This is a genomic window from Paenarthrobacter sp. CAP02, assembly GCF_040137855.1.
Taxonomy (GTDB): domain Bacteria; phylum Actinomycetota; class Actinomycetes; order Actinomycetales; family Micrococcaceae; genus Arthrobacter.
Map to the genome: position 1 here is coordinate 1 of NZ_JBEEII010000017.1, position 49152 is coordinate 49152.

48 protein-coding genes and 3 pseudogenes are annotated in these 49152 nt (G+C 62.2%); 19 read left to right on the top strand and 32 right to left on the bottom strand.

Annotated features, from left to right (window positions below):
* Positions 1–528 precede the first annotated feature (528 nt).
* The gene (locus tag ABHM97_RS20525) at positions 529–1038 is read right to left on the bottom strand and encodes a hypothetical protein (RefSeq protein WP_253033885.1); all 510 of its coding nucleotides are present in this window, start codon (positions 1036–1038) and stop codon (positions 529–531) included.
* Between the two features lie 231 nt (positions 1039–1269).
* Between ABHM97_RS20525 and ABHM97_RS20530 the strand changes: the two genes are divergently transcribed.
* Complete coding sequence (locus ABHM97_RS20530) at positions 1270–1839, top strand: recombinase family protein (protein ID WP_253033884.1); 570 nt, start codon at positions 1270–1272, stop codon at positions 1837–1839.
* 28 nt (positions 1840–1867) lie between these two features.
* On the opposite strand, the gene ABHM97_RS20535 is transcribed toward ABHM97_RS20530, so the two are convergent.
* The 8 genes from ABHM97_RS20535 to ABHM97_RS20570 form a co-directional block, all read right to left on the bottom strand.
* Positions 1868–2689, bottom strand: a complete 822-nt coding sequence (locus ABHM97_RS20535; protein WP_253033883.1) for a hypothetical protein — start codon at positions 2687–2689, stop codon at positions 1868–1870.
* A gap of 171 nt (positions 2690–2860) precedes the next feature.
* Positions 2861–3232, bottom strand: coding sequence for a ParB family protein (locus ABHM97_RS20540; protein ID WP_253033911.1), 372 nt, complete (start codon positions 3230–3232; stop codon positions 2861–2863).
* A complete protein-coding gene (locus tag ABHM97_RS20545; RefSeq protein ID WP_253033881.1) occupies positions 3229–4143 on the bottom strand; it encodes a ParA family protein in 915 nt (304 codons plus the stop codon). Before ABHM97_RS20545 ends, ABHM97_RS20540 begins: the two co-directional genes overlap by 4 nt.
* Positions 4144–4584: 441 nt before the next feature.
* The gene (locus ABHM97_RS20550; protein ID WP_349472053.1) at positions 4585–6297 is read right to left on the bottom strand and encodes a hypothetical protein; all 1713 of its coding nucleotides are present in this window, start codon (positions 6295–6297) and stop codon (positions 4585–4587) included.
* Positions 6298–6568: 271 nt separating this feature from the next.
* Positions 6569–6922: a hypothetical protein gene (locus ABHM97_RS20555; RefSeq protein WP_349472054.1), complete on the bottom strand. Its 354-nt coding sequence runs from the start codon at positions 6920–6922 to the stop codon at positions 6569–6571.
* A gap of 53 nt (positions 6923–6975) precedes the next feature.
* Positions 6976–7281, bottom strand: coding sequence for a hypothetical protein (locus ABHM97_RS20560; RefSeq protein WP_349472055.1), 306 nt, complete (start codon positions 7279–7281; stop codon positions 6976–6978).
* Positions 7282–7295: 14 nt separating this feature from the next.
* A complete protein-coding gene (locus ABHM97_RS20565; protein ID WP_253033877.1) occupies positions 7296–8060 on the bottom strand; it encodes a hypothetical protein in 765 nt (254 codons plus the stop codon).
* Positions 8057–8794 carry a hypothetical protein gene (locus ABHM97_RS20570; RefSeq protein ID WP_253033876.1) on the bottom strand — a complete coding sequence of 246 codons (738 nt, stop codon included), beginning with the start codon at positions 8792–8794 and terminating at the stop codon, positions 8057–8059. The genes ABHM97_RS20565 and ABHM97_RS20570 overlap by 4 nt, the downstream gene beginning before the upstream one ends.
* 277 nt (positions 8795–9071) lie before the next feature.
* On the opposite strand from ABHM97_RS20570, the gene ABHM97_RS20575 reads away from it, so the two are divergent.
* The 6 genes from ABHM97_RS20575 to ABHM97_RS20600 all read left to right on the top strand — a co-directional run bounded on the left by ABHM97_RS20575 (position 9072) and on the right by ABHM97_RS20600 (position 15183).
* Complete coding sequence (locus tag ABHM97_RS20575) at positions 9072–10199, top strand: M23 family metallopeptidase (protein ID WP_253033875.1); 1128 nt, start codon at positions 9072–9074, stop codon at positions 10197–10199.
* Positions 10199–10732 (top strand): hypothetical protein, encoded by a 534-nt coding sequence (locus tag ABHM97_RS20580; RefSeq protein WP_253033874.1) that lies wholly within the window; start codon positions 10199–10201, stop codon positions 10730–10732. Before ABHM97_RS20575 ends, ABHM97_RS20580 begins: the two co-directional genes overlap by 1 nt.
* A 172-nt stretch (positions 10733–10904) precedes the next feature.
* Positions 10905–12098: a MinD/ParA family ATP-binding protein gene (locus ABHM97_RS20585; RefSeq protein ID WP_253033873.1), complete on the top strand. Its 1194-nt coding sequence runs from the start codon at positions 10905–10907 to the stop codon at positions 12096–12098.
* Positions 12099–12110: 12 nt separating this feature from the next.
* Positions 12111–12446: a hypothetical protein gene (locus ABHM97_RS20590; protein WP_253033872.1), complete on the top strand. Its 336-nt coding sequence runs from the start codon at positions 12111–12113 to the stop codon at positions 12444–12446.
* 60 nt (positions 12447–12506) lie between these two features.
* Positions 12507–13298: a hypothetical protein gene (locus ABHM97_RS20595; RefSeq protein WP_253033871.1), complete on the top strand. Its 792-nt coding sequence runs from the start codon at positions 12507–12509 to the stop codon at positions 13296–13298.
* A 13-nt stretch (positions 13299–13311) separates the two neighbouring features.
* Positions 13312–15183 carry a hypothetical protein gene (locus ABHM97_RS20600; RefSeq protein ID WP_253033870.1) on the top strand — a complete coding sequence of 624 codons (1872 nt, stop codon included), beginning with the start codon at positions 13312–13314 and terminating at the stop codon, positions 15181–15183.
* Here the strand turns inward: ABHM97_RS20600 and ABHM97_RS20605 are convergent.
* Entirely contained in the window at positions 15106–16197 is a 1092-nt protein-coding gene (locus ABHM97_RS20605) for an NAD-dependent epimerase/dehydratase family protein (protein WP_263661262.1), read from the bottom strand. The genes ABHM97_RS20600 and ABHM97_RS20605 overlap by 78 nt on opposite strands.
* On the opposite strand from ABHM97_RS20605, the gene ABHM97_RS20610 reads away from it, so the two are divergent.
* A complete protein-coding gene (locus tag ABHM97_RS20610) occupies positions 16090–16923 on the top strand; it encodes an IS5 family transposase (protein ID WP_253033868.1) in 834 nt (277 codons plus the stop codon). The two genes, ABHM97_RS20605 and ABHM97_RS20610, sit on opposite strands and share 108 nt — an antisense overlap.
* Before the next feature lie 488 nt (positions 16924–17411).
* Here ABHM97_RS20610 and ABHM97_RS20615 read toward each other — a convergent pair whose 3' ends face one another.
* Positions 17412–18626, bottom strand: coding sequence for a thiolase family protein (locus ABHM97_RS20615; RefSeq protein ID WP_253033867.1), 1215 nt, complete (start codon positions 18624–18626; stop codon positions 17412–17414).
* A 92-nt stretch (positions 18627–18718) separates the two neighbouring features.
* Entirely contained in the window at positions 18719–20095 is a 1377-nt protein-coding gene (locus ABHM97_RS20620; RefSeq protein WP_253033916.1) for an NAD-dependent succinate-semialdehyde dehydrogenase, read from the bottom strand.
* A gap of 217 nt (positions 20096–20312) precedes the next feature.
* Between ABHM97_RS20620 and ABHM97_RS20625 the strand changes: the two genes are divergently transcribed.
* The 6 genes and pseudogenes from ABHM97_RS20625 (at position 20313) to ABHM97_RS20650 (ending at position 25749) form a co-directional block, all read left to right on the top strand.
* Entirely contained in the window at positions 20313–21074 is a 762-nt protein-coding gene (locus ABHM97_RS20625; RefSeq protein WP_253033910.1) for an enoyl-CoA hydratase/isomerase family protein, read from the top strand.
* Complete coding sequence (locus ABHM97_RS20630; protein WP_253033909.1) at positions 21071–21946, top strand: 3-hydroxyacyl-CoA dehydrogenase family protein; 876 nt, start codon at positions 21071–21073, stop codon at positions 21944–21946. Before ABHM97_RS20625 ends, ABHM97_RS20630 begins: the two co-directional genes overlap by 4 nt.
* 174 nt (positions 21947–22120) lie before the next feature.
* A complete protein-coding gene (locus tag ABHM97_RS20635; RefSeq protein WP_253033908.1) occupies positions 22121–23368 on the top strand; it encodes a CaiB/BaiF CoA transferase family protein in 1248 nt (415 codons plus the stop codon).
* On the top strand, positions 23368–24567 hold the full coding sequence (locus ABHM97_RS20640) for an acyl-CoA dehydrogenase family protein (RefSeq protein ID WP_253033907.1): 1200 nt from the start codon (positions 23368–23370) through the stop codon (positions 24565–24567). Before ABHM97_RS20635 ends, ABHM97_RS20640 begins: the two co-directional genes overlap by 1 nt.
* A 276-nt stretch (positions 24568–24843) precedes the next feature.
* Positions 24844–25017, top strand: a pseudogene (locus ABHM97_RS20645) (LysR family transcriptional regulator); the annotation flags it as partial.
* 48 nt (positions 25018–25065) lie between these two features.
* Entirely contained in the window at positions 25066–25749 is a 684-nt protein-coding gene (locus tag ABHM97_RS20650; protein ID WP_253033915.1) for a LysR family substrate-binding domain-containing protein, read from the top strand.
* Positions 25750–25827: 78 nt separating this feature from the next.
* On the opposite strand, the pseudogene ABHM97_RS20655 reads toward ABHM97_RS20650, so the two are convergent.
* The 5 genes and pseudogenes from ABHM97_RS20655 to ABHM97_RS20675 form a co-directional block, all read right to left on the bottom strand.
* Positions 25828–26328 (bottom strand): annotated as a pseudogene (locus ABHM97_RS20655) (transposase); the annotation flags it as partial.
* A 65-nt stretch (positions 26329–26393) separates the two neighbouring features.
* Positions 26394–26693: a hypothetical protein gene (locus ABHM97_RS20660; RefSeq protein WP_349472056.1), complete on the bottom strand. Its 300-nt coding sequence runs from the start codon at positions 26691–26693 to the stop codon at positions 26394–26396.
* A gap of 128 nt (positions 26694–26821) precedes the next feature.
* The gene (locus tag ABHM97_RS20665) at positions 26822–27040 is read right to left on the bottom strand and encodes a hypothetical protein (protein WP_253033905.1); all 219 of its coding nucleotides are present in this window, start codon (positions 27038–27040) and stop codon (positions 26822–26824) included.
* 1083 nt (positions 27041–28123) lie between these two features.
* Entirely contained in the window at positions 28124–29446 is a 1323-nt protein-coding gene (locus ABHM97_RS20670; RefSeq protein ID WP_349472057.1) for an MFS transporter, read from the bottom strand.
* Positions 29447–29652: 206 nt separating this feature from the next.
* On the bottom strand, positions 29653–30954 hold the full coding sequence (locus ABHM97_RS20675) for an aminotransferase family protein (protein WP_349472058.1): 1302 nt from the start codon (positions 30952–30954) through the stop codon (positions 29653–29655).
* A 368-nt stretch (positions 30955–31322) separates the two neighbouring features.
* Here ABHM97_RS20675 and ald point away from each other — a divergent pair, with 368 nt between their 5' ends.
* A complete protein-coding gene (ald, locus tag ABHM97_RS20680; protein WP_253033914.1) occupies positions 31323–32438 on the top strand; it encodes an alanine dehydrogenase in 1116 nt (371 codons plus the stop codon).
* An 836-nt stretch (positions 32439–33274) separates the two neighbouring features.
* On the opposite strand, the gene ABHM97_RS20685 is transcribed toward ald, so the two are convergent.
* The 4 genes from ABHM97_RS20685 to ABHM97_RS20700 all read right to left on the bottom strand — a co-directional run bounded on the left by ABHM97_RS20685 (position 33275) and on the right by ABHM97_RS20700 (position 35797).
* On the bottom strand, positions 33275–33469 hold the full coding sequence (locus tag ABHM97_RS20685) for a hypothetical protein (RefSeq protein WP_253033901.1): 195 nt from the start codon (positions 33467–33469) through the stop codon (positions 33275–33277).
* An 8-nt stretch (positions 33470–33477) separates the two neighbouring features.
* Entirely contained in the window at positions 33478–34935 is a 1458-nt protein-coding gene (locus tag ABHM97_RS20690; protein WP_253033900.1) for a DUF8370 family protein, read from the bottom strand.
* Positions 34936–34966: 31 nt separating this feature from the next.
* Positions 34967–35317 (bottom strand): helix-turn-helix domain-containing protein, encoded by a 351-nt coding sequence (locus ABHM97_RS20695; RefSeq protein ID WP_253033913.1) that lies wholly within the window; start codon positions 35315–35317, stop codon positions 34967–34969.
* A gap of 90 nt (positions 35318–35407) precedes the next feature.
* Positions 35408–35797: a hypothetical protein gene (locus tag ABHM97_RS20700; RefSeq protein WP_253033899.1), complete on the bottom strand. Its 390-nt coding sequence runs from the start codon at positions 35795–35797 to the stop codon at positions 35408–35410.
* A 321-nt stretch (positions 35798–36118) separates the two neighbouring features.
* Here ABHM97_RS20700 and ABHM97_RS20705 point away from each other — a divergent pair, with 321 nt between their 5' ends.
* Positions 36119–36832: a hypothetical protein gene (locus ABHM97_RS20705; RefSeq protein WP_253033898.1), complete on the top strand. Its 714-nt coding sequence runs from the start codon at positions 36119–36121 to the stop codon at positions 36830–36832.
* Between the two features lie 88 nt (positions 36833–36920).
* Here the strand turns inward: ABHM97_RS20705 and ABHM97_RS20710 are convergent.
* From ABHM97_RS20710 to ABHM97_RS20730, 5 genes and pseudogenes are all read right to left on the bottom strand, one after another.
* A pseudogene (locus tag ABHM97_RS20710) lies at positions 36921–37224 on the bottom strand (DUF4193 domain-containing protein).
* Between the two features lie 190 nt (positions 37225–37414).
* Complete coding sequence (locus ABHM97_RS20715; protein WP_253033897.1) at positions 37415–38455, bottom strand: PDDEXK nuclease domain-containing protein; 1041 nt, start codon at positions 38453–38455, stop codon at positions 37415–37417.
* 59 nt (positions 38456–38514) lie between these two features.
* On the bottom strand, positions 38515–39711 hold the full coding sequence (locus ABHM97_RS20720) for a hypothetical protein (RefSeq protein WP_253033896.1): 1197 nt from the start codon (positions 39709–39711) through the stop codon (positions 38515–38517).
* A gap of 29 nt (positions 39712–39740) precedes the next feature.
* The gene (locus tag ABHM97_RS20725) at positions 39741–41381 is read right to left on the bottom strand and encodes a relaxase/mobilization nuclease domain-containing protein (RefSeq protein WP_253033895.1); all 1641 of its coding nucleotides are present in this window, start codon (positions 41379–41381) and stop codon (positions 39741–39743) included.
* 3 nt (positions 41382–41384) lie between these two features.
* Positions 41385–41774, bottom strand: coding sequence for a MobC family plasmid mobilization relaxosome protein (locus ABHM97_RS20730; protein ID WP_253033894.1), 390 nt, complete (start codon positions 41772–41774; stop codon positions 41385–41387).
* Positions 41775–42201: 427 nt separating this feature from the next.
* Here ABHM97_RS20730 and ABHM97_RS20735 point away from each other — a divergent pair, with 427 nt between their 5' ends.
* Both ABHM97_RS20735 and ABHM97_RS20740 read left to right on the top strand, forming a co-directional pair.
* Entirely contained in the window at positions 42202–42441 is a 240-nt protein-coding gene (locus ABHM97_RS20735; protein ID WP_253033893.1) for a helix-turn-helix transcriptional regulator, read from the top strand.
* 9 nt (positions 42442–42450) lie between these two features.
* Complete coding sequence (locus tag ABHM97_RS20740; RefSeq protein WP_253033892.1) at positions 42451–42771, top strand: hypothetical protein; 321 nt, start codon at positions 42451–42453, stop codon at positions 42769–42771.
* A gap of 478 nt (positions 42772–43249) precedes the next feature.
* Here the strand turns inward: ABHM97_RS20740 and ABHM97_RS20745 are convergent, their stop codons facing one another.
* From ABHM97_RS20745 to ABHM97_RS20760, 4 genes are read right to left on the bottom strand one after another with little or no spacing between them, the layout of a single operon-like run.
* On the bottom strand, positions 43250–43543 hold the full coding sequence (locus ABHM97_RS20745; RefSeq protein ID WP_253033891.1) for a helix-turn-helix domain-containing protein: 294 nt from the start codon (positions 43541–43543) through the stop codon (positions 43250–43252).
* A 5-nt stretch (positions 43544–43548) separates the two neighbouring features.
* Positions 43549–43806, bottom strand: coding sequence for a ParB family protein (locus tag ABHM97_RS20750; protein WP_253033890.1), 258 nt, complete (start codon positions 43804–43806; stop codon positions 43549–43551).
* A complete protein-coding gene (gene ssb / locus ABHM97_RS20755; RefSeq protein WP_349472059.1) occupies positions 43799–44341 on the bottom strand; it encodes a single-stranded DNA-binding protein in 543 nt (180 codons plus the stop codon). Before ssb ends, ABHM97_RS20750 begins: the two co-directional genes overlap by 8 nt.
* Before the next feature lie 54 nt (positions 44342–44395).
* Positions 44396–44671 carry a glutaredoxin family protein gene (locus ABHM97_RS20760; protein ID WP_253033889.1) on the bottom strand — a complete coding sequence of 92 codons (276 nt, stop codon included), beginning with the start codon at positions 44669–44671 and terminating at the stop codon, positions 44396–44398.
* 97 nt (positions 44672–44768) lie between these two features.
* Between ABHM97_RS20760 and ABHM97_RS20765 the strand changes: the two genes are divergently transcribed.
* Positions 44769–45605 carry an IS5 family transposase gene (locus tag ABHM97_RS20765; RefSeq protein ID WP_253033888.1) on the top strand — a complete coding sequence of 279 codons (837 nt, stop codon included), beginning with the start codon at positions 44769–44771 and terminating at the stop codon, positions 45603–45605.
* Between the two features lie 754 nt (positions 45606–46359).
* Here the strand turns inward: ABHM97_RS20765 and yiaA are convergent.
* Together yiaA and ABHM97_RS20775 are read right to left on the bottom strand one after the other, a co-directional pair.
* Positions 46360–46887: an inner membrane protein YiaA gene (yiaA, locus tag ABHM97_RS20770; RefSeq protein WP_253033887.1), complete on the bottom strand. Its 528-nt coding sequence runs from the start codon at positions 46885–46887 to the stop codon at positions 46360–46362.
* A 593-nt stretch (positions 46888–47480) separates the two neighbouring features.
* Positions 47481–48548, bottom strand: coding sequence for an IS110 family RNA-guided transposase (locus tag ABHM97_RS20775; protein ID WP_253033886.1), 1068 nt, complete (start codon positions 48546–48548; stop codon positions 47481–47483).
* Positions 48549–49152: the final 604 nt, after the last annotated feature.

Sequence of the window (49152 nt, forward strand, 5' to 3'; positions counted from 1 at the left end):
GTCCTATTCCACGCTTCAGTGAAATTGACACCTATAGGAGCATCGTCGTAGACACAACAGGTCCGGGCAAGGCGGAGCTCTGCGACGTCGGGGCCGGGCCCAACAGCCGGCCGCGCCAGCGGACGCCCGATCCTGTGAGCCCTGCGAACCATTCATCAGCACCCCACGGAATCCCCCAGGTTCGTCCGGGTTGCCGGCCGTCCAGGACTGCCTGGCATCCTGGGGACACCGGGTAAGCCCGGGCAATCTGGCAGCTGGTCAACGCACGATTGGAACAGCTGGATGCCAAGCAAGTAGCAGTTGCGTTGACTCGCCCTTCGGCCCCAGATACTACGACCAAGGGCCGGTCAACTCCCTCAGATCTCTTCGTCCCATTTCCTTAGAACTGGGATAGGGGCCGGCCTGACCTAGCGAACCCACATCGGCACATCCCGGAGTTGCCGCTGAATCGTTGGAGTCCGAAGACTCCTATGCAATCGCTATCCGAACGGCGGAACAGGCGCGTCGGGTTACGGGCATCAGAGTTCGTCAGACAGTTCCGAAAATTGCTTCAATACAGCCTTGCAGGGCGGCTGCTGCGACTATTAGACCACCGAGACCCAAGAGGCCAAACCCTAGGTCTTCGAAGGCTTCGACTGACTTCTGAATTGCGGCCGCCTCGCTCTTTTCTGCCTTCAAGCGTTCGCGCTCCGCTTTTCTCGCCGCGGATGAGGGCCGCTTCACCCAGCCAACCATGGCAGTTATGGGGCGGGAGCCCCACGGGGATTTTAATGCAGGAGCCTTGTCTGGGTTGGCTTCCTTGGCGTCCTCAACTGCCCTGGCAGCGTTTTGCTGAAAAAAGCGAATCCCGACCATCAGCATGCCTCCAACTCCTACGAACATCGCTCCCACGAAGTTCGCTATAGGTGGCTGGGCCATAACCGCAAAGACGACGAAGGTCAAAACAGAAATCGAGATCAAGGCCACGAAGCCTTTCCGGTTCTCTTTAGTCTGATTAGTCTGAGTTGAGGTACGAACTGGTGTCATGTCCAGAATCATTCCTCATTCCCCTTACTCCCCCCTAGCCGGCCATCAACTGCGTGGATTGTGGGCGGCATGAGAGGTACTACAAAAATGTCTCACTTCCTTAGAACCGGGACACCCCGGGTGGGACACTCCCCCTCGCATCTGAATACGCAGAACGGCGCGTAATCTGATTGTCCCGGAATTCAATCCACAATGGTCGCCATATTCAACCGTAACGACAGCGAATTTAGGTACGGTGCATCAATGGATATCGGGTATGCGAGGGTTTCAACGCCTAAACAGGACGTGGCGCGGCAGCTGGACGCCCTGGCGGCCGCCGGCATTGACAGTGAGCATGTCTACGTAGACAAGAAGTCCGGGGCCACCAGGGACCGTCCAGGGCTGCATGAAGCGCTGCGCCAGGCGCGCCCAGGAGATGTGATTGTCGTTCACACCCTCGACCGGTTAGGCCGGACGGTCCGGGACACGCTAAATCTGGTTCACGAATTAAAGGAACGTGGCGTCGGGATCCGGACACTGGCCGATCCTCTCCGAATCGACACATCGACTCCGGACAGTCCGATGGCGCAGCTGGCCGTCGTCATGCTGGCCCTCTTCGCAGAAATGGAACGCACCTACGCCGCTGAACGGGCCTCCCATGCCCGGGCGGTAGCTGCCGCCCATGGCCGTCACACCGGACGTCCTTCCGTTGTGGATCCTGACAAGCTCGAACATGCCTTGATGCTCCGGGACAAGGGCGTGCCCATCCGCGAAATAGTCACCAAGACTGGACTGGCGCGCACAACCCTCTATCGGCATCTCCCGCCAAGGTGAACTCACAGCGGCCAGTTCTGACCGACCTCTACAGCCCCATCATCTTGGACAGGGCATTTGTCCCAAGTCCTATGATGACGGTGCCGAGAAGTCCGGCGACCCATCCAAGCCAGGTCTTTATTTTTGGCTTGCCGTCCTTCATCAGTTCAAATCTGGGGATGAACTTCTGCAGAACGGCAGCAGCAACGAACGATACAAGGACATTTAAAACGAGAACTATTGCCACTAAATCCCATGTGCTCTTGACATAGGGCAGCAGGAGCAACGCAATTACCACGGCGGTGGGTACCGCGATTAGCGTGTGCCCCCATCCACTACCAACGAGGCGTCCAAGCCAGCTGCTTTGCCGCTTCAGTTCAACTTTGAGTTGACCGGCGGCTGACGAAACCCAGTGAACAGGTCCTCCAAGTTCCGCCTGACTACCATACTTCCCGAGTTCCAGCCGCAGGAAGGTCCCACCTGAGTACTGCTGGCCAAAGGATAGTTCGATGCGCTTCACTTCCCGTTCGTCCAGATCTTCAATGAGGACGTCAGGGGAACCGGTCCGCCTTTCGTCCCAGGTCTTTAGGCTGACTGCCATCTCAAGATCCAGTTCCTTAACTGCGCGTTCGGCGGTGTAATGGCCGTCTTCTTCCAGCGACCCCAGAATGCGGGCCTCTTCCATAAGGGTCGTTGGATCAGCGAAACGACCGGGGTCCCCTCCATTTTTTGAAATATTGGTTGCGATAGCCGCAGCCAACGACTCCACTCTCGCCTCGTTGAGCTCACGAGTTTTTGCCCTGCTGGCCGTTAACTTTTCTAGCGCTTCTGCGGAAGCGGACGAGTGCAGGGACTTGACCAAAGTGACCAACCTCGCCAGATCCTTTTGGTTTCCCCACCACGTCGGCAGCTGTATTCGGGCCTTAGTGGTACTTGACTCGCCCACTTCTCTCCTCTGTTTACTCTGTTCCGGTCCCGGGTCCTGTGGTGTTCGACCACTCCCCCGGGTACTGCTATCTGGCTTGGGGGACGTACTTCCCCGTTAGCTATCCTTGAGCCTCCGGCCGCCGGGCAGTTTCTCTCCCCATGAGGGGTACATCTCGCCCTGGTTGTGTTCGGCTTCGCGGCGGCGGGTTTCTGCTTCGATGGCTTTAGCAACGAAATGTGCCCAGGTGTTATCTCCCTCGGCGTAGCTGGTCGCCTTGTACGCGGCCTTGGCGCGATTGCGCAGAGCGGTTGGGATGCTTACCGTCATGTTCTCAGTCGGGGAATCCTTTGGTTCTTCCCTCTTCGCCGGCGCCTCCTGGCGGCGCCCGGAGAGCATGCGCGCTAGTGGTGCATCTGTCGTGGGTGCTGCGGCGGGTCGCGGCGGCAAGCCCAGGGTGGGCCGGCCGGCGTTCTGCTCGGTGCTCATGCGCTAACCTCCTGGGACTCTGCAGCGGCTACCCGCCGCGTTACTTCCATGGCGACTGCATGCAGGTCCTCAGCAACGCTGGATGCAGACCTTGGCCCTGCATTCGTGGCTTTAGCTTCTCCGCGACGAATCTCCCACCATTTGGGTGCTTTGCTAAGTTCCCGTTCGAGCTCGTGCGCCAGTAGCCCGCGCTCCCGGCAGGCCTGGGCAGTTGCTTCTGCGTGTCGGATGGTCATTGGGAACAGCACTTCGTCGGTGCCGAAGTCGGCGATGAGGTGGTCGCGGGTGACTTTGTGGACCTGTTTTGAGTTGGTTCCGGTTCCCACCAGGACAACACCCAGGAGATCGAGTGCTGGGTTGAGTCCCACGACGCTGTCCATGCGTGCTGCCACCGCAGCGACGCCTTTGCGGCTGGACATGTCTGTCTTCAGCGGCACCAGTGCGTACCGTGCGGCCGCGACGGCTGATGCCTGGAGGGGCTCGTTTCCGGGCGGGCAGTCAAGGAGGACGAGGTCGTACTCCCCCGCGATGGTTGCGAGCATCTTTGCCAGGGCTAGGTGGGCTGCGTCGCGGTCCTTTTGGGCTTTGGCTCCGAGAAACGCTGCTGCATCATCGAGTTCGGGTCCGCCGGCAATGACGTCCAGGTTGGGTCGGATACTTGTGAGCAGGGACGGCTCTGCACCGAAGCAGAGAGCCGCTGCCAAGCTCCTGCCGCCGTCCCCCTTGTCGGAATAACCTAGGTCCTCCGCAAGGTTGCCCTGCGGGTCCAAATCCACGAGGAGTACGCGTGAGCCAGCCTCCGCGAGGAGTCCACCGACGTTGGCTACCAAGCTGGTCTTGAAGACCCCGCCTTTGCCGTTGATTACCGCGATTACCCTGCTGAGCGCGCCGCGGTCCAGATCGTGTTTCATCGAATCTTCCTTTCACAAGTGTTCCCAGCGTAACCAGGCGGCACTTGTTTCACTTGTGAAGCTGGCTTGCGTGTCTTTACTTTTTTCACAAGTCAAAAAAGTAAAGCTGTTATGGCAAGTTTTACTTCTAAAGCAAGTTTCAATTGCTTTGCTGTATACGCTTCATTCGCAAGCGAATGACCAACATGAGGAAACCCTGCAGGTAAGCGATTGAGCGCCGCCCTGCAGCTCTTCCGTCGCGCTGTCCCCCGCTGTCGGCCCCCGGTGGAGACCGGAGGATGAATCTCAAAAGCGGTCCACATTGGGCGTCAGTGCTTGCCGTTTTGCGGCAGCTTTCTCGGAGCCCCCGTCCTGTCGTCGTCCGCATATTCAGTGCGCCGGAGGTAACCGGAAAAATGCGTACAGGCAACCCGGGCATCGCTGCAGCCCCCGGTTCGTCGTCTATGCGGCGTTCCAGATCGCAGCATCCCCAGGAGGCAGCCAATACTCCTCCCGTTCCTGGTCGTACAGTGCACCTTCATCAACCTCAACGGTCCGGAAACGGTCCAGGTATGCGTGCCAGCGGGCGCGTTCGAACCGGTTACGGCTGATGTGGGCCTGGTAGTCCTCCAACACGCCCAGCCTTGCCGCCAGATTAGTCAGATTAACTGCCCTCCTCTTCCAGTGACCGTGGTCGCGGTAAACCATGCCCAGGGCCTCCATCTCGGTCAGCGCGGTCGATACGGCGTTGCGGCTGATGCTCGTAAAACGGACAATCTCCGCGGTGGTGGGGGAGTGCCTAGCTCGTTCGATGGATTCATAGACAAGGGCAGCCACGTCTCCCAGGCTTCGGAACACAGGTCGCACGGCATGGATGCGTCCTTTGCGCCACGTCAGCTCCCTCGCTAGTTGCTGATAGTGCCGAGGCAACTGAATGAGGTAGACGTCTGCTGTCTTGTGGCGAGCATCCGCGACTTTGGTGAGAATTCCATCGGAGGCCTGGGCCAGAACGGGAAGTAACCGGGCAATGGTGACATGGTGCTTTCCCAGCGCGACCGCAAGCGTACGACAACCGACATCGAGAAGATCCGTTTCTTTCGCCCTCATGTAACCCAGCAGGCCGCGGACCAGGAGGCGGAGGCCGAGTCCTTCGCGGCCCCTGGCTGCCAAGCGGTGGTCCAGGACGGCGTACAGGACATTTTCCAAGTCGTTTACGAGTTGGTGGATTGACGCGGAACTGCGGTTGAGTGCCCCCCCTGTGGGTTCAGTGGGGCTTGTGTTGTTAATAAGGGCATTGATTTTTCCGGGTTCACGGGACTTACGTTTTTGGGTGCTGCCGGCGTTGGTGAAGGCCTGGGCGTTGGCCCATTCGCTGGAAAGGAGTCGCGCCTGTTTGGCTTGCGTGCCGTAGAGGGCTGCCAGGCCCGGGAACTGGCCGGTGAGTTCGTTCCGTACCTCTTCCAGGGTCCATCCGCACGCAGCGAAGTGGTTCAGCACACCCATGCGGGCCTCCGAGGCGCTGGCGTACGTAGCCGTGTCGTAAAGGCCAGTGCGTGCAATCCGGCGCAGGGGGGTTTCGCTGCGGCCAGCGACGGGCAGCTGTCCAGCAGTGGTCCGTACTGTTGTTGCTGCTTTGGCTTGGCGTTTTTGGATGGCCTTGTTGCGGGCCAGCTCCGGGGCCAGTGCGGCGCGCAATGCTGCTATGGCACGCGCTGAGTTGCGGACGCGGAGGGTGGCGTAGGCCTGGGATAGGGGAGTAATGAGGGTTTGGTGGCCGCCAGCCTTGTGCCTTGAGCCCGGGACGCGGATGCAGCCGTCGGTGATGTTCTGGTGGGGGCTCGGGTCCAGGCTTGCGGCGAGAAGGCCGAGGGCTTCGACAAGCTCGCGGGCTTTGGCGGCGGTGAGGCGTTGTTGAAGGGGAATGTAGATGTGCCTGCCGCCGCTGGGGGAGAAGTCCTCCACGTAGCTGACGTTGGCTTCGTTCAGAAGCTTCCTGAGCCGGGCTGCGTCTGAGTCCACGACGCTCTTCAGTGCCTTGGATGTATCCAAGTCGATGCAGAGAGTGGCTACGGAACCGTCCGTACCGTGGATCATGACTGCTGCGGGGTGCTCGGGCAGAGACGTCGTAATGGTGGGCGGAGTTGCCGGCCGCGGGTATTGGAACCTGGTGCCCATCCATCGGCCTAGGCGGTAGGACGCTTGGCCGGCGATCAGGGGTGCAAGGATCCACGCCTGCTGAGGGCTAGGTTGGCCCGCGACACCCTTACGTGCGTGCGTTGACGCGGAATTGACTTCCGGTACCATAGACAGCAGTTACTCCTTCGGGGGAACGACAAAATCCACCCACTGGGTGGGTGTTGGACAAAAGTTCAGATCGACATCCCGCCAAGAACGAGATCTGAACTAAATACTTAACGAAGGCCCGCCATGTGCGGGCCTTCAGTTATTAACTGGCTTTCGGTATAGGCAATGTCTCCTGATTGCGCAGTTCTTCAAGGTCGATGGAATCTATATGCCTGGCAACCAGCGGTGTCAGGTAATCAACTGCGTTCGTGCCAAGAATTTCCATAATGGCCCGCAGCTTTTCGGCCCGCGCAAGATCGGGCTTGACCACAAACGTGTGCCGGGGCCCCTTGGAAGGGCGGCCTCCCTGAGCAAGCTTCTGAATTGCCATAGTGCTATCTAAGCGGTTTTGATAAACGAAACCCTGCACGTCGCCGCGGCGTGTCGCTCTTTTTGAAAGAGTCATCGCGTGGGGTGTGACTCGCCCAGCAAGCTCGTGACAGATTCCAGATTGCATGATTCCAATATGTCATGAAACCAAGAATTTTGGGATTTGGGACCCTTTGAGGGCTACTTCTTCCACGCTCTTCGGACTATGGCTTCCACGGACTCGCCGGCAGGATCAGTTGCAGGATTGGCAGCCATGGCATCCCGGAACAAGGTCCTGGTCGCTCTCAAAGACCGAAAGTAGCGTCCCTGGCGGTCGATACGCCACCGCGAGACTCCCAAGTAGGCGGCAGCTGCCCGCCGCTCCATGCCATCTGCCAGGCACACCTTCACTGCCTGGTAGATGACGCGATAGGCAGCCTCATGCTCCCGCGGTACTTCCGCTAAGACGCTTTTGACTGCTTCCTGCGCTTGTTGAGGGGTAGTCATGTCTCCCGGCCTTCCTAATCGAGTGAGAGGGCAGATCCCAGCTCGGTTTTCACTTTTCTGTTCCTGCGCGCGTAAGCAAACAGCGCGAGTCCCACGACCACGAGGGCAGTGGAGGCATAGGAGATGAGCATGTACAGGTAAACCACATTCCCGCTACCAAACCACTCGACGGGGTACGCTCCGGCGCGCAAGAGGGAGAGGGTGAAACCGCCGGCAATCATGCCTGAAGCCATCCGGCCTGTCCGGAGAGGGTTCTTCGTGGAGTCGAGGTACGCCGGCCGCACCAGGGGAAGGACAATGTAGGCCACGTAGAACAGCACTAACCAGGTGTTTATGCGAACGCTGGGCTGTGTGGCGAAGTCGAGCATCTGGGGGGATGAATACGGGGCGTCTGTGGCCACGACAGTCCATAGCAGGCCAGCGGAGACGAGGCCCAGCACAACGGTTCCGGGAGCGCCCACTGTCCAACGACGGGCAAAGGGGGATCCGTAGGCGACACTAAGGTGCCCGCCCAGAAAGGCGACGGCTACCAGTGCGCAGTACTTGGAGATGAGGTCGGTAGCGTTGGTGATCGGCATGATCGAATCCAGCGCGTAGTACACGGGCGGTACCAGCAGCAGATAAGCGGTGGTGAGAAAGATGCCCGACAAAGCGATTCTGCTCGCCTTTTCCCGCAAGGCGTGCTCAAACCCGGATGCGGGTGTATTTATACGCTTGAACGTAAGACTGCCCAGAAGGATGAGCATGAGCGTCACCGGGACGACACCTAGTGGATTCATCCCAGAAGCTCCGTCATCTTTTCCGCATACTCCTGGGCTTCCTTACGTTGTTTGACGCGCCGCTGCAGCAGGTTTATGCGGCCGGAGATTAGCTCGACAAGTGCATCGTCCGTGATTTCAAGCAGCTCGTCCTCCCTGGCGCGTGGTTGCCAGCCTGCCTCAGCCGGAAGCACGAGGCCGACGACCACCAGACCTGATGCGAAGGAAGTGCCTGCTGCCCTGGAGGCTGCTACCGCAAGCGGTGGGGTCAGTTTGTTTTCGGTGAGCTGCGTGAAGATGTATGTCAGGGCCATGCCAGTCTCTTCTGCCATGCGGTGCCTGATGTCGCCGGAGTCGATGGCGTCAATCCATGCCCGATTGGATCCCTCGTGCGGGAAGTCTATGAGCGGAATATGTTTCCGCAGATCCCGCGGGTAGTACTTCTTCGAGGTGCGGAATTGTAGCTCGGCCATGAGGTCTGCGTGGTGGACCTGGCTGAGCACTTCTGCCGGCGTGGGCTCAATCTGTCTGGTGTACATGTTCCTGTACGGGTCAAAGGCGGCAAGGGACTCCAGCACGTTCGCTCCGGACGCGCGAGCGACGGCAACGACCGTCGATTCTGCAACGTTTCCACGCCGCAGCTGGTTGCCCAACGTGCCTCGGTGCAGCCCCGTCAGAGCGCTCAGAGCGGCAGGGGAAGTGCTGATGGACTGAGCGTCCAGCCAGCTCTTGAACTCTGAGGCTGAGACAGGCACAAACACTCCTTGGATGGGGCAAACACGACAAGACGCGCACGATTGATTCTGCTAGAATGATCCCAATAGTTAAGCATCCGCAAATACTTAACCGTTGGTTTCAAATCCATCCTAGCTTTACGGCTGAGTTTAGCCGGGATGGGTTTTCCGTCCGGGGGACAAGCCTCGGAATAGCCCAGGGGAGGGGCGATATGCGAGTCACTATGCGGTGCAGGGGCGGGACTTACCTGTTCATCGGCTGCTGGTTTCGCGCCGACAGAATCAGGCGGTCGTCCTAATGGGTGTCGCTGCTGCTGGGGCAGCAACAGCCGTTGCAGGTAAGGCGTTTCGAAAAGTCGTCGTTCCTGTTGCCGCCGCTACCACCCTCGCCCTGGGCTTCGTTGTTGTGGTTCTTGACGATGGCGGAACGCCGGCTCAGGCCGCTTCTGCCTGTGCGGCACCTGGCACGTCAGCTGTATCCGCAGCATCAGCGGTCCCTGGCAGCACAGTGGCCGGGTTCGATGGTGAGCAGATGAAGAACGCGGCCGCGATCATGAAGGCTGCAGAGGATCTGAAACTGCCCGTGGCCGCACAGCTAATCGGTGTTCAGGCTGCCATTGGCGAGTCCACGCTGCGGGTCATTGATTTCGGTGACGGTGCTGGCCCGGACTCACGGGGGCTGTTCCAGCAGCGCGCAAATGGTTCGTGGGGTTCCTACGAAGACCGCATGGACCCCCACACCAGCGCTACAAACTTCTTCAAGGCTCTCCAGAACGTTCAGGGGTGGGAAAACCTTGAACCGACCATTGCCATCCACCGCACGCAGCGGAACGCGGATCCACACCACTACACCCGGTTCCGGGAACAGGCCACGCAGATCGTTAAGGCACTCGGCGGGGAGTCGGCTTCCATGGTGGACCCGTCCGGGGTGTGCCCGGTCGAGGGAAACCAGGTTGTCGGCGACATTGCCGGGAAGTGGGTCAAGCCCCTGCAGAAGGCTGTCATGACCAGCGGGTACGGCCCGCGGCCGGCCCCTCCCGGTACGGCCGGGGGAGTGCTGGCCAACTTCCACTACGGAATCGACTTCTCCACTCCTGGCCAGGCCGGGGTGATTGTGGCGATCACGGATCTGAAGATCGTGAAAATCAGAAACCTTGAAGGCCAGTTCGGAACCGGCATCACCGGCCAAACCCTGGACGGGAAGCTGACCATCGGGATGTACCACATGGAGGCCGGCTCTCTAAAGGTCAAGGAAGGCGACACCGTTGCCGCCGGAACCCCCCTCGGGACTGAAGGTGCGACCGGCAACGTCTTCGGCCGGCACCTGCATATGGAGTTTTACGCCGGGGCCCTGCCGAATCCGATGATCCCGATCAACGCCACCATCGACCCCACACCGATCCTCAAAGAGAAAGGCATCCTGTGATGCGCAGAACCGCACTCGCCCCGGCCCTGCTGGCCACCGCTGCCCTGCTGACGGCCTGCGCCGGGACCCCAGCCGCACAGACGACCACCACAGCGGCCGCGCCGGCCCCGACCATCACGGCGGATGCTGACGCGCACTCAGCCGGTGATGGCCACGGGCATGACGAGGCCTCCGAGCAGTACCACGGCCCTAACGTCACCTGGGATGCCGCCGCCGAGACGAGGGTCAAAGAGACCGCCGCGAAGGCCATGGTCCTGTTCGGCCGGCCTTCGGTGGAGGAGAAGACCTGGTTCAAGGATCTGGAACCGATGCTCGCGACCGAGTACAAGGAAGACGCCCGCTACATCGATCCGGCCCGTGTTCCGTTCTCCACCGTCACGGACGGTCCCGCGATCACCCGGGAGGCACAAAACCCCATGACGGTTACGGCGTCCTTCGACACCAACGCCGGGCCGTGGACGATGATGCTCCACCGCATCGGCCAGGACGATCCCTGGCTTGTCACGTCCATCAGCCCGGTGACTCCCCAGTGAGCACGCCCACCGCCGGTGCTGACGAGTTCGGCACAGCACCGCTGTTCACCGACCCGCTAACCGTCCCGGAACGGCACAGCCCGCAGGGCACGGCCGCAAGCAGTGTCCCGGTCCTGTTCCAGGAACCGGCACCAGAGATTTTCAGAAGTCAGAACCCCGAAAGGAAGACCCGATGAGCACCAACTGGTCAGGCGCCGAGCGGAAGTCACGCGCCCCCATCAGCCTGCTGAACCCCGAACCGTCGGCAGAAGATAACGCCGCAGAACCCGTCAAGGAAACCGCGACAGTGACCGTTGCTATCAGTGAGCCGGCACAGGCCCAGCAGGCGGCCGTGGAAGCTCAGGCGGCCCCTTTGGTCAGCGGCCGGCGCAGCGCATCAGTGCTGCAAAAAGACAACATGAACGATGAACTGCCACCGGCCACCGGTTGGCAGGCCTTCCTGCGGACCGTGACGTTCGGGCTGATCAAGCCCAAGGTCGGCGCAGCCGAGCTGGCCCGCCGCACCGACCTTTCCGCGATCCAACGGGTCTACTCCAGGCCCATGCGCATCATGGTCGCCCAGCCCCTGGGCGGGGTCGGCAAGACCATGTGCAGCGTGGGAATCGGATCAACCTTCGGGATCCACTCCGGCCAGCACGCCATCGTCTGGGACAACAACGAAATGATGGGCACCCTCGGTGTGCGGACCAACGCCAACGGCTCTACCCGCACCGTGTGGGACCTGCTGAACGTGCTGGAAAAGTTCGAAACCATCGAGGCCCGTAAAGGCGATTTCTCCTACTACACCCGCCACCAGGGCAAGAACCAGTTCTCCGTCCTGGCATCGGACGAAGACCCGGATCGGATGAAGTCCATCGGCGCGGAAGAATTCAACCGCATCCACACGGTGGTCAGCCGGTTCTACGACACCATCGTCCTGGACACCGGAAACAACACCCGCTCCGAAAACTGGCTGGCCTCTATCGACGTCACAGACCAGCTCGTGATCCCTGTCCGGCTCCAGCGAAACGCCGTCGTCTCGGCCCTGCGAATGATCGAACAGCTCGAATCCATGTCCGAGCGCCAGGGCAACCCGCACTACAAGAACCTCGTCGCCAACGCCGTCGTCGTCATCACCCAGGGCGGGGGCGCCAAAGTCTCGGCGACCGATCAAGCGGACCTCCGCGCCCAGCTCGAATCCACGGTGCGGTCCATCATCGATATCCCCTATGACGCGGCCTTGGACAACGGCTCAATCATCGATTGGCAGCTCGTGGGCGATCCCGCCCGCCGCGCCTTCGAACGCGTCACCGCAGAAATCGCCGCAGGCCTGCTCGAGGTAGACAACCGCAACGCCCACGCACGTATCCACACCACCAACCGATAGGAAACCCACACCATGTTCAAGAGCATCCTCACCAACGTCACCATCCCCGCGGCCGCAGATAACCCCCTGGACGGGGTGACCCCCAACATCAACGTCTTCGGAGTTCAGTTCCAAGGCGCGATCCAGCTGATCCTCGGCGGGCTCTGGGCACTGGTGCTGATCCTGGTCACCGCCGCTTTCCTGATGAACCTGGGCAAGTGGGGAATCGCACGGCAGCGCGGCCACTCGGACGACATTGCAGATGGCGCGGACGGTGCCAAGCGCAGCGGTGTCGCCTTCGCCGCCGTCGCCGGCGCCAGCGTCATCATCGGCGGCATCCTCGCACTGACTGCCGCAGCAGGAGCCTAGCCAACTGGTGGCACACTTCATCGTTGGCAGCTGTCTCCTACCGAAGAACGGAACCAGACCATGAGAACGAAATGGAAGCTACTGATCGCGATTGCCGCCGTCGTGGTGATCGTGGCAGTCGCCGTCGTCCTGATAAATCTCCGCCCCACGGAACAGGCTTCACAGCCCGAACCCACCGCTGGCACGGACATGGTCGCTGGCAAGCTCGGATTTCCAGTCTCCAAAATCAGCATCGGAGAAGGCGGAACCACAACGGCCGCCGACGGCAAAACGCCCATCGGCTACAACGGCACCTGCGACTCCGCCGCCCAAGCAGCAGCCAACTACACACCGGTCCTGCACGATGTGAACACTAAAACCTGGGAAGCCCAGAAAGCCACGATGAAGACGTTGGCCTCGGACGAAGCATGGATCAAGGATGCAGTTCTGCTTGGCGACACCTACACGACGGCGGCCGCGTCCGGAAGCTTCAAGAGCTTCGATGGCGGCTGGCTCGACCGCGTTGATGTCAAAGCTGGGGGCCTCTACCGGCTCGTTTCCTGCGAAGCCGAGAACCGCGCATTGATTCAGGTGGTTTATGGCGGTCTCCGCGGCGGTGAAGCAGAACCCGGTGGCTACTTCGGTACCGATTCCCTGGAACTCGTTTGGGACGGAGATTGGAAAATCTCTGACGCCCTGGTGCGTATTGATGACACAGAACTTGCCGACAAGTTCCCTGACCAAGGCCCTGCGGGCGGTCTCGTCGGCGCTGCAACCGGAGAGATGCCCACTCTCGATAACGGGCTGGTCGGCCGCTACTTCGAAAACCTGAGTAAAGAAGGCTGGGTGGAATATGCAAACGCTACGCGCTAGCAGCAGGATCCGCTTGACTGCCGCACTCCTCGCGCTCTTCTTGGGCTTCGGTGTTCTCACAGCCGGATCCGCTCAAGCAGCGGATGACATCAACGCCTCAGAAAAGTTGAATGCCGATCAATTGAAGCGGCTGGCGGGCTTGCCGGCAGACCAGCGCGACGGCATTCGTGACCGTCTCAACGGCGAACTCGCCAAGAACGTCTGTGGGCCTCAATTTCTCGGTGCAACGATGATCGGCCAGGACTGCACGGGAATGGCAACCCGCGCTTTCAACAGTTTTCTGGACACCCCCGAGAAATCCTTGGACTACCGACCTGCAGAAGGACAGCGCGAGTTTTGCTCATCGTTGGCGCGGGAAGGGGCACCGCCAGCTGCCTTGGGCATATGTGCGGTATCGAGCACATGGAACGAATTCGCCCCGCTTGCTGGCGCTGTGTTGCGTACAGCTGTTTCTACACAGCCTGGCGGGCAGTTTGTGCTGGGCGCGGTGGACACAGTGGCGTTTATCGCCAATGCCAAGGACGGGTTTGAGAAGTTTGCGAACTCGACCAAGGAAGCCGGAGTGACGGCCACGAACGAGGTTTTAGTGAACCTTTTGAAAGTCTCAGAGTTTCAGGTCGATGACGGCTTCCGAGACACCTGGTCAGTCTTTTCCGGCGTCGGGATCGTGTTGCTGGCACTGATGTTCTTCAAACTCTTCCGGGACTACTCGGATGAAAAAATCGATCCTGACGCCATGCGTGAATCGGTGATCTGGTACGCCCCACTCGCGGTTCTGCTGGCATTGTTCGGCCCGGTTCTGGGATACGTGGGCAACAACGCATTGGTTCAGGTTACTGATTCGATCAGCCCATGGACCTCAAACCAGATCGGGGACTTCGCCACAAGCATTTCCCGTTTCGCCTCGTATGAGTCCAGTGGCGTTTTCGGACCGCTGGCAGCTGTGCTGCTGTTCGGGTTGCTCTTCGTCGGGGCCTGGGCGCTCCTGGGGCTGTTCGCTCTGCAGCCACTCGCGCTGTCACTGCTGGGCGTAGGCATTGCGCTGATGATCGGCTTCATGATCCATCCCGAACACCGCGGCCGGGTTGCCAAGGCCGGTTCGCTGTGGCTGGGTATCGCTCTGTCGAAGCCGCTGATTCTGTTGATCATGGGTGCGCTGTTCAGCTTCATCTCGAACCGCCCCGCGTTCCAGGGCGAAGGTACCGGAGACGCCTTGGTGAACGCCTCCTCGGTGTTCATCGCAGCCGCCGCCATGGTCGTCCTCGCGTTCTCACCCGCGCTGCTGTTCAAATTCGTCCCGATACTGCCATCCTCGGCCAGTTCTTTGGGTGCTAACCGTCCCTCCATTGCCGGGGCGGCGATGGTGGCCGGGGCCGGTGCCGGGATCGGTGCGATGATCCGTCAGCGCCGCACCATGCAGGCACAGTCCGGCCCGGCCGGCGGTGGGCGCACCGGTGCCGCCGTCAGCGGGGCGGCAGCCCAGGTATCAGGCGGGCCTCGCTTTTCTGCCGGTCCTGACGGGGGTCTGACCGATGGTGCAGCCGGGGCCGGCGCGGCTACAGGCAGCGGCCGTCGAAGTGCCGGCGCCACCAGACAGGGGGCCGCCGCGATGGGAGCCCCTGGCCAGGATGCACCGGCTGCACCTGATACCCGCACCATTGCCCAGGCGCAGCGGGATGACCGGGCCGGTACTCCGGCCGGAAAAACTGCTGCCGCTGCCCGCAGCGGAGCGGCGAGTGTAGGACGAGGCTCAGCCAAGATTGCCGCCGGCGGGGCGACAGCGTTCCTGCTGGCCGGGCGTGAAGCATCACGGCAGGCCGCACTGCGCGGCCGTCAGGGCGTGAACTCGATGGTGCCTGATACCGATCACATCAGCGGACGGTAATGAGCAGTACGAAAGCAGGGGAGTAGGTCTGATGGGACGCATGGTTGTTGTCGGTGGTGAGGTTTCCCGCCGTGGTTTGTGGGGCGGGAACCGTACCGGTCCTGAGTGGATCGGGCTCAGCATTGCCCTGGTTTCGGGGATGGCGGCGATCATCACCACCGTGGCCGGCACGGAAGCAGCGGCGAGGAGCCCCTCGATGTGGTCCGCAATGTCGTCGTCGTGGATCGGGCTGTAAGGAGCCGGGTCCGACCGCAGCCGGATCGTCTCGCCGGCGGCGACCTTGTCCAAGTGCGTCACGGGAAGCCCGCCGCGGGGCCCGTACGAGGCGTTCATGCGCGCGATCACCACGGGCAGGCCGTACAGGCGTGCACAGAGCCGGGCGGTGCCCTCCTGGGCGACCTTGGTGACCCCATAGGTCGGGGTGGAGGGGTTGATCGGGTCCCCCAGCGGATCGGTTTCGGTGTACCGGTGCCACGGGTCCGGGTGCGGCCGGTAGACCCCGGTCGTGGACATCACCAGCGCCGACGCCGCCCTGCGGAAGTGCGAGAGCACCAAGCCCGTGCCGACCGCGTTGATGTCCAGTGCCTTACCGAAATCATCACCGCCGCCAAGGTACGCGGCTAGGTGCAGTACGTGGTCGAAGTCCTCCGGCAGCCCGGAAAAATCAGGGTTGACCAGGTCGACGGAGCAGGTCTTCACGCCGGCTTCCTGGAGTTCCCCGCGTACCTTTTCGTTGCCGAAGCGGGCGATGCCCCACACCTCGTTCTGCCCGGCCAGCTTCATACTGAGCGCCGAAGCAATCCGGCCCGAGGCCCCGGTGACGAGGATCTTTCTGTCCCTAAGTAGGTGTTGGGAAAGTGGGGCGAGCCTGTTGACTGCCGCGGCCGACGGGTTCAGCGTGGAGGCATGGAGGGCTCTTCCCCGCGTCCCTATCCTTCGGACCTGACCGATGACCAGTGGGCGCTGATTGCGCCGATGGTTCCGGTCAAGACCGGAGGCCGGCCGGCCAAGCATTCGAGGCGCCGGATCGTGGAGGCGATCCTGTACCTGAACCGGACCGGGTGTGCCTGGCGGATGCTGCCGCACGACTTCCCGCCCTGGGACACCGTCTACTGGTACTTCAAGCGGTGGAACCGCGAGGGCATCACCGACCGGATCCACGACGCGCTGCGCGACGCGGCCCGCAACGATGCCGGGAAAGACCCGATGGCCTCGGCCGGCATCGTGGACGCCCAGACCGTCAAGGGCGCCGACACCGTCGGCCGCGATTCCCGCGGGTACTACGCGGGCAAGAAGACTAACGGGCGCAAGCGGCACATCGTGGTGGACACGATCGGGCTGCTGGTGGTCGTGCTGGTCACCGCCGCCAGCGTGCAGGACCGCGACGGCGGGCGCCGGGTGCTGGAAAAGGCCCGGATGAAAATGCCCTCGATCGTGCTCGTGTGGGCCGACGGCGGCTATGCCGGCAAACTGGTGGAGTTCGCACGCCTGCTGCTGCGGATCACCGTCGAGATCGTGGTGAAACCGGCCGGGCAGCACACCTTCGAGGTCCTGCCGCGACGCTGGGTCGTCGAGCGCACCCTGTCCTGGCTGGTCCGCTGCCGGCGCCTGGGACGGGACTACGAACGCCTCCCCGGACACGCCGAGGCCATGGTCAAATGGGCCATGATCGGGCTCATGGCCCGCCGGCTCGCTCCGGCCCCCGGGCGCCGGCCCTGGCAACCCGCCAAAGCGCCGTGACCCCTTTCCCAACACTTACTAAGACCATCGAACGCCACGCCACCGATTCGGCCGCCGCTTACGCCCAGTACATCGCCGCAGCACGCGAACAGCACACTCGCGATAGATGACTGCCCGAGGCCACCCGGTTGCCTTCTCTGACCAAGGGCCGCGTCCGGGGGTCCCTGCCAAAAGCAGGGACCCCCGGACCCGGCCCGACTCGAACGGGCTGCCACCCTCTCCGCCATGGATGCGGTCATCCGGAGCCAGCGCACCTTGAGCGAGGTCGAATCCATTGACTCACACCCCACGTGCTCGATGCGGGCCGCCGGCTTCCATTCCTGCTGCCTACGATTGGGGCGCCCACGCAGGGCCCTACTCCCGGCCCACGAATACCCGCGCATGCCAGTTAATGTCCTGTTTCAACTAAGTTGGCGCAGTTTCACTTAAGTTGCCGCATTCATGCTTTTTGTCTCATCAAAGACGAGTGCAGCTTCAGTGCCGAAGCCCTAGCTAGCCGGAGCGGTGACGTTTTCGAGGACGACGGCCAGGCCCTGGCCCACGCCGATGCAGATCGCGGCGACGCCCCAGCGCTGCCCAGAGGCCTGCAGGGACCGGGCCAGGGTGCCCAGGATCCGGGCACCGGAGGCGCCCAGCGGGTGGCCCATGGCGATCGCGCCGCCGTGCCGGTTCACGATGGACGGGTCGATGCCCCAGGCGCTGATGCAGGCCAGGGACTGCGCGGCGAACGCCTCGTTCAATTCGACGGCGCCGACCTCGTCCCAGCCGATGCCGGCCCTGGCGAGGGCCTTGTTCGCCGCCTCCACCGGGGCGTAGCCGAAGAACTGCGGGTCGTTGGCGTGCGCGCCGCGCCCGGCGATCCGGGCCAGAGGCTCCAGCCCGAGCAGCCCGGCGGCGTTCTCGGACCCGATCCACGCCGCGGACGCGCCGTCCGAGAGCGGGGAGGCGTTTCCGGCGGTGACCGTCCCGCCGGCCTCGGCGCCCTCGGGCTCGTTCCGGAACACGGTCTTGAGGGCCGCGAGCTTTTCCGCGGTGGACCCGGGCCGGATGCCCTCGTCCCGGACCAGGTCCGTGCCGGGGACCACGGTGACGAGGTTGTCGTAGAACCCCTCGTCCCAGGCCGCGGCGGCCAGGTTGTGCGAGGCGGCGGCGAATTCGTCCTGCTGTTCACGGGCCACGGCGTATTTTTCGCGCAAACGCTCGGTGGCCTCGCCCAAAGAAATTGTCCACTCGGCGGGCATGGCCTTGTTCACCAGGCGCCAGCCCAGCGTGGTGGAGGCCAGGGTCAGGTCCCCGGCCGGGTAGGGCTTTTCGGTCTTGGGCAGCACCCACGGGGCCCGGGACATGGATTCGACCCCGCCGATGAGCATCAGCTCGGCGTCCCCGGTGCTGATCTGGCGGGAGGCGATAATCGCCGCGTCCAGCGAGGACCCGCACAGCCGGTTGACCGTGGTGCCCGGGATGGACACCGGCAGCCCGGCGAGCAGGGTGCCCATCCGGGCGACGTTGCGGTTTTCCTCCCCGGCGCCGTTGGCGTTGCCGAACACCACCTCATCGATCCGCTCCACATCCAGCTTCGGGGCACGCTTCACGGACTCGCCGATCACGTGCGCGGCCAGGTCATCCGGGCGGATCCCGGCGAGACTGCCGCCGAACTTGCCGAACGGTGTCCGCACGGCGTCATAGATATAGGCCTGGTTCACACTTTCCTCGTTTTCCTTTGAAGCCGCTTGCAGGCGCAGGTTGGCGCTGCCCGCCGTTGTTGAGGACGTCGGGCAGCGATTGCAGTGCGTGTTTAGGCCGTCGGGATCCGGATGAGTTTCTTGTTGGCAAATTCGTTGATCCCGTACTGGGCCAGTTCCCGTCCGACGCCCGAGCGCTTGACCCCGCCAAAGGGCAGGTCAGGGGCGCTGCGGCTGATGCTGTTGATCCAGACCATTCCGGTTTCCAGCTGGTCGGCGAGCTGCCGGGCGGCCTCGACGTCGGCGCTGTAGATGGAGCTCGAGAGGCCGAAGGGCGAGTCGTTGGCCAGGTCAACGGCAGCTTCGGGGGAATCCACCCGGTAGACGACTGCGGCCGGCCCGAAGATCTCTTCCGAGTAGGCCCGCATTTCCGGCGTAACACCGGTCAGGACGGTCGCCGGGTGGTAGGCGCCCGCTTCGTTCGGGGCGTCACCGCCGGTGACGGCGGTCGCACCCTTAGAGACGGCGTCCTGGACGAGTTCGGCGATTTCGTCGACAGCGGCCTGGGAAGACAACGGCCCGAAGGACGTCTGGGCATCCGTGGGGTCACCCGGGGTGATCTTGGACATGGCTTCAGTGTAGCGGCGCAGGAACTCGTCGTAGATGTCGCCGACAATGATGAAGCGCTTGGAGGCCGTGCAGGCCTGGCCGCCGTTGTACATCCGGCCCGCCACGGCGCCGGCGACGGCCTTGTCCAGGTCGGCATCCGGCAGGACGATGAACGGGTCGGAGCCGCCCAGTTCCAGCACATACTTCTTCAGATGGCGCCCGGCAACCTCCGCGACGGCGGATCCGGCCTTCTCGGAGCCGGTCAGGGAGACGCCCTGCACGCGCGGGTCGGCGATCATGGTGGCGATCTGGCCGCTGGTGGCGAAGGCGTTGATGTAGACACCGGCGGGCAGCCCGGCGTCGCGGAAGACAGCCTCGATGGCCAGGGCAGACTGCGGGCAGTTGCGTGAGTGCTTGAGGATCACGGTGTTGCCCAACACGATGTTGGGGGCGGCGAAGCGGGCGACCTGGTAGTAGGGGAAGTTCCAGGGCATGATGCCGACAAGCGGTCCAATAGGTTCGGTGCGGACGACGGCCGAGCCGGGGCCGCTGATCTCCAAGGGTTCATCGCGGAGGAAGCGTTCGGCGTTGTCGGCGTAGTAGGCGTAGATCGAGGCCACGAGGGCAACTTCACCGCGGGCCTCGGCGATAGGCTTGCCCATCTCCAGGGTCAGCAGCGCGGCAAGTTCCTCGGAGCGTTCCCGGTGCAGTTCGGCGATGCGGCTCAGTACTGCGGCCCGCTCCGCCAGCGGGGCGCAGCGCCAGGTGCGGTATTCCGTGAAGGAGCGCTTGAGTACATCCTGCACTTCCTCGTCGGTGAGGGTGGGGAACGCGGCAACGCGTTCTCCGGTTGCCGGGTTGATGGTCGCGTAGTTGCTCATGGTCCGGAACTCTTTCTGCGGGTACGGCCTTGTCTTAGCACTCACGATCCCAGCTTCCGGCTATGCCGTCCAATACTTATTAGTAGGGTGATCAATGATCATTATGGATCAATCGCCGTAACCCATTTCCCTAAAGGCCCATCTATGACTCAAAAGTAATAAGTTGACCAATGTTAGGTATTGGACGATGACTAATGAGTAATGCCACAGTGGGCGGGTGAAGACGATCCAGATCCACGACGCCGGCGCGACCGTCCACGTCGAACTCAACCGGCCGGAAGTCCGCAACGCCATAGACCGGCTCATGGTGGACGAGTTGCACACCGTCTGCGCCGATTTGGAGCGGAATCCCCGAATCCTCATCCTCTCCGGGGCGCACGTTGCCTCCGGGGGCATCTTTGCTTCCGGAGCGGACATCGCCCAGCTCCGCGAACGCCGCCGTGATGATGCGCTGGCCGGCATCAATTCGGGCCTCTTCCAGCGGATCGCCCGGCTGCCGATGCCGGTGATCGCAGCCATCGACGGCTTTGCGCTTGGCGGTGGTGCTGAACTGGCTTATGCGGCGGACTTCCGGATCGCCACAGCACGGGCAAAGATCGGCAATCCCGAAACCGGGCTCGGCATCCTCGCTGCCGCCGGCGCAGGCTGGCGCCTCGTGGAACTGGTGGGCGAGCCCCTGGCGAAGGAAATACTGCTCACCGGCAAAGTGCTCGACGGCGCAGAAGCGATGGCGGTTCGCCTCGTCACTGAACTGCATGAACCGGACCAACTGATTTCCGCGGCCTTCGCCCTCGCGGCCCGGATCGCGTCCCAGGATCCGCTTGCGGTCCGCCTCACCAAGAGTGTCCTCCACGCGCCCAGGTCCGCCCACCCGGCCATCGATGAACTCGCCCAGGGCATCCTCTTTGAATCAGAGGCAAAGTTTGAGCGGATGCAGGCATTTCTGGACCGAAAAAAACACAAAGGAACCACCAAATGACCAACTCCACCTCAATAAAAACCCCGGGCGTCCCCACAAAGGTAGGTGTTCTCGGCGGAGGCCGGATGGGTGCCGGCATCGCCCACGCCTTCCTGGTTTCCGGAGCGGAGGTCACCGTCGTCGAACGCGACACGGCGGCGGCCGCAGCGGCCCGGGACCGTGTCACCGGAACGCTGGCCAAGGCCATTGAGAGGGCGGCCGTGACGGAGGATCTGGGCTCGCTGCTCGGCCGGTTCGCCATCTCGACGGACGCCATGGACTTCGGCGGTGCGGGCCTTGTTGTCGAAGCCGTTCCGGAGGACTTCACGCTCAAGCAGGAAGCGCTGCTCAATGTTGAGCGCAGCCTTGGCGCGGACGCCTGGATTGCCACCAACACGTCCTCGCTGTCCGTCACCCGGCTGGCCGCCCCACTGAGCAGGCCGGAGCGGCTCTGCGGGCTGCACTTCTTCAACCCGGTCCCGGCGTCCACGCTTGTGGAAGTCGTGCTTGGCCCGCAGTCCGCCCCTGAACTTGCCGACGCCGCTACCGGCTGGGTTCGCGGGCTGGGCAAGACTCCAATCGTGGTCCACGATGCCCCAGGCTTCGCGAGTTCCCGTCTGGGCGTTGCACTTGCGCTGGAGGCCATGCGGATGCTGGAAGAGGGTGTGGCCAGTGCCCAGGACATCGACGCCGCCATGGAACTCGGTTACCGGCACGCCTCCGGACCGCTACGCACCACGGACATCGTCGGGCTGGACGTCCGCCTCGGAATCGCCGAATACCTGCATGAAACGCTCGGCGAGCGGTTCGCCCCGCCCCGGATCCTCCGCGACATGGTGGCGCGCGGCGAGCTTGGACGCAAGTCCGGCAAAGGGTTCTACGACTACTCCTGAACAGTGAGCCCAAGCAACCGAGCGTGATGTCAGTATGGCCAGGTAAGCGCGCTCTGTTGTTGATCCGGCCAATTATGTCTGTCGTGCAATAAAACCGCCATCAATAGGTATTGGACGGATAGCAATGCGGTCCGTCATGGTGGAGGAAGAGAACACTATGCGAGGAGCCCATTGATGGACAGCCAACACTCCGCCACCGCTGAGAGGTCGGTATTCGGCCGCAGTTCAGATGGCCCGCTCAGCGGCATCCTGATCGCAGATTTCGGCAGGGTGCTGGCCGGACCGTACTGCACCATGCTGCTGGCCGATCTCGGGGCGACCGTGATCAAGATCGAGAGCCCGGCCGGGGACGAGACCCGGGCGTGGCGCCCGCCCACCCGCGGCGATGACTCGACCTACTTCCTCTCGATCAACCGCAATAAGACCTCGATCAAGCTCGATCTCCGTGATGCGGACGACCGCAGGACCGCCCAGCGCATTGCGGAACGGGCCGACGTCGTGGTGGAAAACTTCAAACCGGGTGACTTGGTGCGCTACGGCCTGGACTATGACACCGTCGCGGCCACCAACAAGGACGTGGTCTACGCCTCAATCACCGGCTTCGGGACCACCGGCGGTGCACAGCTCCCAGGCTACGACCTGCTGATCCAGGCGCTGTCCGGGCTGATGGACCTCACCGGAGCGCCGGACACCGAGCCCTTCCGTTCCGGAGTTGCGGTGTTCGACGTCATCACCGGCCTGCATGCCTGCATCGGCATCCTCGCTGCCCTGCGGCACCGGGACCGCATCGGGGAAGGCCAGCTGGTGGAAATGAACCTGATGTCCTCCGCACTCTCCGGCATGGTGAACCAGACCGCAGCCGTGGTGCTGGGCGGGGTTGCCCCGGCCCGGCTGGGCAACGAGCATCCGAGCATCTACCCCTACGAGCCTTTCGACACCGGCGACGGGAAGCTGGTCATCGCCATTGGCAACGACGCCCAGTACCGCACCTTCTGCGCCACCATCGGCCGGCCGGAACTGGCCGTGGATCCGCGTTTCGAGCAGGCACCGCTGCGCAGCACCAACCGCACGGAACTGCGGCCGCTCCTGGTGGAATGCCTCTCGACCCGGACCGCCTCCGAATGGTTCGACATCCTCACCGACGCGAAGCTCCCGTGCGCACCGATCCAGGACCTGCACGCCGGGATCGCATTCGCCGAGCGGATCGGTCTGGAGCCCGTCGTGACGGTAGGGCACGGAGAGGGCACGCAGCCCGGGGTGCGCAACCCCATCCGGCTGTCCAAGACCCCCGTGAGCTACGACCTCACCCCGCCCGATCTGGACAGCGGCGCCGGGCTGGTCCGGGCCTGGCTCGGCGCGGACGAGCCCGTTTTGGCCGGCGCCCTTGCCGGCACTCCCACACGATCCCCTGAGGAGCACTGATGACCGCCGCCACGGACCTGTCCGTCAATTCCGATTTCTATGTAGTGGACGACTACCTCAATGACACCGACCGGGCACTGATCGCCCGTGTCCGTTCCTTCGTCGAACAAGACGTCACCCCCGTCATCAACGAATACTGGGAGAAGGCGGACTTCCCGTATCAGCTGGTGCCCAAGTTCGCGGAGCTGGGAATCATCGGCACAGCGATCCAGGGCTATGGCTGCCCGGGCCTGACCCGGCTGCAGACCGGCCTCGTCGCGATGGAACTCTCCCGCGGTGACGGCAGCATCAACACCTTCAACGCCGTCCATTCGGGACTGGCGATGGGCAGCATCAACCTGCTCGGCAGCGGCGAGCAGAAGCAACGCTGGCTCCCGGCGATGGCCAAACTGGAAAAGCTGGGCGCCTTCGCACTGACGGAACCGGAGCACGGCTCCGACTCCGTGGCCCTGGAAACCTCCGCGCGCCGGGACGGCGACCACTACGTCATCAACGGCTCCAAACGCTGGATCGGGCTGGGCCATGTGGCGGACCTCGTCATCATCTGGGCCCGGGACACCGCCGATGCGAAGGTGAAGGCGTTCGTTTTGGAAAAGAACGACGACGGCAGCTACCCCGCCGGGTACCACGCCGAGGCCATCACGGGAAAGATGGCAAAGCGGGCCGTCCAGCAGGCACAGATCGAGATCGACGGCCTGCGGATCCCCGCAGAAAACCTGCTGGCCAATTCCCGGTCCTTCCGCGACGTCGGAGCGGTGCTCAACACCACCCGCAGCACCGTGGCCTGGGAATCGCTCGGCCATGCCACCGCCGCCTACGAGATGGCGGTCAGATACGCCCGGGAACGGGTCCAGTTCGGCCGCCCGATTGCCAGCTACCAGCTCGTGCAGAATAAACTCGCCAACATGCTCGCGGACCTCACCGCCATGCAGCTGATCTGCTTCCGCACCGCGGCGCTTCAGGACGAGGGCCGGCTCAGCAATGAGCAGGCTTCCCTGGCCAAGATGTTCACCGGGGACAAGGCACGGACGCTGTGCCGGGATGCCCGGGACATGTTCGGCGGCAACGGAATCCTGCTGGAGCACCATGTGGCCCGCCACCTGACCGACATGGAAGTGGTCCACACCTACGAAGGCACCGATTCCATCCAGTCCCTGATCCTGGGGCGTGAGATCACCGGCATCTCGGCCTTCTCCTGACCTGTTCCGGCCGCGCTTCCGGCGGGGCTTGTAGTAACAAAAAAGCACGGTCGTCCGACGGGACGGCCGTGCTTTCTTGGCTTCTCAGCCTGGTGACCTTGTCCAGCTCGTACTCCAGAGGCGCGGAAGGAACGAGCCGACGCCATCCCTCAGTGCTAGTGCTTGATGAAGTGACCGGTCTAGCCTCATCGGGGCCGGGAAGAGGAGCCTGAAAGCCATAATTCATTTGTCATAGATGAGGGGAGCAATGTTACTTGATCCAGATATAATGAGGCCATGGAGATCAAGGACTTCAAAATATTCTTGGCGGTCGCCACGGAACTACATTTCGGGCGAGCCGCCAGCCGGCTCCATATGGCTCAGCCCCCGGTTAGCCGCGTGATAAAAGCATTCGAGCATGAACTTGGCGCTGAACTATTTAAACGCAGTACCCGCTCGGTCAGTCTTACGGCAGCAGGCGAAGCGCTTATTGGCCCCGCCCAACGGATACTTGCAGAGGTGGAACGAGTCAAGCAGGACGTCGCCGCGGCCGGCCGTGGAGAAGCCGGCCGCGTGAGGATTGCCTTCGCGGGTGCTTCCACCCACGTGATGGTCGGCCGCCTCGCTCGCGCCGCACGCTCCCGGCTTCCCGGCCTCGTGCTCGAACTCTCCAGCCAAAACTACGCACAGCCTGCCATGTCCCGCGTTCTGACGGGCGAGGTGGACATCGGTATTGGCCGCTGGGATCACATTCCCGCAGGCATCGAGACGCGAGTTCTGGTCAACGAGCAACTTATGCTCGCCGTGCCCAAAAACCATCCCCTCGCAGGCAGGCACAGCACCCCAGTCTCGGCCTTCGAAGACGAGCCGTTCGTCGTCCTGCCAGCCCATCCCGGGTCGGTCCTCACGGACCGCCTTTTCCGCCTCTGCCATGCAGCGGGATTCGAGCCCCGCATTGTTCAAGAAGCCCCGGACTCGTACACCGGACTGGCGCTTGTCTCAGCAGAGGTAGGGACAATGCTCACCATCTCCTCCGTGGCGGAGAATACCGATCACCATGGAGTTTCATTCATCCCTGTTTCCGACGAGATCGACGGCGTACAACTACGGATGGCTTGGAAGACGGACTCGCAAAATCCCGGACTCAAAACCATCCTCAGCCTGGCGGAAGAGGTTTTGCCTCAAGAACTGCCGGGAGCCTAAGTGTTCGCCTGCCATATTTCTACTATGGGGTCGGTGAACTCGGGAGTGTCTGTTTAACGGTGGATCCGCGGTTGGCATTTAGTTGATTCTTCCTTCGAAGGGGAAAAGCGAAGGCGTTCAGTGCCGGCTTCCATCGTGTGGCCCATCGTGCCCTGCCTTTGCCGGTGGGGTCCAGTGCCCGGGTGGCCAGGTAGGGGCATTTCAGGGCCTCCTACCCGGTGGGGAAATGTCCCCGGGCCCGGACCGCGCGCCGGTAGCGGGCGTTGACGGATTCGATGGCGTTGGTGCTGCAGATGACCCGGCGGATTTCCACGTCGTAGTCCAGGAACGGCACGAACTCGCTCCAGGCGTTTCCCACAGCCGGGTGATCGCCGGGTACTGCCTGCCCCATTTGCCGGAAAACTCCCCGAAGCGTTCCTTCGCCGCGGCTTCGGAGGGCGCGGTGTAGACCGGGCGCAGATCCCGGGACATTTCATCCCAGTACTGCCGGGCAGCATAGCGGAAGGTGTTGCGGATCAGGTGAACAATGCAGGTCTGGACCACGGCGGGTTCCCACACGGTGGTGATGGCCTCCGGCAGCGGCTGCTCCTGCGGGCCGGGAACACGCTCTTGGACCGGGCAAGGAACAGGCTCAGCACCGTATTCTAGTTGCCGGGGCTGATGTCAGTGGTCAGAGCCCTGTCGTCCTCAAGGCGACCGGCTTCCCGGCGAACGCTGCCACACGCTCCGGACTCCTCCGGCCGCCAGAGCGTGTGCACGCCGATGTCGAGCAGCTTCCGCTCACCGACGTCGGTGATCACCCAGATGAATCCGTGGTCGGAAAACGTCATGTCAATCCAGCCGCCCCACAGTGCCCCGGTTTCGTGATCCCTCACAACGACGCGGTCGCCGCGGACCAGGGACAGGAAGATGTCGATTTCGCATTCCGTCAGCGACTCTTTCAACCCGGTTCTCCCCGGCCCGGCGTTCAGAGCCGCCGTGCGCAGCGAGCACCCGGCCCGGCGGGCAGCGGGACAGAGCAGATTAAACACGCTGCCGGCCGGCGCGCCGGAGAGATCCCTCTGCCGTCCGTTCATCGCGGCTCGTTCCCCCACTTTTCGAGTGTCACGCCCGGGGGAACGTTGCTGTCCAGGCGCGCTTCATAGCGGCCCGGTGCCAGCCGCGTGACAGAGATGCCGACTTGTTCAGCTACCGCCGCCGGCTTCAGGAAATCCACCGCTTTATCCAGGGCGGCGTCCAGTTCTTTTCGGGTGTGGACGGCGATGAGGAGACGTTCGGGTGGTGCGTGCATGGTGATGAGTCCTTATTCTCAGGGCGGTGATGAGTACTTCGGACACGCCAGATGTTCTGGCGTCGTGGGGAGGAGCGGCAGCCTGCCGGCATGGTCCGGGCTGAAATCCAGGCGGGCGGCCGGTCCGGCGGAACTTAGGAGACCAGGCTTCCGGCAGAAGAAGGGGCCGGATTCGGGGACGCTGGAGAACGGCGGCGATTTGCTTCCGACAGTCCAAGGATGGTGGCTTCAATATCTTCTAGGGATTGCCGGATCCATGCGAGGGCGGCCAGGTCCTCGGAGCCTTGAGCCGGGTCACTCGATGACGCCTCCAGGAGCGCAACCCGGCGGCTGATCCTGCCGGAAATTTCGAGGATCAACGGTTGGATCAGGGCTTGGGACTCGTCCCGCGATGGGTGCGCGAACGCTTCCTTCCGGCGCCCCGGTAGGTGGCGGTGAGGGGCAGACGGGAGGAATTAGTGGTCATCGGTCTGTCCTTCGGGTTGTTCAGGGTCCGTGGTCCTTTCGCGACGTGCTCCCGGTACGCCAAGGGGAGTTCCGGGCGGGTTCGTCCCGCTGCAGATCATCCGCGCCGCAGGCACACCGTCCGCCACCGGAATGGGCCTGCGGCGCGGACGATCTACGGCTCTGCAAGCCCGGGCGCACCTCCCGGTCAACACGGCCAAATACGAAACGGCAACTTCCAAGGCCACGTTCTCCGCGCCCCGGTGGCCCGGTCTTCGGTCTAAACAACACCGACCGCCAGTGCCTCTGCCGGGCCTCCAGCCCAACCATGCTTAACTGCGAAGGGCCCCATTTCGGGTCGTGGAATGCGTCCAACAGGGGATGGCTTCGGATAGCTCGTCGGGGTTGCGTTGGCTTAGCTTGGCGGGGACCGCGTCGCGATTGCGGTCCACGATTCCATGATGGGCTGGTGCATGGGAGTGGCGGCCACTTGGAAAAGCGGCCGCCACATCCGCAGCGACTGTTCGAGTGCACTGGCGAGGGCCCGCGGTCACCGTGCAGACCGCGGGCCCCATTTATCCGTGCCTCAATACGGGGCTGTCACTAGGAACAAAACCACCGATCCACGGCCGAGATTGGTTACTGGTGTGCTGGTTCGACTTCTCGGGCAAGGTCTTCCGCATCGTTCCTCTGCGGCGCAACTGCTACACAAATGAAGTTGAGTGCGCACATCGCAAGCAGCAACAAGATAACCGGCCAGATACTCCCGGTTGCCTGGAGCAGCATCGCCGAGACGAGAGGTGAAAGTCCACCGAAGATTGCACCAGCCGTTTGATAGGAAAGCGAAACACTCGTGTAGCGCGCAGTTGGCGGAAACATTTGGGCCAGCATGGTGGCTGCGGGCCCGTAAATACTGGATATCGCGACACGCATGAGTATAAACACGGCAAAGATCGCGGTTTCATTTCCCCAGTCGAAGACGAGAAACTGCGGTACCGCCAAGATCGCCATGCCGATAACCCCAAATTTTACAACCCGGATTCTTCCAAATCGGTCTCCGAAATGTGCGGCGATGAAGGTGAACGCAAGTTCAACAAGGGAGGCGGCAGACAGTGCGCTCAGGATCAATGTCTCTGAGGCACCGATCTCCGGTCCTGTGGCATATGCCGTAACGAAGGTAGTTACAAGGTAATAGCCACCGATAACCGCCGGCAGAGTTCCAATCCCCAGGAGGATCGTGCGCCAGTTCTTGCCGACCGCTTCCCGGAGTGGCGATTTTTGCTGGCCGGTGGCATTGCTCCGTTCTGCTTTCTCGTAGACCGGGGATTCCTGGACACCAATGCGAATAAGAATTCCGACCAGAATTAGCAGGGCGGAAGCGAGGAATGGCAGGCGCCACCCCCACTCGAGCAGGAACTCTTTGCCGTTCAACGTCAGAATGCTGAATGCCCCGGTGGCGAGCAGGGCGCCTGCAGGGTTGCCTGCTTGGACGATGCCTCCGTAGAAGGTTTTCTTTTCTTCCGGAGCGTGCTCGACTGCCATCAGTACTGCCCCACCCCATTCGCCTCCTACAGCCAATCCCTGGATGAAGCGCAGGATGACAAGCAGTACAGGGGCCAACGAACCTACCTGAGCATAAGTAGGCAGGAAACCGATCAGAAGGGTGGCGATGCCCATCATCGTCAGGGTGATTACGAGGGTGTTCTTCCGGCCAAAGCGATCTCCAATGTGGCCGAAAACGATTCCCCCCAAGGGCCGCGCGAAAAACCCAACAGCCAAGGTGGCAAAAGAAGCTACGATGCCGGTCAGCCTATCCCCTGTATCGGGGAAAAAGACCGTCCCGAACACGAGGGCTGCCGCAGTGGAATATACGTAAAAGTCATACCATTCTACGGTGGTACCTATAAATGAGCCTAAGGCGGCCCGACGAGCGCCAGACCCCTTCTTCTGAGGTGGTATCAACGAAACTTCTCCCTTGAAGTAAATGTGCGGTTAATCTGACAATGATCGAAGGCAGGTTGTGGCAGCGATATTTTCCACAGGTTTCCGGGCCCCTTATTACTGGCTGCGGTACCACTGGCACGCAAGTCCTGATGCTTGAAACGGGGCCTTAGTGCGCGAGGCCCTAGGCCAACCTGGCTAGGTTGGCCTAGGGGAATTCCCCAGAATCAGTGCCGACTCAGGACTGTGGAAAGCGAGTCGCGAATAGTGCTCACAATGAGCCTGAGCTCGTCCTGCGTCACGATAAACGGAGGTGAGATCATGAGGATGTCATTCGGAAGGTTCCTCAGGTGGACACCGCGGCGTTCCATCTCCGCCACCACTTCTACGCCGGAGATACCGGGTGCAAGATCAACGCCGCCCATCAGGCCAACGTAGCGAACGTCCTGGACGCCCGGGGTGCCGCGGAGCGACTCCAACTCCTGGGCCAGGATGGGTTCGAGCGAACGGACCCGTCCGAGAAGATCCTCCCGTTCAAGGATTTCAAGGTTCTTGAGCGCAACGGCCGCAGCCGTGGCGTGGCCGGAATAGGTGAGCCCCTGATGCAGAATCGGAGCGTCCTGACCCTCGAAGAACTGCTTCCAAATCTTCGGGGCGACGAGCACGCCGCCCAGCGGCATGTAACCGGACGTGATGCCCTTGGCAAAGGTGATCATGTCGGGCTGAATATCGAATCGCTCGGATGCGAACCATGTACCGAGACGCCCGAATCCGGTAATCACTTCATCGGCCACAACCAAGAAGTCATACTCCGCCGCGAGTTCCTTGATCCTTTTAAAGTAGCCGGCTGGTGGAGGCACAAGACCGCCTGTGCCCATTACTGGCTCTGCGATGAAAGCGGCAATGCGTTCGCCGCCGAAATCCCGGATGGTTTTCTCAACCAGGTCGATGTCGAAGGGATCAACGAGGAGTGTGTCTGGGATGAGCGGACCGGGTCCATGGCCAACCCTATTGAATTCGAGGCCCGCGACGCTGGTCCCAAAGGCATGAAGACCGTGATAGCTGTTGTGCCGGCTGACGATAGTCAACTTTTCAAACTTCTCTTGCAACTGCCAGTGCCGCCGGGCCAGTTTCAATGCCATGTCGACGGAATCGGACCCACCACTCGTGAGGATGACCTTCGGGTCGACGATAGGCGCAAGAGCTGCGATCTTTTCTGCCAGTTCAACTGCGCGGTCGTTGAGGTAACGGCCGAATACGTGCCAGGTTTCCAACTTTTTCATCTGCGCCGCTGCCACCTCGGCGATTTCCTCACGGCCGTGGCCCACGTTGGCATACCAAAGCCCGCCAGCCCCATCGAGGTAACGTTCGCCTTTGTCAGTCGTGATATAAGCCCCATGGGCCTCGACAATCACCGTTGGTTCGTTGGCGAGCACGGTTGGCATGTGAGCTTGGGCGCTCCACAGAGCCTGCTGTCTTGACATTTCTTCTCCTATAGATATTGGCGTGCAGCTCAGCGCGGCTGGCACTAGCTTCCCCACGAGCAGGCATAGAACGCGACTGCGTTGTAGAACGGCCCATGTCCGCTGCGCATGTGCTGCCCCCCACACCAGCTTCCTCTGTGCATCGATGACAAACAAATACCAAACCTGAAACAATTAATGTGGAACCAATCATAAATGGCCAGATCGCAGCGTTCCCGCCGCCCGCCGCCCTCATTGATGATTTGTTTGACATCAGTCAAGGACCCTTTGGTATTGGACTGAGCCGTAATCTAGGTGGAAGAGTAGCGCCTGAAGACTCGTCAATCTTTCACGGTGAGGTGAGCGATACACGCCATGAGACACCGAACCCGTCGTTGTCTTCCAACCACTTTCCACTCTCAGAAAGCATCGGCATGATCATCTCCGTTCCCAAAGAAATTAAAAACAATGAGTTCCGCGTGGCCATCACTGCTGCTGGCGTGCACGAGCTGAAGGCCAACGGCCACGAGATCCTCGTCCAGACCGGCGCGGGTGAAGGCTCCGGCATTCTGGATCAGGAGTATGTGCTCGCCGGCGCTGAGATTGTCCAGGACATCGACGCGCTCTGGGGCCGCGCAGACATGGTCCTCAAGGTCAAGGAGCCTGTAGCGGCGGAGTACCGTCATTTTCGCCAGGGTCTCACACTTTTCACGTACCTCCACCTGGCTGCTGAGCCTGATCTGACCGAAGCCCTCCTTTCATCCGGCGTCACGGCCGTCGCCTACGAAACCGTTCAAACCGGACGGTTCCTGCCCCTGCTTGCGCCTATGAGCGAGGTGGCAGGCAGGCTCGCCGTCCAGGTGGGCGCGAACTCACTCATGGCACCTGCAGGAGGCAAAGGTGTTCTGCTCGGCGGCGTACCGGGCGTGCGGCCGGCGAAGGTGACCGTCCTCGGTGCAGGTGTCGCAGGCACCAACGCCGCCGCCATGGCGCTGGGCCTGGGCGCGAACGTCACCATCCTGGACATCAATGTCAGTCGGTTGCGGGAACTGGATGCCCAGTACGGGGGCCGTCTCCAGACAGTGGCTTCCAACGGCTATGAAATCGAACGCTCAGTAGTCGAATCCGACCTGGTGATTGGCTCTGTGCTCATTCCGGGGGCAAAAGCCCCCAAGCTTGTCAGTAACGAACTGGTCTCCCGAATGAAACCGGGAAGTGTGCTGGTTGACATCGCAGTCGATCAGGGAGGCTGCTTCGAAGACAGCCGTCCCACCACGCATGAGTCCCCTACTTTCCAGGTGCACAACTGCGTTTTCTACTGTGTGGCCAACATGCCGGGGGCGGTTCCAAACACCTCCACCTATGCCCTCACCAACGTCACCCTCCCCTACGCTGTCGCTTTGGCGAACAAGGGTGTCAAGACCGCGCTGGCGCAGGATCCGGTCCTTGCGGCAGGCCTCAATGTGGCCGCAGGCAGGGTCGCCCACAAGTCCGTCAGCGACGCCCACGGGCTCGAGCTTGCCTCCTGGCAGGACCTGGTATCCGTGTAATCCATGTCCTGTGACTTGCCTCGGGGTGAATCCCTCCGGGGCCGGGCACGGGTCCATCAGGTAGAGGTGAGGGCATAAGTGGCATTTCACTTGCAGCGCGCGTGGCATCCCCTCGTTGGTCAACGAGTGGTAATCCGGCTTCACGGCGAAGTCGTACGGCACGGAACTGTCGACGCCGTTACGGGGGACGACCGGGTGCTGTGGCTCGATTCAGAGGGGGCCGAACCACGGCGGCTCTTTGAGAGGTCGGAGGGTTTTGACGTAGGGCCGGACGACGCCGTCACCCAGGGGGCTTCAGGACCCCACCGGCTGTGACTCTCTCATGAAGCCCATGTCTCCCAGCGGCAATGAATTGGTCAAAACTATTTCCGCGGGAATCGGAAGGCAGAACCGGCTCGTAGCGGAAATACCTACAGGCGAACCGCCTGGGGTACTAGTTACCTGGTACTGTCCTCGGTCATACAAGGTCGAAATAAGCGCCCGTATTCCCCCTGGGCTGATCTACGAATGTCTGGCCGACGACCACGTGCGGTTGCTCGACGGAACTGCTCTGCAGCAAGCAGGCAAATAGTTTCGATCCGCAAGGTTGAGACGAGTTATCTCATCCACTTCTACTCGTCCCACTCTAACGCCGATAACGGATCTTATGTAAGCTATTTTAGTTGAAGCTTCAACTCAATCCTTCTTTTATCTTGTCCGGTGTCCTGTCTCTGTCTCAGTCAACTTGGCAACCCCACGTGAGCGTTGCCAACTTCACTGAGACCGGACATTCGCCTCCGACCTGTTCCGGAGAACGCTCCCGCAATGGAAGGTCCTTCCTAGCGAGGCTTTCGGTGTCATCCCATACGTTCGATGTGCAGTACGGTCTTTGCAGCCAAGCGATGTTTGACTGTTGACAACGACAAGGGATCCTCATCATTCGATACAAAAATGAAGAATCCGCCGCTCTGATGATAGTCATCAGCCTCAATGGTTTCAGGGAGCCGTTCGCGGAGCGCATTTGAAGCATATGTGATCTGGAATGTTGGCATGTGCTTTCCTAAAGAGTCGATGCAGATTTCTTATTTTCGACACGGGCGTCGACGAAAAGAGGCTTGATTGTTACCCCTTTCGCGGCAGACAAGGCAGTACAGGTATCCGTTACTCGCTTGAGTCGCTCAGGTCTAAAGTCGCCGTCAGTGAATCCGACCGCAAGGTAAATGCCAAAAGAAATACCCTCAGTCTGCAGATACTGTGGCAACTGCTTTTCAGCGCCAGAAAAGAACTTTGTACTCCCTATGTACTTGACTTCAAGCAGGGCGCGCCGAGTCCACCCCTTCGAAAATTTGAAGTCCACAGGGCCCCTGCCCATGTCCACTTCACGACTCAAGTCCACACCCGCTGCCTGACATTCTGATCGCCACATCATGCCGGCCACCGCCTGGCAGATCTTCTCAGGACGATGCGCTCTGTAGTCGTCATTCCAAAGAAGACGCCATCCATCACTTTCTTCGACAGCATACTGGAAGGTAGCAGCCAATGTCTTCACCCATGCCTGAAAACCGATGTCGTCGCAAGGCAGGCCTGCCTTCAACGCAGATACATCTGCGAGAGCGGCCAGCTTTTGCCCGGACTCGTACCAGTAGACCAGGCCCTGGGGATCCCTCTCGACGTCGTAGGGCGCGTGGGCTCGGGAAGCTTCTTTCTGCAAGTAGCTGATGGCAATATCTGGCCGTGTATTCGCCACCTTCCTCGCGGCTTCGACCTTCTGCGATTTCGTCAAGCTCACGGAAAGATCAAAGTTCAAATCGTCTCTAAGCGCAGCAAACTCAGCATGCTCTGCCCAGTCCCAGAAGCCGTCTGGTGTTACTCGAGGTATGTCTTTTAAAAAGCGCCGAGGAGTAAGGATGACTCCCCCCGCACCACTGGCCACTGGCAGGTCGACTTTAAGATCGGACCAACTCCCTCTCTTCAGATCCGAGGCGGCATGAACCACCTCAACTTTGGACATTGGGATGTCATGCCTTGCGGCAACTTCTTGTGTATAGGCAATAAATTTCGCCTTGAGGATGTTGCAGAGTACATCGCTGGTACGGTCTCGCCCGAAGCCCTCGCAGAAGAGAGCAAAACCCGCAATCGAGGAAAGGTCCTTCACAGCCTCCTTGCCAACCAAGCCAAGCGTCGTAGCGATCCTTCTCGCAAACATTTTCCCGGTTCCCGAGCCGGCCGGACTTGCCATCGCCAAGCCGAGAGCAAACTCCTTAGGCTCTGGAAAATGGAGCAGACGTTCTGCTTTCCTCCACGCGGGCGTATCTTCTTGGCCGCCGGACTTGAGAACAAGGTCAGCAGCGAGTTCGAAGAAGGAAACGACGTGATCATACGATTCGGACCAAAATGGATCAGGATCATCAAAGATGAGATAGGGGTCTACGTATAGAGGACTGTCCTGCGTCGGTATGGTGTCGAACCAATCGTCTTTGCTCGTTAGAGCGAGATCAAACTCTTTCGAAAACCGCATTTCACCTCTATATGTTGTTAGACGAGTTCCTTTAGTGACGTTGTATCGTCCTGAGGTCCAACTCAACCTCTTGACCACGGACTTTAACGACGACCTTCGCTTCGTCGGCACCAGCGGCAGTTAGATACTCAAGCAGCGTGGATAGAAGCATGTCATGCTGACGCTCGGTCTTGGAGATGACACTTTGATTCACACCTAGGCGCTCTGCCAGATCCGTCTGGGTCAAATCCCCAGCTTTACGAATCATCGCTAGATTCATCGCATGGACGCGCTCAGCGCGCACAGATTCTTCTTGGATTCGCGCTACGCGTTCCGCAGCACCTGGACGCTTAAGCATCCGGTCAAGCCTGTCGTTGCCTTCCTTAAAGCCCCTAATCGCCATCAGGATCAACTCATTCTTTTACTAGATTTACATTTCTTAGATTGTATTCTTAGATTAATTTATATTTGAATTACTTGAGGTTTATTAAATTTAGTCTTCTTGTCCAGCTACCCACAGATCAACTATCTGATCAGCACGCGACCCCACGCTGTCGTAGAAAATGTCCCCGATATTGGCCTTATCCCCGGAGAACAGAGCCACAACCGCCGTCGCCTGCCCCGGCGGGAACCAGCAAATAACACGAACTGCAATGCCGGCATGAAAGGGGTGAGCGACCCTCCACACCTGATGACGGCCTGATTGCCGCACTTCTTTCAGGCGCAGGGAGTCCTCCGTGGGCGGCTCAGGCAGCCCTCGCAAATAGTCCATCGCCGCAATGGTGTAATCCAAGACAAGCTCGGCCCGCTCGTCTCCTGCGTCAGCCTTCTCTTCCAACCGATCGAGTTGCTCATCGAAACTGTCCGGCCAGAAGAGAATCATGTACTAATTATGGCATGCAGGTCATATTCACTGCAAGCCATAATTACCCCTCCGGAAGCGCGTCGGTCTCCCTGCCATGCTGAAGTTCTCTTCGACGCACCTCGTCAGCGTTAGGATCCTGAAACGCGCAAAGGCGTCAGCTGGCCGCCGAGGCGCCGAGAGTCGCAGCTACTTCTACTCCGGTACTTTGGGTGCCGATAGCCGTCGTTATGTAAGCTAATTTAGTTGAAGGTTCAACTAAACCATTTGCTGTGTCCACCCGCCTCTCCCTGGTCCACAGGAGTAAAGCGTTGCATCGGCGGTCAGGATAGCATCTGCTGCATGGACAAGGAACGCGAGCTGATCATTGCCGGACTGGACGCCGACGCCGATCGCCTGCAGGGCCTGAGCCTGGAAGACCTCGGCTACATTCCGGATCGCCGGAATCTGTCGGACGAGGACCTGGCCGGATTGGATTCCGAAACGCTGGACTGGATGGCCCGTATTCCGGCAGAGGACCGCCGGCGGAGTCTGGGCCGCGCCCGCCTGCTGGCCGGTGCCATCTGGCATGCCTCCGTGATTCTCATCGATGAGCTGTTTCAGGACATCCACACGCTGCAGGAAAAAGAGTCGATCACGCGCGAAGACATCACCGGGACCTGGGTTCTCTCGGGCCTGCCGCCGCAGTACGCGGAAAAGTACAACGGACTCTTTGCCCGGCGTTTCCTGGTCGTAGCCGCTGACATGACCATGAAACTGGCCGCCGGCTGGACGCCGCCGAGCTGCGTGGCCCAGGAGCTGGCCGTACGGTGCCTCCTGGACCAGGTCGAGATCACCGCAGACACCCACGACCTGGACCTTGACCCGGGCTGGCGGGGCATCCTCACCGACAGGATGCTCGAAGACACCGACAGCGACATGCTGTACGACAGATCGCTCGACGGTTTCCAGCACGATGAACGATTGAACCAGCAGCTCCGGCTCGCCCCCATGGCACTGGAGCACTGGTTCGAACCTTTCAACGATGAAAGGCACGTTGCCCCTTACGCCCGCTGATCCGCTCCCCCGGTCGGGATGCCTGGCCTGCGGGCTGTGTCACGCCGTGGAGGCTGCTATTGGTTCCGGGATGGGGAGGGGCTGCGCGTTAGCCTTCACACTCGCTGCAGTACGAGTGGCCGTTCTTTTCGCGCGCGAGCTGGGACCGGTGCCGGACCAGGAAACAGGAGTAACAGGTGAACTCGTCCTCGGCCTGGGGAATCACCTGAACGATCAGTTCCTCGGCGACAAACTCCCCGCCGGGGGGTCATGGCGTCATCCAGGGCGTCGGATTCGTCGAGGTCGCGGACGACGCTGCGGGCATCCGGGGCGTTGGCGGATTGCAGCGCCTCCAGGGAGCGGTCCTGGGATTCCTTGACGTCGGAACGTACTTCGTCGTAATCGGCTGCCACTGCGGTGATTCTCTTTTCTGGTGTTCTTCTCTGACGGAACTGCAACGCACACCATGGCCCCGGTATTCCCCGAGGGGAACCGGCCGGCCGCGCCCGGAGCCCGGCAATTTGTCCTGCCCCCTTGACCGGGGATGCGGACGGACAACGTGCCAAAGCGCCGTCCCCGAAGTACCCATTGCCGCCGCGGTCGTCAGTCTTCCGTGTCCTCGGTCCAGTCCAGGGCCGCGGTGAGCCGGCCGGCGTCGGGCAGTTCATTGCGGACCTCCGCCGGCAGGGCGTCGTAGGTATAGGATGCCACGGCCATGGGCGAGGTGGCCCGTCCCAGGCTGTAGCGGACGGTGTGCTCGTTCTTGCTGCCGCAGATCAGGATGCCGACAGTGTCGGCGTGGGCTTCGCGGCGGAGCCTGTCATCGACCAGGGCAATGTAGAAGTTCAGCTTCCCGGCGTATTCGGGCTGGAACTTGCCGGTCTTCAGCTCGATGACGTAGTAGCGGAGCTGCTCGACGTGGAAAAAGAGCAGGTCGAGGTAGAAGTCGTCGCCTCCGACGTCGAAGTGGACCTGCCGGCCGACGAACGCGAAACCCGGCCCCATTTCCCGCAGGGTGTCGGTGATGCGGTCCATGAGGGCCTGCTCAAGGTCACGTTCGGCGACCTCGCGGGACAGGCCCAGGAATTCGAAGTTGTAGGGGTCTTTGGCGACCTGCTGGGCCAGCTCGGAATCCTGCGCAGCAAGCTGCTGCGCAAAGTTCGATGGCGCGGCCCCGGTGCGTTCCAGGGTCTTGTTCATGATCATGTTCAGCAGCACGTTCCGGGACCAGCCGTACTCCACCGCTGCGGCGGCGTAGGAGTGGGTGGCGGCGGGACCGAGTTTTTTGTCCAGGAGGACCATGATGTGGCCCCAGGGCAATGGCGCAGCAGGCTGCTGCGCAATTGGTCCCTCGGCCCAAGTTCCGGCGAATGTCGTCATGTACTGGATGTTGCGGGCTGAGAGCCCCTTCATATCCGGAAACTCCTTACGAAGGTCCTCGGAGAGACGTCTGATGACCTGGCTCCCCCACCCCTGCTGCTCCTGCTGTACACGCACTGCCTGCCCGATGGACCAGTACAGCTCGATCAGCTGGGTGTTGACGGTCCGCAGTGCCTTGGTGCGTGTGGCCCGGACCCGGTCCTGGAGATCGCCGAGGAGGTCGGAGTAGCCGGTGGGGAGGGCGAGGTCGCGGGCGTCTGTCATGGGTTCGATCCTATCGATCAGACTCAGGCTCGCACGGCAGCTGCTGTGAAGCGGCAGCCCTAGCGGCTGGGACCGCTTTTTGATTTCTGCGCCCCCAGTGTGGCGCCGGAGCTGGTCTTCCGCGCCTTCGCTGGGCCTTTGCCGGGGGCGAGTGCTGCGCTGGGGTGCGTTCCTTCACCCCTGGCGGCTGCGAGCCTGCCCTTCACCTGTTCCTCGCTTGCGGTGCCGGCCAGGGACGCTGCGAAAGCTTGGTGATGGCCGGCGGAGCCATACTCCGCTGCGGCGGCGGTCTCGGCCTTTTCCCTTTGGTCGTTGGCCCGTGCGCTGTCGCCGCCGGTGACACGGTTTTCGAGCTCGCGCCCCATGCCTTCGATGCGGGCAAAGAGTTCGGCTTCGGTGCGGGCATAGCGTTGCTCCAGCGGCTGCTCCTGGGTGCCTGTAAAGCCGCCCTCCGCCAGGAGCTTCGCTTCATGCCAGTCCTTGGCGGCATCCACGAAGGCGGCGTCCTTGAAGTGGTCTTCGCCGGCCCCATTGAAATTCGCTGTGGTTTCTTCCCGCAGCTGGTCGATGGTGGGACCGTTTACACCGTCTTTGCCGATCAGGTACAGGCGTTCCTTCACGGCGGCATCGGCCGCTTCGATGGCTACCGGGGTCCTGGCATCCTGTGCTGCCTGCAACGTCTGGACCATGACCGGGTTGCTCAGATACTCGAAGGGAACGTCGTGCCGTGCGATTTCCGGCGCCAACTTCTCTGCCTTCATCCGGAGTTCTTCGACCTGGGCGGCCGCGATGAGAGCCATGCCCTTCCGGTGTTCGGCGGCCGCGGCGCGTCGGGCCTGCTCTGCGCTGATCGTTTCGATGCCCGATTCAAGGTATGCGGCGTCCGCGCCGACGTCGTGGGTGTCGATGCCGTACCGGGCAAGGACTTCCTGCCGGATTTTTTCCGAGGCTGCCAGGGCGGCCGGGTCGTGGTCCTTCCAGCTTGTCGCTACGGCGTGTGCCGTGGCGATGTCGTTGGGCTGTGCCTTGTCCCACCACTGATCCTTCTCCACCGGTGCCAGCGCCGCGTGGGCCGCGCTGCGTTCAGCGGCGAGGCGTGCCTGCGCTTCGTGCGCCACCTGGGCGTCCTGGTGTTCCTGCTGCCGCTGAGCTTCCTGCCGGCGTCGGGCCAAGGTCTCCGCAACACGTGAGGCGACCAGCAGCGACTGCCGCAGTCCGCCGTCCAGGACGTCATCCATTCCATCTGATTCACTCATGCTGTTCCCCTTGCAGTTGGTGGTGGTCTTTATCGATCGAGGCCCGGCCCTGAGTCGCGTCGGCCGGGCTGGTAGGTCCTGGCCGGCGTTGCCGGCGTGAGCGTCGTCGGCACCGCGGATCCCGGACGGATCGGCACCATGCCGCGCCGGGCAATGTCGATCGCCCGGGGCGGCGCTGCGGCCTCTGCAGAGGGCTGCTGTGCAGCCCCTACTGGTACAGCCTTCGGCATGGTTCCGGTGAACGGGGCCAGCTGGTTCTCCACCACTGAGCGGATGCGCTGCGCTTCGCGCGTCCGGCCGGACTGGGCGTGCATTTCATACACCGCAAAGGCGGTGTTGATCAGCTGCACCATGAGTGCAGTCTGTGCTGCAGTCTTACTCTTGCTCGACGCGGCCATGAACAACATCGCCGTCCCCGCAATGGACGGCAGCGCGACGGGTTTGCCGTGCTGCCGGGGAGCCCGCAGCTGGGCGGTGCGGGACAGTTCAGCGGCGGTGGCGGCCAGCGGCCCGGGCGTTGGCTCCAGCCGGTAAGACCAGGCCGCGAATGCCCCCGATACTTCCCGCGCTGCTTTCGCCCAGGTCGCGTGATCATCCCGCGGAATCGTGCGGAGCTGGTCCGCCAGTGCCGTGGCGTTCCGGGTGTACTGCACCCATGCTTCCGCCGGTGGCGTTGCGTTCTCGGGGCCGGTCCTGGAGACCGTGCGTTTGTTGCGGGCAGCGGCGTTCCATTCCGCCGCGGCCTCCGTTGCCAGATGCGGGGAGTCCGGCCATTCCTCGCGCAGGGCACCGAGCTTCAGGTCTGATGCGAGGGTGCCGCCGCCGAACCAGATCGGCCGCTCACCCTGTTTGGGGCGTTCGGCGACGGAGTACCCGACGATGACGTCCGTGGTGTTCTTCGCGTAGCGGGGCCGGACCAACAATCCGGTGTCACGGGCGCGGCGGACGAACTCCGCCTCGGTCGCCGAGGAGCTGGCGCTGGCGCGGACTTTCCGCGCCAGGGATGACCGGTGCATTTCGCGGTCATCACGGACCGCGGTGGCCTTCTCGGCCCGGTCATAACCACGGGTCGCGTGCACGGAGGAGAGCTCTTCGAGGCCGTACTTCGTTTCCAGTTCCCGGCAGGTCTGCTGCGCCCTTTTGTAGTCACCATGGGTGGAGGCCTTGGTCCCGTCCTCACGGACCAGGGACACGGCAAGGTGAACGTGGTGGTTGCCGTTCTCACTCGTGCCGTGGTTGACCGCAACCCACCGGCACTGCGCTTTCCCGCCGGCCCCGGTGAAGCCCATGGCGTCCACGAAGTCATTGGCGATATCGCCCCACTGCTGGTCCGTCAGGGCACCCTCCTCGGCGCGCAGGCTCAACGAGCAGTGCCACACATCGGCGGCCTTGTACCCGTTCGGTACGCGTTCCTTTCTGACGGGGTCCCAGCGGAAATCCTTCTGCAAGACCTCAACGCCGAAGGCCTTGCGGGGCTGGTCCAAGTGCCTCGCAATCGCGACCGCGTCGTCGCGGTCCAGGACCCCGTCGTCGTACCAGGCCATGATCGCCGCGTCCCCTGCCACCAGGTGCGGGTCGGTGTGGGAGTTCTTCGTCTTATCCGCATCGGTGGAGGCCAGGTACACCAGGAGACCTGACATCCGGGACCCGCGGGTAATGTTCGGCATCATGTCCTACATCAGCCCCTCAATCGTCCGGTCAATCCGCATCGCCACTTCGCGCACATACCCGAGAACTGCGCGTGCGTCCTGCGGGAATTCATCCCCCGCGTTGGCGTGCCGGGCGATCTGGTTCACGTTGTTCGACACTCGCGCCAACAACGTATGGATAGACATCAGTTCAGCCATCACGGCCTTACGCTCCGTCGGCGTCTCCGACCCCTCCGATAAAGCTGCGGTGATAAGCAGGTTCGGGACCGTGACCTTCTCCCGGACAGCACGGGCAACCAGGGCGGCTTCTTCCTCGACGGTGACCCACAAGTCACGGCGCTTCTTGGACCCGGCAGGCTTGTTCTCCCGGCGTCGCTTGGAAATCCGGGAACGCGGCGCACTCTCCTCAGACACGCACTCCCCCATCCCTTAACAGCCCAGCGCAGCGACCCCGAAACCCGGGGACCACACAAGCCAGTGTGCCAAGCAAACAACCACCGGGCCGTGAGCGACACGCCATTTACACCCGTGTAAACGTATAGCTTGCTCCGGACGGGTCGTGGTTTCTGCTTTGCCGCTCCTGTGCGCGGGGTGGGCATGAAAGATGCGGACGCTGCGCGCGGTGCTCGCTGGAAAACGACTGCGTCGTTCCGTTTCGGCTGGTCAGGCTACTGCCCGGTCCTTCCTTGGCAAGTCTGCACCGCCGGCTTTCGCGGCATATCCTCGCTCCGCTCCGGTATTCCACGCTCCGGCGCCTCCGACTGGCCAATTCCCTCACCGGCCCAGTGCTTTCGGGCGTGCCGAAAGGAACTTCGGCTGTGGGCAAGCGAAAGGTACAGTCATGGCTCTCATCTCACCGACCACTGTGAAACGCGAATACGGCATCCCTGTGGCGCGGCTGCGCCGCTGGCGCCGGCACGGCATCGGACCCGAATACTTCCAGCTCACACCGCGCAGCATCGGGTACTACACCGGCGACCTCGCCGACTGGCTGGCGGACCCGGCCAACGCGCACCTGCACGGGCTTCCCGGTCACGGACCCGGCTCCCGGTGCCGCCGGAACGTCCCGGCCGGAAGCTAGGGTTGGACCATGGCAAACCACGACATTGAATCCACCCGCAACCAGGCCCGCGCACTGCTGGACTCCCGCATCGAATCCGTCACCGACCTGGTCACCGCACGCCAGCGCGTGGCCGACCTGACAGAACAACTCACCAACGCCGAACGCCACGCCAACCGCGCCTACGTGCGCGCCACCAAAGACGGCTGGAGCGCCGAGGAACTCAAAAAACTCGGACTCGAACCCGCCGCGGCCGGCCGCCGCCGCAAGGCAGCCGCACGCACCACCGCAGCCACCACCGCCACCCCGCCCCACGGGGACCCCCTGGAAGCTTCCATCGAACAGGGGTAGCAGAAACCGGGACCGTTCCCCGGGGCCCATCACAGCCGTCCCCGTTCCGCCAGAAGACGGGGCCGGCTGTCTCAGCTCCGGACCACACCGCACGCCTCCCAGGACCCCCTGGACGCAGGAATGGCCGCCACGTTTCCGTGACGGCCAGTGCCTGCCCGGGGCTGCCTTTGCGTCCAGTCATCCGGCCCGTCCCGGGGCGTCCCGGGGCGTCCCGGGGTGTGATGCTCAGGCATTGGCAATGGTCGAAGCGGCGCCCGGCATGGCGTCCTTGTCCCGGCCCTCCAGCCCCGGAGGGTGCGCTGCCCGGAGCCGGTCAGTCGAGGTCCGGAGTGGCCGCGGCGGGCGCCTTGATGGCGTCCTGGTTGATACCCAGGTGGCGATCCCTGGACGCTGCTGGTGGGAACATGGCTGGTTAATATCGGCTGTCGGACAAACGCTGCCGGCGGAAGCTTCAGGGAACGGCCGCGCGGTCGTACTTTTAGTCCCCGTCCCCGCCGGGCGCGGCCTCCATGGTGCCGGCGGCGATACGGTCCTGCGTTTCTGTACATGCCCGTTCCAGGTACGCGACGGGGTCCTCGTCACTGACCCGCCACACACGCCGGCCACCGAGCTGTACACCGCGCAGATCCTGGGAGGCCAGCAGCGCGTAAATGGCCGGCATTCCCACGTTCAGGATCTCCTTCCCCCGGGCGGGCGTCAGCATCCGCGGGAACTGTACTCCGGGGCATTCCGGGTCCGGCACAACCGCTGCATCCTCACAGTCACGTGCCATGGCGGTCAGCCCTCAATCCGGTGCAGCAGTTCATCTTTCGTGCGCTGCCCGCGCCGCAGCCCGCCGGCCGGAACCGGCTCCCATGTCCGGCCGCCGTTGTGCTTGCGTTGCAGCCGCTTCACTTCCCGCAGGGTGGCCCGCACGATGAAGTCCGACACGCTCGCATCCCCTTCCAGGTGCCCCGCGGCCAGGAACGCGGCACGGACCTGCCCGGCTTCCTCCCCGGTGAAGTACGGGGTGAAGGCGGCGATCTTTTTAGGCACCGGACACCTCCCGGTCCGTGGTGTTAATCCGGCCGCCCGGGTTTGCGTCCAGACCGAACCAGGGGTCATCATCGGCGTACTCCCGCGCGCTGATGGCGAACCCGTCCGCCGGGTGAATGCCTCCATTTACCGCACTCTCCGGACCCGGGTCCGCACCGGAAGACCCTTCACTTTTAGTGAACCCCCGGGGGACGGCCGCGTAGCGGAGGGACAGGCCGATCTCGTCGACCTCGAGTTCGATCACAGTGCGCTTCTCCCCCGCCTTCGTCTCATACGACCGGGGCTTGAGCCGGCCGGTGGCGACGACGCGGCTGCCCTTGGCCAGGGAGGCGGCGGCGTACTCCGCCGCTTCGCGCCAGACCGTGGCACGCAGGAACAAAGTTTCACCGTCCTCCCACTCTTTGGAGGCCGGGTCGAACATGCCGGGCGTGGAGGCGATGGTGAAGTTCGCGACCGCGGATCCTCCCGGGGTGAAACGCAGTTCGGGGTCGTTGGTGAGGTTGCCGATGACGGTGATGCTGGTTTCGCCTGACATTGGTTTCGTTCCTTCTCTGCTGGTTTCGTTCTGGCGGTTCCGGTGGGGGTTTGTTCAGGCGTCGCGGACGCGGCCGGTGACTGCTTCGATGCTGATGATCTGATCGATCCTGGCCGGGTTCAGGCCGGACCAGTGGTTCTCGGTGCCGTCCTTGTCATAGATGACGACGGGGACCTGGGAGTAGCCGAGCTCTTCGGTGATGTACTCGAAGGCTGCCGGGTTGGTGGTGACATCCACTTCATGGAAGGCAATGCCGGCCTCTGCGAACTTCTGCTTGGTCTTGGTGCAGCCAAAGCATCCGGCGGGCTTGGTGTAGATGGTGAGAGTCATTTTCAGTCCTCGGTTTCGTATCACTCTTAGAACGTGTTGGGAAAGTTGTCGGTCTCTTACCGGTGACTGAACCGGGCGACGGGTCCAGCATTGGAATATGAAGGATGCTTCAACTCCGCGCCCCTATCCTTCGGATCTGACCGATGAACAGTGGGCGCTGATCGCGCCGATGGTCCCGGTCAAGACCGGGGGCCGGCCCGCGGTCCATCCACGCAGGCGGATCGTGGAGGCGATCCTGTACGTGGACCGGACCGGGTGCGCCTGGCGGATGATGCCCCATGACTTTCCGCCCTGGGACACCGTGTACTGGTACTTCAAACGCTGGAACGCAGACGGCACGACCGACCGGATCCACGACGCGCTGCGTGCTGCCGCCCGGGATGCGGCCGGGCGGGACCCGATGGCCTCGGCCGGGATCGTCGACGCCCAGTCGGTCAAGGGCGCCGACACCGTGGGCAAGGGATCGCGCGGGTACGACGCAGGCAAGAAGGTCAACGGCAGGAAGCGGCATGTGGTTGTCGACACCCTCGGCCTGCTGGTCGTCGTGCTGGTCACCGCGGCGAGCCTGCAGGACCGTGACGGCGGGCGCCTGGTCCTGGACAAGGCCCGGATGAAGATGCCCTCGATCGTGTTGGTGTGGGCCGACGGGGGCTACGCCGGCAGGTGTGTGGAATTGGCCCGCCGCCTGCTGCGGATCACCGTGCAGATCGTGAAGAAGCCCGAGGGCCAGCGCACCTTCGAGGTCCTGCCCCGGCGCTGGGTGGTGGAGCGGACCCTGTCCTGGCTGGTCCGCTGCCGCCGCCTGGGCCATGACTACGAACGGCTTCCCGCCCATGCCGAGGCGATGGTCAAGTGGGCCATGATCGGCCTGATGGCCCGGCGGCTGGCCCCGGCCTCCGGACGCCGCCCCTGGCAGCCAGGAACACCAAAATGAGCCCTTTCCCAACACGTTCTCAGTTAGGTTCGGCTGGCTGACTTGCTACTCCAATTCTAACAATCATTCAACTGAATGGATAGCTCTTTTGCCGGTGTTTTAGGGGTTTTTCCGCTGAATTTAGTGCGAATAGCGGGACGTCAGGCCGTCAGCAAAGTGGCGGTAGTGTCAGTTTCAGAAGTCGTCTGCACTGAATGTCAGGAGTCCTCTGCACTAAGCCACTGGGCGGCGGAGTGCCGGGCCGAAGTGACCTTTATGCAGGTGAGTATCGAGCAGAAGCGGCGTTAGTGCAGAGGAGTATCGAGCAGCCAGTGTTCAGAAGTCATCTGCACTACCCCGAAATCACGGGAAGTCAGTGCAGTCAGCTTCTGAAAATGACAGCTGGCGTGGTCATTCCGCAGGTACGTCCTGGCAGCAGACCCCGGGTGCTTTGGAGCCTGCAACGGGGCCTGATCACGAAAGTCCGCTCCGAATGTGGGAAGGGAGGTCGTCATCCCTTCTGAAGAAGACCCTCACGGGGACTCGCCAAGGCGCCGCGCGGCTCTGCACGCGAGAAGGACTTTGGCCGCGGAGGAGGGTCAGCCTTTCGAACTGAATAAGAAAGAGGGACGACCGCAGGTCGTCCCTCTTCTTTGTTGTGCCAGATCAAGCTGGTCCGGCTCCCGGCTTAGGAGGGCGATCTTCTGGGTTGGGCATCATCTTCTCAACAACCCAGCCTGCAAACACACCAGCCTCGATACCTAAAAGCCTCAACTCATTCTGGTCTGCCGAGGATCGGATTGGAGCTAGGGCGATTAGTAGACCCAGGCGGTGCGGCAGGCATGTCCTGACCCGAGAAGAGCTTTCGCTTTGGGTTCTCGGTTTTCTCGACTTCGGCAAACACTGCCATGTCTCGCACGTTTTTCTGAACGGTGATAGCTCCGAAGAGAGACATCAGCATGGCGAGACCGTAGAAGCCCTTCTCAGACAGAAGCATATCCGCATTCCAAAGACCGATGACCAGTAGCGAAAGTGACGCAATAACGGAGAACCATGCCACGCCGTAGTAGATATTCGTGACTGGGATATCCTCAGCTCGATCTCGAATCGTCTTTTGGATCGAGATTACCGCGAACAGTCCGAAGAGTAGGATCGTGAAGTAGTATCCCTTCTCGTTAAGCTCCATGCTCGTTGCGTTCCAAAGACCGATGAGGTAGGACGACACTCCAATGAGCAACGCAACCCAGCTAGCGCCGATGAATGCTCCAGTGGGCTTCTGCGGGACAAGTTTAGATTCAGCCATGTAATTTTCCTTTGGTTGGATCGAGCAGATTACTTATGTCTTCCGGCGTATTCAAGCGTCTGAATCGATGAACACCATTTTTCAATCGGTTTGACTAAACACTAGGCGAAAGAAAGTCCCACCCTCGACGAAGCGTTCTACACGGTGGAGACTGGTTGGCCGGGCGGGTCAGCGCAAGGCATCAGAGTTCCCGAGCCATTGCGCCAGCTTTGGTACGCAACGATCCTTCTCGGTCGGCAAAGTTAGGAACGAAAGCGTCCTGTTGCTGGTCTGCCACGGGGTGTTTCGCTCATCCATTGGAAGGTCGGCGCTGGTTGCCGGGTAGGCCCGCGCTGCGATCGATGCTTCAAACGTCGAGGAGTACGCATGCAGCTGGTAGAGGTCCTCACGGTCGACGCCACGCACGCCGCCGAGTCTCTTGTACTTTGCATGCGAGTCGTTTAGGAGGCGGGCCCCTCTCCGTCGGCATTCCCGAGTAGGGCTCGCGGGACCTCCTGTCGCTCATGGTTGTGTTCCTTCCACGTGGGTGGGGCGGCTTAGGTGACCGGCAGTTCCCTTCTCCCCCGACGCTTCTATGAAGCTTCTATATCTCGTCAACCCCCAATTTTGGAGGTTGGTGCGGTGTTGAGGTGTCGGTAGATGCTACGGGCGAGGTAGCGCTTGAGGATGCGGCGGATCTCACGGTCGGTCTTGCCTTCGGCGCGTCGGCGGTCGACGTAGGCGCGGGTGTCGGGGTCGTGGACCATTCGGACCATCGCGATGACATTCAACGCCCGGTTGAGTTGCCTGTCTCCGCCACGGTTCAGTCGGTGCCGTGTGGTGTTGCCCGAGGATGCGGGGATGGGGTTCACGCCGGCGATCGCGGCGAAGGCGGCCTCGCTGTTGATCCGGCCCGGGTGAGACCACGCGACGAGAGTCCTGGCTGCTGTGACAGGGCCGATACCGGTCTTCTGAAGCAGCCCGGCGGCCGGGCTGGCTTCGACGAGGTCGCTGATGCGCGCCATGTTCTGGTCGAGCTCGGCGTCCAGTTCCAGGACGCGCTTGGCCAGACGGATCGCCTCGGTGCGGGCGGTTGCGGTGGCGAGAGGTTCTTCCCGGGTGCGCCAGCGCGCGGCCTCGGCGATCGTACGGGCGCCGAGGGGCCGGCGGGCGTCAATGCCGAGGTCGGTGATGCGTAACAGGGCGGTGAGCGCGTTCACTGCTCGGGTGCGCTCCCCGGCGAGCTCGTCGCGGGCGGTCAGGAGGATCTGTGTGGCGGCACGCACGCCCTCATCCTGCCGCGGGATCCGCAGTTGATCACTTGGCAGGGACAGCACGGTGGCGGCGATGCGCTGAGCGTCGAGCGGGTCGGACTTGCCGACCCCGCGCCGGCCACCGCTCATGCGGGCGGCCTCGACGACACGGTAGCCGGTGTCGGTGACGTTGCGCGCCAGCTGCGCACCGTAGCTGTTGGCTCCCTCGATCACCCACAGTGCGTCGGCGACACCGCTGGTGCGGCGTCCGGCCCAGGAGATTGCGCGGGCACGGCCCGCCGCAGTGTTCGGGAACGTCTCGGTCCCGAGGTGCTGACCTGCCGCCGTGAGGACTGCGTAGGTGTGAGTTTTGGAGTGGGTATCCACGCCGATGACGAACGGATGAGTATGCGCGACAATGGTGCTCACAGCGTCCGGTTCCTTTCCTTGCACGGGCGATGATCCGGTCGCTGACGACCGGCGCCGACCCGGAAAGGGATCACTTCGGGGCATACCTGTGATGAGCCACGACCCCGCGAGGTCGGGCATGCTTCTGATCAAGCCACTGAGGTGGGCCGGGCAGGCGCCGGTCACCCCGTCGCAGCCGGACAGTTCATAGGCAAGGCACCCGCGGGGGGCCAGTTTTGTCATGAGTCACAACCACGGCGGAGCGACCAACGTCAACCCTGCCAGCCGGTCCCGGACCAGCCAAGTAAAGACTCACAGTCTGTCAAGCGGGTGGAAACGGGTGCGGGCGCGGACCACAATGTTTGCCGGTGAGCGGGGCGGTTTAGGTGATCGGCCAGCGTCTCCTCTCCCTCGTTGTTTTGGCTGCTGGCGAAGCTTGCGGAGCTGTGGCCGACGGAGGCCTGTCTACCCGTAAGGGCAAGGGCGGGAAATTCCCGAAGGAAATCAGCGACGAATTAGGAGGGGCTGGACGGGCCGGAGCGGACACGTACAATCCGTCAGGACAGCAGCCAAAAAACGGTAATACTGGAACAGTCCTTGAGCCGGCGTGACCCAGCCAAAAATT

Bases quoted from the DNA above. Each gene is read 5' to 3' on its own strand.
- ABHM97_RS20735 (WP_253033893.1), top strand. From the start codon at position 42,202: ATGGCTCTCATCTCACCGACCACTGTGAAACGCGAATACGGCATCCCT.
- ald (WP_253033914.1), top strand. From the start codon at position 31,323: ATGATCATCTCCGTTCCCAAAGAAATTAAAAACAATGAGTTCCGCGTG.
- yiaA (WP_253033887.1), bottom strand. From the start codon at position 46,887: ATGGCTGAATCTAAACTTGTCCCGCAGAAGCCCACTGGAGCATTCATC.
- ABHM97_RS20685 (WP_253033901.1), bottom strand. From the start codon at position 33,469: ATGCCAACATTCCAGATCACATATGCTTCAAATGCGCTCCGCGAACGG.
- ABHM97_RS20620 (WP_253033916.1), bottom strand. From the start codon at position 20,095: ATGAGCAACTACGCGACCATCAACCCGGCAACCGGAGAACGCGTTGCC.
- ABHM97_RS20695 (WP_253033913.1), bottom strand. From the start codon at position 35,317: ATGGCGATTAGGGGCTTTAAGGAAGGCAACGACAGGCTTGACCGGATG.
- ABHM97_RS20580 (WP_253033874.1), top strand. From the start codon at position 10,199: ATGCGCAGAACCGCACTCGCCCCGGCCCTGCTGGCCACCGCTGCCCTG.
- ABHM97_RS20760 (WP_253033889.1), bottom strand. From the start codon at position 44,671: ATGACTCTCACCATCTACACCAAGCCCGCCGGATGCTTTGGCTGCACC.
- ssb (WP_349472059.1), bottom strand. From the start codon at position 44,341: ATGTCAGGCGAAACCAGCATCACCGTCATCGGCAACCTCACCAACGAC.
- ABHM97_RS20630 (WP_253033909.1), top strand. From the start codon at position 21,071: ATGACCAACTCCACCTCAATAAAAACCCCGGGCGTCCCCACAAAGGTA.
- ABHM97_RS20555 (WP_349472054.1), bottom strand. From the start codon at position 6,922: ATGCAATCTGGAATCTGTCACGAGCTTGCTGGGCGAGTCACACCCCAC.
- ABHM97_RS20700 (WP_253033899.1), bottom strand. From the start codon at position 35,797: ATGATTCTCTTCTGGCCGGACAGTTTCGATGAGCAACTCGATCGGTTG.
- ABHM97_RS20585 (WP_253033873.1), top strand. From the start codon at position 10,905: ATGAGCACCAACTGGTCAGGCGCCGAGCGGAAGTCACGCGCCCCCATC.
- ABHM97_RS20705 (WP_253033898.1), top strand. From the start codon at position 36,119: ATGGACAAGGAACGCGAGCTGATCATTGCCGGACTGGACGCCGACGCC.
- ABHM97_RS20740 (WP_253033892.1), top strand. From the start codon at position 42,451: ATGGCAAACCACGACATTGAATCCACCCGCAACCAGGCCCGCGCACTG.
- ABHM97_RS20575 (WP_253033875.1), top strand. From the start codon at position 9,072: ATGGGTGTCGCTGCTGCTGGGGCAGCAACAGCCGTTGCAGGTAAGGCG.
- ABHM97_RS20560 (WP_349472055.1), bottom strand. From the start codon at position 7,281: ATGACTACCCCTCAACAAGCGCAGGAAGCAGTCAAAAGCGTCTTAGCG.
- ABHM97_RS20545 (WP_253033881.1), bottom strand. From the start codon at position 4,143: ATGAAACACGATCTGGACCGCGGCGCGCTCAGCAGGGTAATCGCGGTA.
- ABHM97_RS20635 (WP_253033908.1), top strand. From the start codon at position 22,121: ATGGACAGCCAACACTCCGCCACCGCTGAGAGGTCGGTATTCGGCCGC.
- ABHM97_RS20765 (WP_253033888.1), top strand. From the start codon at position 44,769: ATGAAGGATGCTTCAACTCCGCGCCCCTATCCTTCGGATCTGACCGAT.
- ABHM97_RS20745 (WP_253033891.1), bottom strand. From the start codon at position 43,543: ATGGCACGTGACTGTGAGGATGCAGCGGTTGTGCCGGACCCGGAATGC.
- ABHM97_RS20720 (WP_253033896.1), bottom strand. From the start codon at position 39,711: ATGAGTGAATCAGATGGAATGGATGACGTCCTGGACGGCGGACTGCGG.
- ABHM97_RS20605 (WP_263661262.1), bottom strand. From the start codon at position 16,197: ATGCTTGGCCGGCCGGCCTCCGGTCTTGACCGGAACCATCGGCGCAAT.
- ABHM97_RS20590 (WP_253033872.1), top strand. From the start codon at position 12,111: ATGTTCAAGAGCATCCTCACCAACGTCACCATCCCCGCGGCCGCAGAT.
- ABHM97_RS20725 (WP_253033895.1), bottom strand. From the start codon at position 41,381: ATGATGCCGAACATTACCCGCGGGTCCCGGATGTCAGGTCTCCTGGTG.
- ABHM97_RS20690 (WP_253033900.1), bottom strand. From the start codon at position 34,935: ATGCGGTTTTCGAAAGAGTTTGATCTCGCTCTAACGAGCAAAGACGAT.
- ABHM97_RS20565 (WP_253033877.1), bottom strand. From the start codon at position 8,060: ATGAATCCACTAGGTGTCGTCCCGGTGACGCTCATGCTCATCCTTCTG.
- ABHM97_RS20665 (WP_253033905.1), bottom strand. From the start codon at position 27,040: ATGCACGCACCACCCGAACGTCTCCTCATCGCCGTCCACACCCGAAAA.
- ABHM97_RS20525 (WP_253033885.1), bottom strand. From the start codon at position 1,038: ATGATTCTGGACATGACACCAGTTCGTACCTCAACTCAGACTAATCAG.
- ABHM97_RS20530 (WP_253033884.1), top strand. From the start codon at position 1,270: ATGGATATCGGGTATGCGAGGGTTTCAACGCCTAAACAGGACGTGGCG.
- ABHM97_RS20540 (WP_253033911.1), bottom strand. From the start codon at position 3,232: ATGAGCACCGAGCAGAACGCCGGCCGGCCCACCCTGGGCTTGCCGCCG.
- ABHM97_RS20610 (WP_253033868.1), top strand. From the start codon at position 16,090: ATGGAGGGCTCTTCCCCGCGTCCCTATCCTTCGGACCTGACCGATGAC.
- ABHM97_RS20550 (WP_349472053.1), bottom strand. From the start codon at position 6,297: ATGGGCACCAGGTTCCAATACCCGCGGCCGGCAACTCCGCCCACCATT.
- ABHM97_RS20715 (WP_253033897.1), bottom strand. From the start codon at position 38,455: ATGACAGACGCCCGCGACCTCGCCCTCCCCACCGGCTACTCCGACCTC.
- ABHM97_RS20595 (WP_253033871.1), top strand. From the start codon at position 12,507: ATGAGAACGAAATGGAAGCTACTGATCGCGATTGCCGCCGTCGTGGTG.
- ABHM97_RS20640 (WP_253033907.1), top strand. From the start codon at position 23,368: ATGACCGCCGCCACGGACCTGTCCGTCAATTCCGATTTCTATGTAGTG.